The sequence below is a fragment of the Catenovulum adriaticum genome (assembly GCF_026725475.1).
Taxonomy (GTDB): Bacteria; Pseudomonadota; Gammaproteobacteria; order Enterobacterales; family Alteromonadaceae; genus Catenovulum; species Catenovulum adriaticum.
In genome coordinates this window covers 2,767,406-2,825,076 of the sequence record NZ_CP109965.1, presented here as the reverse complement: position 1 = coordinate 2,825,076, position 57,671 = coordinate 2,767,406, and the positions used below count along the sequence as shown (strand labels likewise).

Sequence of the window (57,671 nt, the reverse complement as noted above, 5' to 3'; positions counted from 1 at the left end):
TATCATGCATACCTCAATGGAAGTGATGTGTTATTAACTCTAGGTCGTTTTCAGTTAAATGTAAAAATTTGGCCGTTTTTACTTTTTTTATCTAGTTTGTGTTTGTTATTAGCATTAGGGCAATGGCAATTGCAGCGTGCTGAATATAAAAATACTCGCCAAGTTCAGTTAGATCAAGCAGCTCAAGTACAAGCTAGTCAATTGACTGCTGAGTATTTAAAGGAGCAGGCTGAAGAATCATATTTAGACAAACCTATTCTTATAAGCGGCTCTGTTAATTTAGATAATATTTGGTTTGTTGAAAATAAAATAATGAATCACCAACTGGGGGTCGAGTGTATTGTGGCGATAAAATTAGATCACAATTCAACGCTATCCTCAGAGAAAGCAGAGTATGTATTGGTTAATTTAGGTTGGTTACCCGTTGATAAAAATCGAATACCAGCTTTTTCTACACAAGACTTACCTTTAAACGTTACTGAACTCAATGCCCGCATTACAAAACCAAACCATAACTTATTTATGTCTGAAGAAATTCATCAGCGTTTAGGCTATAAATTTATTCAACAGGTTAACCTAGAACAGATTTCAAAACATGCAAAAATCGATTTATTGCCTATACTTGCAGTAGTCGATAAAAAATCATTGATGGCATTCCAACCTAACTGGCAACCTATTGTTATGCCAGCACAAAAACATTATGGTTATGCTGTGCAATGGTTTGGTTTGGCGCTGGCATTATGTATTATAATTATTATAAAGGCAGTAAAATGGAAGAAACCAATCAACTAAAAAAGCGATCTGCTAGGTTTAATTTAAGTATTATTTTTTTCGTCTTTTTCATCCCTGTTATTGCAGCTTATATTGCGTTAAAAGGGGAATGGTTTAATTTATCAGCGACTAATCAAGGAGAGCTGATCACACCTGCTATGCAAATGGACATTACGCAATTAAATGCCGGCGCGAGTGGAAAATGGTTAATGATAGTGCCATCTGAACTTGATTGCCAAAAACTTTGTCAAGAATCAACTTACTTAGTCAAACAAGCCGATATTGCATTAGGTCGTGAAACCCAAAGAGTATTACCCAGTCGTTACATTGCCACAAACCAGCAACTTATTTTACTAGATCAGGCCGATCCCAATCATAAATTTGCCGGTATTATCAATCCGCCAGCAAAGCTTTCCAAAAACTATGTTTATATAGCTGATCCTCTAGGACAAATTATTTTACGTTATCCAATTAGTTTAAAGCGTGAAGAGAATTTAATTGCCGCCAAACACTTATTAGCTGATTTACGAAAATTACTTAAGTTATCTAGGGTAGGGTAATGAAAATATTAGTGCGAATTGCGATTATTTTGGCATTTGTTGTGGTTGTATTGGGTGCTTTTACCCGTTTAACCGATGCAGGCCTAGGGTGTCCTGATTGGCCAGGGTGTTATGGGCATTTAACCGTGCCAAAAGCTGAGCAGGTAAATAGTGCGCAAGCTAAATTTCCACAACAAATTATCGAGCCGCAAAAAGCTTGGAATGAAATGATTCATCGGTATTTTGCCGGAACGTTAGGGCTCATTATATTAGCCATTGCCGTGCTTTCAATTTATAAGCCTCACGCTCAAAAAGTGAGAGTTTTTAGCATTAGCTTGTTTTTTTTGGTTTGCTTTCAAGCCGCTTTAGGCATGTGGACTGTGACGCTGGTTTTATTACCCGCTGTGGTTTTGGCACATTTAATTGGTGGTTTTTCTATTTTTGTTTTGTTAGTTCTTTTAGAGCGGGCATTAGCTTACACAGCCGTCACGAAAACCAAGTTACCTAAACTAGCCTGGCTTTGTTTTATAGTTTTATTAATTCAAATTATACTAGGTGGGTGGACATCTACTAACTACGCGGCTTTGGCCTGCACAGAGTTACCTATTTGTGAAGATGGCTGGCAGCAACGTTTAGACTTAAATGCATTTCATTTAATAAGTCCCGAAGCTGACACATATCAATATGGGGTGTTAGATTATTCTGCTCGGATGACGATTCACATCGCACACAGAATATGGGCCGTTATTACGCTATTTACTTTATTGGGTTGGGCGGTTTTTTGTTTTTTCCAAAGCCAAAAAAGAGTTTCTGGTTTCGCTAGGTTGAATATAGCAAGCGCCTCATTAATAGTGCTGTTAGCTACTCAAGTTGGGTTAGGCATTGCTAACGTTGTTTTATCTTTACCGTTAATGGTTGCAGTGTTACATAATGCAGTGGCATTGTTGTTATTAACCGCGTTTGTTTTAACACTTTATTATTATTCAGTCGCTCCAGTGCAGAGTCGTGCACGATAATCGCAATTTAATACCAAGAGGATGATTGATATGAATCGAGTACTAACAATATCAGCAAAAAAAATAAATATAGCGCTGTGGCGAGATTACTTTGAATTAACGAAACCTAAAGTTGTAGCGTTAATCTTGTTAACTGCACTGGTTGGAATGTATGTGCCAAATAATCAACTTCCGAATATTGAACTATTATTAACCACCATTATTGGAATAGGCCTGTTAGCAGGCGCTGCCGCGGCGATTAATCATGTTGTTGATTTTCAAATTGATGCAAAAATGGCTAGAACGTATCATCGCCCAGTGGTTAAAGGACGTTTGTCTCAACGCCAAGCTTTAATTTTTGCCGGAGGAATTGGCATTTTAGGGTTTGCGTTACTTTGGTTTGCTGTAAATCAATTAACTGCTTGGCTAACCTTTGCTTCTTTACTTGGTTATGCCGTGGTTTATACCTTATACCTAAAGCGAGCAACGCCTCAAAATATTGTCATTGGTGGGCTTGCTGGCGCTATGCCGCCATTACTGGGCTGGACAGCGGTTACTAACTCAATTGATCCCAATGCACTTTTATTAGTCCTTATTATTTTTAGCTGGACTCCACCACATTTTTGGGCGCTGGCTATTCATCGGAAACATGATTACGCTAAAGCTAAAGTCCCTATGTTGCCAATTACTCATGGGGTAGAGTTCACTAAAACTATGATTTTACTGTATTGTGTGATCTTAACGGTCGTCTCAATTTTACCTTATTTATCGGGTTTATTTGGTGGGTTTTACGCAACTATTAGCTTGTTATTAAATTTGCAGTTTATTAACTATGCTATTCGGCTAAAATGGTTCGATAAATCAGGGCTTGCGTTTAAAACGTTCAAGTTTTCAATTTGGCATTTAATGCTAATGTTTATTGTAATGTTAGTGGATCATAATTTTTCATGAAATTTATTTTAATCAATTTTATCCAATGGGTTTTTATATTAGCTGCAATTACAGCTTGTAGTGACCAAAAATCAACTAATGAGTTAAGGCAATTTGACAATGTGCAAATTTTTCAGCCAAGCCGAAAAATCAGCGAATTTGAACTAAGCACTTCTAACCGTGATGGTTTGAATTTAAGTGGATTAAAAAATCATTGGAGTATTGTTTTTTTAGGTTATACCTATTGTCCGGATATTTGCCCAACCACGTTAACTGATTTAGCACACATTTATCCGCAGCTCACAAAACAAGTCAATAATGCTCAAGTGGTCTTTATTTCAGCGGATCCTAAACGAGATACAAAGCAGCAACTCTCACAATATATTCGTTTTTTTAATGCTGACTTTATAGCGGCAACTGGACCTCATCAGCACTTGCTACCTTTTACCAGAGAGTTAGGTTTAATTTATTCGTTAACAGGTGAAGGTGAAGATTACTTAGTTAACCACTCTGCGGCGCTAGTTGTTGTTAATCCAAAAGGGGAGTTAGTTGCGCGGATTAAACCTGACTTTAGTACGACGCCAGCAAAAGTTAACTACCAAACTTTAATCGATGTTATTGCTTACTTATCTGAGCGTTAATGCAAAAGATATTAATTAAATTATTTTTATATAAGACTGATTATAAAGTGGATTTTTTTTAACTAAGCTCTATTATAAATACAGCTTACAACATTTAATTGACTCGTAAATTTGAATGTCTGGAATAATAAAAGGTTAAAACGGATATGATAGAAACCTCTTGTTACCAATTGATGCCAGTTGCAAATATTACGCAAGCCGAGCAAATATTAAGTGATTTTCGTGAGCTTATGGTTTTAGGACAAGCGATTGAAATTGATGCAAGCTTAGTCGAACGCATCGACACTTCTGTACTACAACTCTTAGTTTCGTTAAAGAAATCGTTATCCGAGAATCAGCTCCAGCTTACTTGGACAGCTACTAGCGATGATTTTAATCGCGCAGTTATTGCCTCCGGCGTTAATCAATATTTAGAGATTAATTCATAAACACCAAATCAAGATAGGAAGTAAATATGAAAAGAATTTTAGCCGTGGACGATTCAGCCTCTATGCGACAGATGGTTAGCTTTACATTAAAAAAAGCAGGTTTTGATGTGACTGAAGCTAAAGATGGGGTTGAAGCTTTAGAAATTGCCAAACAAGCTGAGTTTGATCTAGTAATATCGGATGTCAACATGCCAAACATGGACGGAATTACGCTAATATCTCATTTGCGAAGCTTACCCAATTATAAATTTGTACCCATGTTAATGTTAACTACAGAATCTGGATTAGATAAAAAATCCGCGGGCAAAGCTGCTGGCGCTACAGGTTGGATTGTAAAACCTTTTAATCCAGATCAATTATTGGCAACTATTGGTAAAGTTTTGAGATAGCCGAATGAGTATAGATCTCAGTCAGTTTTTTGAAGTTTTCTTTGAAGAAAGCTTCGAAGGGTTAGATATTATGGAGTCGGAGCTGCTAGAACTGCAGCCGGGTGAGCCTGATAACGAAACCATCAACACAATTTTTAGAGCGGCGCATTCTATCAAGGGTGGAAGCGGCACTTTTGGCTTTAACTCTGTGGCTGATTTTACTCATGTGGTTGAAACCTTATTAGATCAAATTCGAGATGGTCAACGACAACTCACACAACAATATATTGATTTACTACTACAATCGGTAGACTGCTTGCGTGACATCTTAAGTGCATTAAGAGCAGAAGAAGAGCCTGATACCGAACAAGCACAATTATTAAAAGCAGAATTTAATTTGATTCTGGCTGCAGACGCTTCTCAAATTATAGATGCAACACCGAGTGAACCTAACTTAGGCGGTAATTTATCTATAGGGTGGGTTATTTCCTTTAAACCTGGATTAGATATTTTAAAAACTGGCAACGAGCCTTTGTATTTATTGCAAGAGTTAGCTGAACTTGGTGAATTAACGGTCAATATCGATATTTCAGATGTGCCTGCGTTAACCGACATTGAGCCAGAAGACTGTTATTTTAAATGGACGTTAACTTTAGTCAGTGATTGCTCAAAAGCACAAATATCTGAAATTTTTGAGTGGATTGAAGACGAATGTGAAATCAACATTCATGGGTTAAGCCAATCAACGAATGTGGAAAACGATAACAGCTTTTCTGGTCAAGAAATCCCCGTTTCTAAAAGCGCGATTGAAAGTTCAATGCGGGCTAGTAACGCATCAGCACAACAACTCAATAATTTTGAACCCGTAGCCAGCGATGCCGAAATAAATATTCAGCATGAGATTAAAGCACCTACCTCAAACCAGAAAAAATCAGCAAAACAAACAGAATCAGGCTCTATTAGAGTAGGTATCGAGAAAGTCGATTCCTTAATTAATATGGTTGGTGAATTAGTCATAACTCAAGCAATGTTAACTCAACTTTCTGAAGGTGAGTTGGATAATAATAAGTTATTGAGTTTGCAGGCTGGTTTAGCTCAGTTAGCGCATAATACAAGAGATTTACAAGAAAGTGTTATGCGAATACGAATGTTACCAATTGGCTCTATATTCAGTCGTTTTCCTCGTTTAGTAAGAGATACCAGTAAAAAGCTGGATAAAAAAATTGAGCTGAAATTAACAGGTGAACAAACTGAACTAGATAAAACATTAATGGAGAAAATTTCTGATCCTTTAGTGCATTTAGTTCGAAATGCGATGGACCATGGGTTGGAATCACCGGCTGAACGTTTAGCTGCAGGCAAAAATGAAACGGGTCAAATTACACTAAATGCATATCACCAAGGTGGCAATATCGTTATTGAAATTGTCGATGATGGTCGAGGTTTAAATACAAAACGAATTAGAGAAAAAGCAATTTCAAATGGTTTAATTGCCGAAACGGATGATCTAACAGATGATCAAATTAATTTGCTTATTTTTGAACCTGGCTTTTCAACGGCAGAGCAAGTATCTGACTTATCAGGGCGAGGCGTCGGTATGGATGTGGTAAGGCGAAACATTCAAGCGCTAAATGGCTCTGTCGAACTAGCATCAAAACCTGCCGAAGGTTCAACGGTTATTATTCGCCTACCTCTAACATTAGCTATACTCGACGGCCAATTGCTCAGCGTTGGCTCGCATATTTATATTATTCCGCTCATCAATATTATTGAATCTTTGCAGGTAAAAACAAATGCTATTAGCCGTGTAGGCGGCGAGTTAGACGTTTTAAAACTCAGAGATGAATATATTCCAATTATACGGTTAAGTGATGTATTTTCACATCAAGGCAGCAGTGATAACTTAGAAGATGGCTTGCTTGTCGTAGTAGAGAACGACAATGAAAAAGTAGGCTTGTTTGTAGATGAACTTTTGTCTCAACAACAAGTGGTGATTAAAAGTTTAGAAGCAAATTATTTTAAGGTAGATGGCATTTCAGGGGCAACTATTTTAGGCGATGGTACTGTTTCTTTAATTTTAGACATCGCTGGTATTGTAAAGCTTGCAGGACTAAATAAAAGTAATACTGTCTTTGCTAACCAGACAGGATCTTTGGAGTCTGCGACCGTATGAATTTAGAGTCATTAAATGCGCAATTAACAGATAGCCAAGATCTCATTGATAATGCCGATGTTGCGCAATACCTAACCTTTTTAATGGATGGTGAAGAGTACGGTATTGATATTTTAAAAGTGCAAGAAATCCGAGGATGGCAATCAACAACGCCGATCCCAAATTCGCCTAGTTATGTTAAAGGTGTTATCAATCTTAGAGGAACTATTGTTCCATTACTGGATTTACGACAGAAATTTAACCTTCCTAAAGTAGACTACAGTGCGGTAACCGTGGTTATTGTTTTGGCGATAGAACAAGACGGCGTGGATAAAATTATAGGGATTGTGGTGGATGCTGTATCAGACGTATACGGGGTTGAACGATCGCACATTAAATATTCGCCTAGCTTAGATGAAAATTTAAACCGACAATATATTGTTGGTTTGGCAGAAGTGAATGCCAAAACATTAATTATTTTAAATTTAAACCAGCTGCTTTAACGTGTTTGGCAGCGGCACTAATAGGTTTGTCTGAAGGGGACGCTAATGGGGATTTTAGACGGTATTTTAGGTCAGAAAAAAGATAACCAATCTAAAGCAATGATAGAGGCTATTACTCGCTCTCAAGCTGTTATTGAGTTTGATTTGGATGCTAGGGTGCTAGCGGCAAACCGAAATTTTTTAGACTTAATGGGATATGATAGCGATGAAATTATAGGCGCGCATCATAAAAAATTTGTTACCCACGAATATGCCAGCTCAGCTGAATATAAATCATTTTGGCAAACTTTACGTTCAGGCGAGAGTGTTAACGGTGAGTGTGAGCGCGTTGATAATTTAGGTAATACCGTTTGGCTGCAGGCCTCATATACACCTGTTTTAGATGACGCCGGCAAACCCTATAAAATTATTAGTTTAGCGAGTGATATAACAAACAGAAAAGAATTAGATGCCAATTTCTCTGGGCAAATTAGCGCAATTAATAAATCACAAGCAGTTATCGAATTTAATTTATACGGTGAGATATTAACCGCTAATGATAATTTTTTAGATACGTTAGGTTATCGATTAAATGAGATCAAAGGCCAGCATCATTCTATATTTGTTGAGCCTGATTTCGCTAAAAGTCGTGAATATAAAAACTTTTGGCAGCGTTTAAACCAAGGTGAATATATTTCAGGCGAATTTAAGCGAATCAAAAAAAATGGCGATGATGTATGGATACAAGCGACTTACAATCCTATTTTTGATGCTGACGGCAACCCCTATAAAGTTGTTAAATTTGCTACCGATGTGACTGAACGTAAAGCACAATGGGCTAACTACTCAGGGCAAATGGATGCGATCCATAAATCACAGGCAGTGATTGAATTTAATTTAGATGGCACCATCATTAAAGCCAATGAAAACTTTTTAACGACACTAGGTTATCAACTAGCTGAAGTTGAAGGTAAACACCATTCAATATTTGTTGATGCTGAGGTAGTTAATAGCGCTGAATATAAACAATTCTGGTTAGATCTTAACCAAGGTGAATACAAATCGGGTGAGTTTCAGCGTACTACAAAAAACGGTGAGAAAGTTTGGATCCAAGCATCTTATAATCCCATTTATGATCTTAATGGCAAGCCGTACAAAGTAGTTAAGTACGCAACAGATATTACTCAACAAAAGTTGAATGAAATTGAAAGTCAGAAAGTCGCTAATTTTTCAAATGCATTAAAAATATGCCAAGCCAGTGTCATGATTGCCGACAATGATTTGAATATTGTTTATGTAAACGATGAAAACATGAAAATGTTAAAACATCGCGAAAGTGAAATCCAAAAAGAACTACCTAGGTTTAATACTCAAAATTTAGTGGGTAGTTGTATTGATATTTTTCATAAAGAGCCTTCTCATCAACGACGATTATTAGCCGCGCTCGACCAGCCTTATTTTGCACAAATCAAAATTGGTAAGTTAAATTTTGATTTAACGGCTTCGCCTTGGTTAGATACAAACGGAGAAAAAATAGGCACCATTGTAGAATGGAAAGACAGAACCGAAGAAGCCTCAATTGAGTGTGAAATTGATAACTTAATTCAGCAAGCAGCAGAAGGGGACTTATCAACTCGTTTAGACGAGCACAATAAATCAGGTTTTGCGCTTAATTTATCTAAAGGTTTAAATCGTTTAGTGTCTATTGCCGATGGTGTAATTCAAGACACAGTCGGCATGTTAGATGCCATGGCTCATGGTAATTTAACCCGGCGGATTGAAGGCGATTATCAGGGAACTTTTGCTAAATTAAAAGATGATTCAAACTCAACTGTGGCTAAGCTGACAGAGATTATTGCGCGGGTTAATCAATCTGCAACAACAGTGGCCTCTGGTGCCGATGAAATTGCACAGGGCAATGCTGATTTAAGCCAACGTACAGAAGAGCAAGCTTCATCGCTTGAAGAAACAGCTTCCAGCATGGAGGAAATGACAAGCACGGTTAAACAAAATGCTGAAAATGCGTCAGTTGCTAATCAACTTGCATCAGATGCGAGAAACAAGGCAACCGCTGGTGGTGCTGTTGTTAAGCGTGCGGTTGAAGGTATGGGTGAAATTAACCAAGCCAGCAAAAAAATAGCTGATATTATTGGAGTAATAGATGAAATTGCATTTCAAACTAATTTACTTGCCTTAAATGCAGCTGTTGAAGCTGCAAGAGCGGGTGAGCAAGGCCGTGGATTTGCAGTGGTGGCTGGTGAAGTCAGGAATTTAGCCCAGCGAAGCGCAGAAGCCGCGAAAGAAATTAAAAACTTGATTCGAGACAGCGTTGCTAAAGTTGAAGACGGTGCGGCGTTAGTTAATGAATCAGGTGATACTTTATCTGAAATCGTTGACGCAGTTGAAAAAGTAAGCCAAATGATTGCGGATATTTCAGTAGCCTCAAATGAACAAAGTTCTGGAATAGAACAAGTTAATAAAGCTATCACCCAAATGGATGAAATGACCCAACAAAACGCTGCATTAGTTGAGCAAGCCTCGGCAGCGGGTGAATCAATGTCAGAGCAAGCCAGAGCGATGAAGCAATTGTTGTCGTTTTTCACCGTGGAGTCAGGAAAGGATAGCCGACATATCGAAAGTGTGAGCTCAGCGATGGATATGCAATCTCAATTCGACTCTAAACCCGTTATGACTCAAACAGGTCGCAAAGTACAAGCCAGGCCATCCCCGGCCGCATTATCATTTACCGACGATGATGATTGGGAAGAGTTTTAATTTGCAGCGCTTGTCTTAAGTGGTTTTATTTGTATGTCTTTATCAGGTAAAGCCATTTAAGAAAAAATAAATAAAAAATTCATCAATAATCTTTTGACAGAATGGTTTTTTAGCGCTAAAAATCAAATCGCATTCAATTGTGTGAATGCCTGAATACTTTTCTGAGTTTGAGAGGTCCTAAATGGCAAAAACTAAGCAGCAATTGCTATCTCGTATTTATGATGATCCAAAAAACTACCCTTATGGATTTCGTCGTTCTGGCGATTTTTCGATAACTGAATCAGACGCATTATCTCGCTATGGGTGTCTATTAAATGCTTTGTACAAAGGCGAAATAGATCCTAGCGATGAACAAGACCATAGGTTCTTGTCAATCATGCGGGGTGATACTCAAGCGACAAAAACGGAGGAACTGGCTTGGCTTAAATATCAATCCAGATTAAACCGTCCTAAGCTTGGCAGTTTGTATGGAAACAAAAAACAATTGATAGATATTGATGATAGTGATGACGATGAAGACAGCGTCGCCTTATCTGATGATATTGACGATAAACTAACCGTTGATAGTGAGGAGTAGAAAAGCTTACAGCGTGATAAAAGCACTTTCGTGGTAAGTTGAGTATGAGCTTAGTAATTGGCTGGGCTTGTACTTTATTTTTTTGTTTTAACCCCTTCTTTTTTAGCTAAAAATAGTCAGTTGCTCAATAATGATACAAAGAGTAACATGCCTTAACCTCTAACTTGTTTTAAATTGGTTAGGTTGAGCTATACTCAAATATATTTCAGTATTTTAAGGATTTAATGGTGGATTAAAGTGAGCCTAACTATTTCTGTTTTTGAACAAAGTGACGTAAAACAGCAAATTTTAAGCATAGTATCTAATGCTTTAAGTTATGCTTTTACTAACGATGGCAACCGACTGCCTGAGCATTTAATTCCGCGTCATGCTTTACTGTCAGATCAGCTTGCCTGTTTTGTATCATTAAAAGCCGCAGGTTTGTTACGCGGTTGTGTTGGCACAACCTTCACTAGTGATAGGCTAGATAATAATATTGCTTGGTATGCGCATGAAGCTGCATTTCATGATCCTCGATTTGATCCCTTATCCGCTTCAGAACTAAATCGGCTGACAACGGCTGTTTCAATCATGACCAACCCACTTATTTTGCAAGTCACCAGCGAGCAAAACTTGTTAGAACAGTTAATTCCGCATAAAGACGGCCTCATTATTCAATATGGTCAATTATCAGGTATTTTTTTACCTTGCATGTGGCAGCAATATCCTCAACCTGAAACCTTTCTTAGTGAGCTCAAGAGTAAGGCTGGTTGGCCTGTTCATGGCTGGACTGGGGCAATGAAAGCCTGGGTATTTCAGACTCATAAAATAGAGGGGCGTCTGGACTTGACGGCTCTGGCTGAGTAAGGCTATCGGGTATTTGCTTAGGGTTAATATATAAATAGCTTTTCGTGCGCTTCTTAGCTTGTTTTTTGGCTTCAACCGCCAGTTCGGCAACATGGTGATGGTTTTGACAGTTAGTAATACAAGGTGTCACTAGGCCGATTGATAAACTTAGCAGCGGATAAAATACAGGTTTTCCCGTTCTAGTGTGGCTTGCATAACCTCCAGCACTTAAATGTGATTGGCTAAAATAGGGTTTAACGCGCTGATCAAATTGCGTTAATAAATCCGTGAGTTGCGCTTGACCATTAGGTTGATAAAAAATAATGACAAAGTCATCGCCGCCAATATGCCCAACAAAGCAATTTTGTGTATTTTGAAAAGATCTCAATAAATCAGCGAGCATCACTATGACTTGATCGCCTTTTGCATAACCATATTGGTCATTAAAAGGTTTAAAATGGTTTAAATCGACATAAGCCATTGAGAAACTTTGTTTGTTCGTTAGCAGAGCGTCAATTTCTTTGTCTATTGGTAAATTACCGGGAAGCTGAGTTAATGGGTTTGAGTGTTTTGCGCGTTCAATTTTGGCATCTGTTATTTTTCTAAGTAACGCGCGCACAGAACCCATACCTAAATATTGTCCATTTTCAGTAATAACAAAAGGCGTTCGAGCTTCAAGCCGAGTTTCATCGGTTAACATTCGACTTAACGCTTCTACTGACATTGACGATTCAGCTACAATAAAGTCAGTTTTCATCAGCTGATTTATTGGTTTTTTATCATAAAGTGCATGCCCTAATGGCTGAGAAAAATGTTCCATTAGCTCTTCTCGCATCACAATCCCAATTACTTTAACGCCATCTAAAATGGGGATGGTATATAAGGTTTTATCATTTCTAAACCTGTCCATGACGGTTCGGGTAGGCGTGTGCCAAGATTCAGCTTTAATCGAATTTAATAAAAGAGAAACGGTTTGTTGTTGGATAAATTCATGTGCTGGCTGGCGTTTTTGCACAGACAGTAATACCTCGGGTAGGCGTAATGATGGTTCAGGGGTTGGGCGAGCTAAGTAATAGCCTTGAGCAAATGAAACACCCAGCGCTCGAACGCTATCAAGTTCTGCTTGAGTCTCAACCCCCTCAACAATGGTCATAGCGCCTGTATTATCAGCTAAGCGTAATACGGCATTTAAAAACTCGCGTTTCATCATGTCTTCATTACAGTTTTGAACAAAGTATTTATCAATTTTTATTAAATTGGGTTTTATTTGCGACCATTGAATGAGTCCTGAGTAACCAGCACCTAAATCATCAATTGCAAACTGAATGCCTATATCGCGTAGCTCATTAATCGTATTTTTTAAGTCATCTATGTTGTTTGCTGGGTTGTCTTCGGTGATTTCAATGACCACTCTACTACCAGTTAAACCAAAGCGTCGAAGTAAGCTTTTAAGTTGGCAAGGATTGACTAGCCCATTCACAATAAAGTTAGGTGTCATATTTAAAAAGAGTTTTCCCGGTAAATTTTGCCGAGCAAAACATTCAATTGCTTTTTCAATGCAAATGGCTTCAATTTGCGCATGACAATTAAATTTTTCAGCTTGCGTGAAAAGTGGGTCGGGTGTCGCTAGGATAGTTCCTACAGGGCCTCTACTAAGCGCTTCAAACCCTAAAATACGCTGACTTGATAAATTATATATGGGTTGTAAAACGGTATGAATCTTTTTGTTTTCTATAATGTCAATGAGTAATGACTGTATGTCAGTCGTGTTTTTCATAGCAAACTCCTAAAGGTTTTTACGGCTAAGTCAACGCTGATAGGATTTGTTTCTTGTTGATGGCTAGCGGTATGCGAAAATAAGCAGAAAATGACTTACTTTTTGTATGCTAAATGCATTATGGTTAAAGAAATCACAAAGCTTATTTTTTTGAATTTTCAGGATAATATATTGTGAGGATTAAACTTTAATGACAAGAGGTCTCTTTTGAACGGTGAACCAAGCTCTCCTTGTATTCGTCAATGTTGTTTAAATGAACAAGATATTTGTGTAGGTTGTGGGCGAAATATTAGTGAAATTACTCAATGGGCTAAATTAGAGACAAGTGAAAAACACAAAGTGGTTGAATTAGCGCAAACCCGTCGGGATAAAATACGCTTTATTTTGTAAAAAATGGCTAAAACGTAAATTTAATCGAGATAAATTGCTAAGCAAGTGCATTTTAAGTTTTTAAAATGAGCACATCTTGGTATCCTTGCGGTAATAATTAGCATTAGGGGAATTCTATTGTGGAAATGATGTCTGGTGCCGAAATGGTAGTTCGGACGCTAACTCAACTTGGAGTTAAGCATATTTTTGGGTATCCGGGTGGTGCAGTACTGGATATATACGACGCGCTTTTTGAAGCCAGTGATATTGAACATATATTAGTTCGCCACGAGCAAGCCGCAGCGCATATGGCTGATGGCTATACTCGTGCAACGGGTAAAGTGGGTACCGTATTGGTGACTTCAGGTCCGGGTGCAACTAATACCATTACAGGTATAGCCACTGCTTATATGGATTCAATTCCTATGGTTGTCTTGTCTGGGCAGGTGGCGACTTCTTTGATTGGCGAAGATGCCTTTCAGGAATGCGATATGGTAGGGTGTTCTCGTCCAATCGTAAAACATAGTTTTTTAGTTAAAAAAGCAGAAGATATCCCAGCAACTATTGCTAAAGCTTATCACATTGCAGCAACGGGTCGTCCAGGGCCTGTGGTTGTCGATTTGCCTAAAGATATTGTTAACCCTAAAGAATCTCATCCTTATGTTTTTCCTGAAAGCATAAAAATGCGTTCTTATAACCCAACAGTCAAAGGACACAAAGGACAGATTAAACGCGCGTTGCAAATTCTATTAGGCGCCAAAAAACCTGTGCTTTATTTAGGTGGTGGGTCAATTGCCGCTGAATGCAGCGATTTAATAACCGCGTTTGCTGAGCGTTTAAACTTGCCTGTTACTAATACGCTAATGGGCTTAGGCGCTTTTCCGGGTGAACATAAGCAGTGTTTAGGCATGCTTGGTATGCATGGCACAGTTGAAGCCAACAAAACAATGCATAACTCAGATGTTATTTTAGCCTTAGGTGCTCGGTTTGATGATCGGGTGACTAATAACGTTAAAAAATTCTGTCCGCACGCAACCATCTTACATGTCGATATTGACCCAACGTCAATTTCTAAAACCATCAGCGCAGATGTGCCAATTGTGGGTTCAGTTAAGCAAGTTTTATCTGACATGATTGATATGTTAGATAGTTCAGGCGAAACCTTAGACGGTGAAGCACTTGCAACTTGGTGGAGTGAAATTGAAACTTGGCGTGCCAAAAAATGTTTAAATTACGCAAAATCCGATACCGTTATTAAGCCTCAACAAGTTGTTGAAGCGATGCACAGAATCACTAAAGGTGAGGCTTATGTTTCATCTGATGTGGGCCAGCATCAAATGTTTGCAGCTTTGTATTATCCATTTAATAAACCTCGTCGCTGGATAAACTCTGGTGGCTTGGGCACCATGGGCTTTGGTTTCCCAGCGGCTATGGGCGTTAAAGTCGCCGTGCCTGATGCAATTTCTATTTGTATTACAGGTGATGGCAGTATTCAAATGAATATTCAAGAACTGTCTACCTGTATGCAATATGGTATTCCGGTTAAAATTATTTCGCTTAATAATCAAGCCTTGGGCATGGTTCGCCAATGGCAAGATTTGATTTATGGTGGCCGACACAGTCATTCGTATATGGAGTCTTTACCTGATTTTGTTAAATTGGCGGAAGCTTACGGCCATGTTGGTATGCGGGTGAGCGATCCAAAAGACCTAGATGCGGCATTGGAAAAATGTTTTTCAATGGACGATAAGCTGGTATTTATGGATATTTTAGTTGACCAGAATGAACATGTTTATCCAATGCAAATTAAATTTGGTGCAATGGATGATATGTTATTAGGTAGACCAAAGGCGGAGTAAGCAATGCGAAGAATATTATCTGTTTTATTAGAAAATGAACCAGGCGCTTTGTCTCGCATTGTGGGTTTGTTTTCTCAGCGTGGTTACAATATTGAGACGTTAACAGTCGCCCCAACAGACGATGAAACTTTGTCTCGTTTGACTGTAACCACTGTGGGTGATGATAGAGTTATTGAACAAATCACCAAGCATGTAAACAAATTAGTTGATGTATTAAAAGTGTCAGATATCACTGATGGTGAGCATATCGAACGAGAACTTATGATGGTAAAAGTGAAAGCCGATACCACAAGTTTGCGTGACGAAATTAAGCGCTTATCTGATATTTTTAGAGGTTTAATTGTTGACGTAACGCCTTCAACCTATGTTGTTCAGTTAGTAGGAACGACAGCTAAATTGGACGCTTTTATTGAAGCGGCGCGTAGTGAAGCCGAATTAATTGAAGTGGCACGTTCAGGGGTAACTGGTTTATCTCGAGGCGAAAAATCACTTAGATTTTAAAGTTGGTTTACCTTATTTAAATTTTAAAAGACAGGTTCGCCTGTCTTTTTTGTTTTGGCGTGATAATCGCTTTGACCTTTTCAAAATAAAGGAATAATAATGATCCGACACACAGTCGTTTTTACTTTAAAACATCAACCTGATTCTACAGAAGAGACCGAATTTTTAGAAAAAGCCGCTAAGCTTGAGCGAATTAATGTGGTGAATAAATTTGAAATATTGCGTCAAGTGAGTGCTAAAAATTCATTTCAGTTTGGCCTTTCCATGGAGTTTTCGTCTCAAACTGAATACGATTACTACAACGAGCACCCGGATCATCTGGCTTTCGTTGAACAGGTTTGGCTAAAAGAAGTTGAAGACTTTATGGAGATTGACTACAAAGTGCTAGATTTAACTGACCGAGAAAACTAAATTTTAAGCATCTCTCGGTAGTCCTTTCTCGACAACTCGAACTAAGCGTTTTGTTTGCTTAGTTTGAGTAGATAATTGATTGGCTTGTTTATTTTGTTGTTGTTCTATCGCCCATAAAATATGGTTTTGAACCAATTCTGTTGAATCCTCTAATTTATCAGTTAAAGCCTTTATTATTTTTTCGTTATAATCCGCATTGCCTAATCCCACTGCTAAATTTCGCTGCCAGCGCTGATAACCAATTCGTCTAATTGGAGAACCTTGAGTATTATCTAAAAATGTTTGCTCATCCCACTGCCACAGGCTTAATAAATCTTGGCTTAATAAACCGTGACGCTCTGAAAAGTCAGTTTCCTGACTCAGTTCAGCATACCGATTCCATGGGCAAGCTAATTGGCAGTCATCGCAGCCATAAATTCGATTGCCGATTAAAGATCTAAACTCGACAGGTATCTCGCCTTGTAGTTCAATCGTTAAATAAGAAATACATCGGTTAGCATCTACTTGATAGGGGGCAACGATTGCTTGCGTTGGGCACAGTGTCATGCAGGCAACGCAGCTACCGCATTGTGCTTTAACGGGCTGATCAACGGGTAAAGGTAGGTTAATTAATAACTCACCTAGAAAAAACCAACTGCCAGCCTCTTCATCTAAAATTAAACTGTGCTTACCCACCCAGCCCAAGCCAGCTTTAGCTGCTATTGGTCGCTCTAAAATAGGCGCTGAATCAACAAAAGGTCTAAAGCCTACATTTAACTCAGTTTGTTGTTCAATTTTTTTACCAAGTTGCTTTAGTTTATTGCGCATGACTTTGTGATAATCTCGGCCAATGGCGTATCGGCTAACATATGCTTTATGGGGTTGTTTTAAGGTATGGGCAAATTGAGCATGTTCAGGCAAATAATTCATTCTCACCGAAATTGCTCTAACGCTGCCAGGGTGAAGCTCTTGTGGGCGAGCTCTCATCATGCCATGGCTTTCCATGTAAGCCATTTCGCCATGATACCGCTTGGCTAGCCAGTCTTTTAAATTTTGTTCATGTTCGGATAAATCTAAATCACTAATACCAACTGCCTCAAAGCCTAAAGCTTTACCCCATTCTTTTATTTGGATTGCGAGCTGGGCAAGTTGTTCGTTATTCAGTGACATGACGGACCTTATTTAAAACATTAAATTAGATAATTCAGCGTATTCTTTTAATGGCGTAATAACATATTTTATCAGATTTTGTTGATTAACTGTTTTCGGCGGAGAAAATCCGTATTATATACATAAAGTTTTTATAAAAAATAAAAGTGTCTAATGAAATTGAGTGAAAGTCGACAGCTACCAACCCCTGTTTTTATGCCTGAACAGCTTCGTCAAAATGAAGCGCAGGCAGCTAAAAGTGCTGGTATCAATTTATTTGAGCTAATGCAAAAAGCAGGTCAAGCTGTTTTTGAATTAATTCAGTCGTGTTTTATTTCTCCTCAATCTATCTGCGTAGTGGTAGGTAAAGGCAATAATGCCGGCGATGGTTTTGTTGTTGCTGCTTTGGCTGCTAAAGCAGGCTGGCAAGTTACCATTGCGAATATGCCTGATTGCGTTAATTGGCAAGGTGATGCAGAGCAAGCAAGGCAATTAATCCAATCACAATCGATTAATCAAATTAATGCAGATGACGCTAATTTTGCTGAATATGATTTAGTCGTCGATGCCATTTTAGGCACAGGCCTTAAGCAAACTTTAACGCCAAGCTGGCAGCAAGTTGTTGAGGCAATTAACCTACAAGCCAAATTAACTGTAAGCATAGATGTACCCTCGGGTTTAAATGCTAAAACTGGATGCATCATGGGTAGCGCTATTAAAGCGCAACATACAGTTACGTTTATTGGTTTAAAGTGTGGGTTGTTAACAGCTGATGCAGCTGATTGCACAGGCCGAATACATTTTGCAGGACTAGGCGTTGAAGATTATTTTAATCAGCAAAATCATGCTTATTTTCAATTAAGTCAATTTAATGAGCTCAGAGCGCATTTTAAAAAACGAAAGCGCAATAGCCATAAAGGTCATTTTGGCCATGTACTTTGTATCGGTGGCGACAAAGGTATGTCGGGTGCTATTAGAATGTCAGCTGAAGCGGCACTTAGAACCGGATCTGGGATGGTTTCGGTGATCACCCATCCAGACAACGTGTTAGCCGTTTCTATGACACGGCCAGAATTAATGGTGGTGGGAATAAACGGAATTAATCAAATACTTAAAGATAAAATTGCTGCTGCGGACGTGATTGTTATTGGTCCTGGGTTAGGGAAAACAGGTTGGGCAAATGGCTTGATGCAATATGTATTAGAGCAAGACATACCAAAAGTGATAGATGCCGATGGGTTAAATTGGTTGGCAAAAAATCCAACAAAACAGAAAAACTGGGTATTAACGCCACACCCGCTTGAAGCCGGGCGTTTAATTGAACAAAGTCAGTATCATATTCAACACGATCGATTTTCAGCAATAACTGAGTTACAAGCCACCTATAGTGGTACGGTTGTGTTAAAAGGTTGTGGTAGTTTGATTGCCAGTCGAGATAAAATCAAAATTTGTCAGCATGGTAACCCGGGCATGGCTACCGCTGGTAGTGGCGATATGCTAACTGGCATTATTGCTAGTTTTATTGGTCAAGGTATCTTGCCCGAATTAGCAGCAGAAATAGGTGTTAATGTACATGCACAAGCTGGTGATTTAGCTGCAAAAGAAGGTGAGAGAGGGATGATAGCAACCGATATGTTGAGCTATATTCGTCAAGTCGTTAATCAAGCTGTTATATAAATTAACGTTGTAATTAAGAGTTAAAACATGAACAAACATATTCATTTAGCGAATGCCGACGAAACCGTTAATTTAGGGCGGCAATTAGCCCAACTGTTAACGCCACCTTGTGTTATTTATTTAAAAGGTGATTTAGGCGCAGGCAAAACTACTTTATCGCGTGGCATAGTACAGGGCTTTGGATTTACAGGGGCTGTGAAAAGTCCAACTTATACTTTAGTCGAACCTTATGAGCTAGCTGAAGTCAATATATATCACTTTGATTTATACCGGTTAGCTGATCCTGAAGAGCTTGAATACATTGGTATTCGCGAATATTTTGATAATCGCAGTATTAGTATTATTGAATGGCCGGAAAAAGGTGCACAATGGTTGGCACAAGCGGATCTACTGGTTAATATGTACCATGAATCCGAACAACGCACGGTTGAAATTACAGCGCAAAGCTCAATCGGAGAGAAACTTTTACAACAGCTATAATGAACAGGTTTAATTTGACGATAAAAATAAAATATTTGTGGGTTGTTGTGGGCTGGTTATTAATTAATTTTACCAGCTTAGCGGCTAATCAAATTAATGGGGTTCGTGTTTGGCCTTCGCCTGATAGTACGCGGGTGGTATTTGACGTACAACAAACACCTAAGTTTAGTTATTTTTTCTTAGAAAACCCACATCGTTTAGTGATTGATTTACGAGACTTTAAGCAAAAGTTCAACCTATCATCGCTGGGTGATGTAGGCGATTTAATTAAGCGGGTTCGTTATAGCCGGCCAGAATATAAAAATTCACTTAGAGTCGTGTTAGATTTAAATAAACCTTTGCAAGCAGGATTATTCGCTTTAAGTCCGGTTGGTAATTACGGCAATCGTTTAGTCGTTGACTTAACAGATTCAAACGCTAAAACCAGTCAAGCCCCTAAAAAACAAGTGGTAAGTAACAGCAATCGAAATATTGTGATTGCTATTGATGCAGGTCATGGCGGTGAAGATCCGGGCTCTATTGGGCCAAGCGGTTTATATGAAAAGAAAGTCACTTACCAAATATCACGAAAGCTTGCTGATCTTATTAATAAAGAGAAAGGCTTATCAGCGGTATTGATCCGTACCGGTGATTATTATGTTGATGTTAATAAACGCTCAGAGATTGCCCGCCAAAAGAAAGCTGACTTATTAATTTCTATCCATGCAGATGCGTTTACTAACCCTCAACCCAGAGGGGGATCAGTTTGGATTTTATCATTAAGGCGCGCGAATACAGAGATTGGTCGTTGGTTAGAGCAAAAAGAACAACATTCAGAGCTGTTAGGCGGTGCAGGTGACATTATTAAGGATACCCAAAACGAAAAATATTTAGCGCAAGCCTTGCTAGATATGTCGATGGACCATTCTATGTCTAGCAGTTATTTATTAAGCCAAGAAGTGGTTCAGCATATGTCTGCTGTCACTCGTATGCATAAATCACATCCACAATCTGCAAGTTTTGGGGTGTTAAAATCACCTGATATACCATCTATTTTGGTTGAAACAGGGTTTATTTCAAACCCCACTGAAGAGCGTCAATTAAGCCAGAGAGAGCACCAATACAAATTAGCCCGTGCACTATTAAAAGCGGTTAAAAGCTTTTACCGTCAACACCCGCCAGAGGGCACTTTGTATGCCAATTTATACCGCAATAAAGATCACATTGTTGCCCGAGGTGAGTCTTTGTCTGTGATTGCGGCTCGATACGCCGTTAGCATTGTTCAACTTAAAAAAGCGAACAGTTTAAAGTCTGACACCTTACACATTGGTCAAACCTTAAAGATTCCTCAGTCATAATGGGCATTCAAATATTATCGCCTCAATTGGCGAATCAAATTGCTGCAGGCGAAGTGGTAGAACGCCCAGCATCAGTTGTTAAAGAACTCATAGAAAACAGTTTAGATGCTGGTGCAACGCAGATTGATGTTGAGATTGAGCGTGGCGGTAGTCAGCTCATCCGAATTCGAGATAATGGTTCTGGCATTAGTAAAGCAGAGTTAGGGTTGGCACTAAGTCGCCATGCGACATCAAAAGTCGCTACCTTGCTGGACCTTGAACAAATAATGAGTTTAGGATTCAGAGGTGAAGCCCTAGCCAGTATTAGCTCTGTTTCAAGGCTGACTTTAACATCAAAAACTCAAACCCAAAATGAAGCTTGGAGCGCCTTGGCTGAAGGCAGAGACATGGCGGTTAATATTCAACCTGCAGCGCACCCAACCGGTACCTGTGTTGAAGTTGCTGATTTGTTTTTTAATACGCCCGCTCGAAGGCGTTTTTTAAGAACGGATAAAACTGAGTACGCACATATAGACGAAGTTATTCGGCGAGTGGCGCTTAGCCGATTTGATGTACAAATTAAGTTATCTCATAATGGTACACTTCAGCGTCATTATCGAATTGCTAGAAACGAATCAGGACAGCACCGCAGAATTGCGGCCATTTGCAGTAAAAACTTTATTGATAACGCAATTAACATTAATGCCGATTATGATGGTATTCAATTAACCGGCTGGCTAGGTTTGCCTACCACAGCGCGTAATCAAGCCGATATGCAGTATTGTTATATTAATGGCCGCATGATGCGAGATAAACTGATTAATCATGCCATCCGGCAAGCTTATACGGATAAAATTCCGACAGATTTATATCCGGCATATGTTTTGTATATTCAAATAGATCCTAAACAGGTTGATGTAAACGTGCATCCTTCGAAACACGAAGTTCGCTTTCATCAAGCGCGTTTAGTACATGATTTTATTTTTCAAAGCTTAGAACGTAGTCTGCAACAAGGCATAGAGCAGCAAACGTTAGACTCAATCACAGATTCTGAACTAGCCTCTTCGCCAACTGAACCCGCAGGCTCTGAACGCTTTGATACAGCTCATTCTGGGGCAGATCATTCTGAAGCAGATAGCTTTAATACAACGGCCGCTGAAATGGTGACTAACCCTTTGTCTCAAGCGGCAGTCTCAGAAGTGCCAGTTCAGCAATATCAGACGAAGCCTGCTCAGCCATTAAGTAATTCCACAGACTATGACAATACATCATTATTTAACAACTTAAGTGAAGGCGCTAAAAAATTATTTCCGGGGCAAACTCAGCCCACACGCGCTCAAACTCAGTTTTTAGCATCAAACCGAACCGCAAAAACTGAAACGGATAAAAATTTATCAGCTCAAATGATGCAATATAAGAACTTATTGCAATCAGACCCCTCTAAGCAAAGCATTAGGGCTAAACACCCCTCTAAAAATAAAGAACAAACGGCAGAAGGTATCAACAACGATTGGCAATTAGTGATGCCCATAGCACAAGCATTTATCTTAGCTAGCTGGCATGATAATTTATATTTACTCAAAGCTGATGAACTGTATGGCGCAGCATTAGCGGCTAAATTGAAAAATAATTACGTGCAAGCTCAACTGATTAGTCAGCCACTATTATTGCCAGTTGCGATTAAATTAAATGAGCAACAAAGTGAATTATTAACAGATAAACGAACCTGCTTAAATAAACTGGGTATTGTGACTGAAGAAAATCGCAACCATGCACTTATTGTTAAAAAAGTACCAGCTATGTTTCGTGAGTTGGATTTAGCCCGACTGATTGCCAATTGGTTAACAGAATACAAGCTGGATGATCATGCATTGGATGATTTTCCAAAACAAGCTGCTTTTTTACTTACTTTTAAAGCTTCGCAATGCCAAACGCTTGAATTAGAGAAAATCAGACCTATATTTAACGAATGGAAACAATTTGACCCAGTTACCATGCAGCAATGGCTACTAAAACATAGTAAAATAATTGATATATCTAAGGTGATTGGAAATTGGTAATGGGCGATACACAAGCCATTTTTTTAATGGGGCCAACAGCCTCAGGTAAAACAGCTTTGGCGATAGACTTATGCCAGCAATTTTCGTGTGAAATTATTAGTGTTGATTCGGCGTTGGTTTATCAAGGGATGGACATAGGCACTGCAAAACCAGACGCCGCTGAACTTGCAGTTGCACCGCATCATTTAATTGATTTTTTAGATCCAAGTCAGGCTTATTCAGCGGCTGACTTTAGAGCAGATGCATTAGCTTTAATTGAAAAAATTCATGCCAAAGGCAAGATACCGCTTTTTGTAGGCGGTACTATGTTATATTTCAAAGCTTTATTAGACGGTTTATCGAATTTGCCAGCAGCCGATGATACTATACGCCAGCAAATCGCTAAACAAGCGGAGCAAATCGGTTGGCATGGGCTACATCAGGAGTTAAGTCAATACGATCCTGAATCTGCAAAACGAATTCATCCGAACGATCCTCAAAGGATCAACCGAGCGGTAGAAGTTTATCGGTTAACTGGAAAAAGTTTAACTGAGCTAACTCAAGACAAAGGTGAAGCTTTTCCTTATAGCGTTAAGCAGTTCGCAATTGCACCAGATAATCGAGAAATTTTACACAAAAGAATTGAACAGCGCTTTTTGCAAATGCTAAAAGCTGGGTTTGAAGAAGAAGTTAGAACATTGTATCAAAGAGGTGATCTTCATCCTGATTTACCGTCTATACGTTGTGTAGGATACCGGCAAATGTGGGACTACCTAGATAATAAAATTGACTATGATGAAATGGTCTTTCGCGGAATAGTGGCAACGCGACAATTAGCTAAGCGTCAATTAACCTGGCTTAGAGGTTGGTCAGATGTTATTTGGTTAAACAGCACGCATGATGACTTGTTGCAAAAAACTATTTCTGGTTTAAATTTAAATAGCGCTAGTTAATTAAAGCATTAACTACTAAAATGCTGAAATAAAAACAATAAGGAGCCGATTATGGCCAAAGGACAATCGTTACAAGACCCTTTTTTAAATGCTTTACGTAGAGAAAGGATCCCGGTTTCTATCTATTTGGTAAATGGGATCAAACTGCAGGGACAAGTTGAATCATTTGATCAATTTGTTATCCTGTTAAAAAATACGGTAAGCCAGATGGTATATAAGCACGCGATTTCAACGGTTGTACCATCACGACCTTTCCAAACGAACCCTAATACTCAAACGAGTTATAACAACGAATCAGAAGGCGAATAAATTAATGGTAGAACGGAGATTATTGCTTGTTTGATAGATATAAAGCAGGTGAGCAAGCTGTACTCGTTCATGTTGATTTAGATGACGAAGTAGCCAGAGAAGATTTAGAAGAACTTAAATTGTTAGTATCATCAGCAGGCGTGCAAACGCTTGCTGTAGTTACGGCATCTCGAGCAAAGCCTGATCCCAAATTTTTTATTGGCACAGGTAAAGCCGAAGAAGTTCAGCAGACCGTCAAGGCTCTAGAGGCAAACGTGGTTATATTTAACCATGCACTAAGCCCGTCGCAAGAAAAAAGCCTTGAAGCAATTTTTAAATGTCGAGTATTAGACCGAACCAGTTTAATATTGGATATTTTTGCCCAACGTGCCCGAACGCACGAAGGCAATTTGCAGGTTGAATTGGCTCAGCTTAAACATATCTCAACCCGATTAATTCGAGGTTGGACTCACCTTGAAAGACAAAAAGGCGGTATCGGTTTACGTGGCCCGGGTGAAACCCAGCTTGAAACGGATAGACGGTTAATTCGAGGACGAATCAAAAACATACAAAGGCGACTTGAAAAAGTTGAAAAACAACGTAATCAAGGTCGACGCTCGCGTAAACGTTCAGATATTCCAACCGTTTCATTAGTGGGTTATACCAACGCAGGTAAATCAACGTTATTCAACCGAATAACCGAAGCAGAAGTGTATGCGGCAGACCAATTATTTGCCACGCTTGACCCCACTTTGCGTAAAATTGAAATTGAAGATGTGGGGAAAACAATATTAGCCGACACAGTTGGCTTTATTAGACATTTACCGCATGATTTAGTCGCAGCATTTAAAGCTACTTTGCAAGAAACCCGAGACGCTGATGTACAATTGCATGTCATTGACGTTGCTGATGAGCGCCGGGGTGAAAACATTGAAGCCGTTAATAAAGTATTAGAAGAAATTGAAGCAGATGATGTGCCTCAAATTCTAGTATACAATAAAATAGATCAGCTAGAAGATATCAAACCCCACATCGATCGAGATGATGAAGGGAACATTATTCGCATATGGCTATCAGCGCAAACAGGCGAAGGGTGCGAGCTATTATTACAAGCGCTTACTGAAAGCTTAGCTCGTAAAATGGTAGAGTTTACACTTTCTATTCCACCTTCAGAGCAACAATGGCGCGGTATTTTATTTGGCTTAAATTGCATTGAAAATGAATCTTATACTGAAGAAGGGAACTGGTTAGTTGATATACGCTTACCCACAGATGAGTGGAATCGTTTATTAAAAAATAACCAAGACCAATTAAACAAGTTTATTATTAATTAAATAGTTGGAGTGTCTCATGGCCTGGAACGAACCGGGTAATAGTAACAATAAAGATCCCTGGGGTAATAAAGGGGGGAAAGACCAAGGTCCACCTGATTTAGATGAAATATATAACGACACCATGAACAAAATCCGTAAGGCTTTTGGCGGTAAAGGTGGCAATAATAATTCGTCTGGAAATAAAAGTGGCGGCGGCTTTAGTAGCGCTGGTCTGATTTTAGTTGCGGTTATCCTTTTATTAGTATGGGCTTATTTAGGCCTATCGACCATTAAAGAAGCAGAGCGTGGTGTAGTACTACGATTTGGTCAATTCCACAGCATTATAGATCCCGGTTTACAATGGCAGCCTGCATTTATTGATGAAGTCACTGCAGTGAATGTTGAAAGCATCTCATCTTTAACCTCTAGCGGTAAAATGCTAACTAAAGATGAAAATGTGGTTTTAGTTGAGATGGAAGTTCAATATCGCATTGAAAATCCGCGTAACTTCTTATTTAGTGTGACCGAGCCGATTTATAGCTTACGTCAGGCAACGGATAGTGCGCTGCGTTATGTAGTGGGTCATTCTACTATGGATAACGTTTTAACCACAGGTCGTGAAGAAGTTCGTCAAGCAACTTGGCGTCAACTTGAAGAAACCATTGAAAAGTATCACCTTGGTTTACAAGTTGTCGATATGAACTTTTTAGCGGTTCGCCCACCAGAGCAGGTTAAACCAGCGTTTGATGATGCAATTGCTGCTCAGGAAGATGAAAACCGTTATATCCAAGAAGCTCAAGCTTACGCCAAAGCGCGTGAACCAGAAGCTCGTGGTATAGTTCGTCGAATGGAAGAAGAAGCAAAAGCTTATAGTTCTCGCGTTGTGCTAGAAGCTCGAGGTGAAGTCGCTCGTTTTGAAAAGCTACTACCAGAATATGAAGCAGCTCCACAAGTAACTCGTGAGCGTTTATACATAGACACGATGGAAGAAGTGTACAGTAACACGACTAAAGTATTACTGGATTCTGAAGGCAGCGGTAACATGATTTATCTACCGTTAGATAAAATTATGGATAAGCAACGACAAGCAGGCGTTAAAACAGACAAAAATGCGCCGCCTGAATCGGGCCAATATTCACCGCCTGTTAATCAATCTTCTGGTTCTTCTCGGGGCTCAGGTATTCGAGATTCAAACCGCTTTTCGGGAGGTCGATAAGTAATGAAAAATTTAGCTATCGCAGTGGCCGTTATCTTGAGCATAGTGCTTTATTCATCGGTATTTGTTATTCATGAAAGCCAGCGTGGCATCGTTATTCAATTTGGTAAAGTGAAGCGCGACAGTCAAAATACAACGGTTATTTATGAACCAGGTTTGCATTTGAAAATACCTTTAATTGAAAAGGTTCGAATTTTAGATGCACGAATTCAAACGTTAGATGGTGAAGCAGATCGTTTTGTAACATCAGAGAAAAAAGATTTAATTGTTGATTCGTATGTTAAATGGCGAATTAGAGACTTTGAAACTTATTACCTGAAAACCAGCGGTATTAAAACAAACGCCGAATCATTACTTGACCGTAAATTTAGCAATGGGTTACGGAGTGAAATAGGTGCACGTACTATTGCTGAAATCGTTTCAGGTGAACGTAACGAACTCATGGAAAAAGCCTTGTCATTACTAGCAGAAAGCGCTGATGAGTTGGGTATTGAAGTGGTTGACGTTCGAGTTAAAAAGATTAACTTACCAGAAGAGGTAAGCAGCTACATTTACGATAGAATGAGAGCTGAACGAAATGCGGTTGCCGCAGAGCATAGATCTCAAGGTAAAGAACAAGCTGAGTTCATTAAAGCTGATATCGACTCTCGTATTACCATAATGATTGCTGATGCTGAGCGTGAAGCCAGAGCCTTACGAGGTCAAGGTGATGCGCAAGCTGCTAAAATTTATGCTGATACTTACAATAAAAATGCAGAGTTTTATTCGTTTTTACGTAGTCTAGATGCATATAAAGCCAGCTTTAAAGATAAAGGTGATGTATTGTTAGTTAAACCTGACAGCTCATTCTTTAAATACATGAAGCAAACAAACGCTGATTAAAGTTTACGATTATTTAATTTAAGCGCCATTATGGCTATTAAAACCCCGACTTAGCTCGGGGTTTTTTGTATCAACAAACAGGTACCGCGCATGGACTTTTTTAAATTGTTAGCTTTAGTATTAATTATTGAAGGAATAGGGCCATTTTTAGTGCCTAAAGCCTGGCAAGATTATTTACGCCAGTTATCAAACATGCCAGAAAATCAATTAAGATGGGTTGGTGGTGTGTTGCTTATCATAGGCGCTATTTTGCTTTTTTTAAATTAAGTTACGACTGACCACTCGTTAACATCAGGTATTAATCATTTTAACAAAATGTTTTGACATGTTGAATTCACTCTAAATCAGCCAATTAAAACTAAAAACCCATAAAAGCTGAAAAATTATTCACATTATTTAATGATCTTAGCAGCACAAATTGGTAGAATCCGCGGCCTGCTTTTATGAAAAGACACAAGAATCATGGGTAAAAACGTCGTAGTACTAGGCACCCAATGGGGTGATGAAGGAAAAGGTAAAGTAGTAGATTTACTTACCGACAAAGCTGCATATGTAGTTCGCTATCAAGGTGGCCACAATGCGGGTCATACTTTAATTATTGACGGTGAAAAAACTGTCTTACATCTAATTCCATCAGGTATTTTACGTGACAACGTAACTTGTATCATTGGTAATGGGGTTGTTTTATCTCCCGAAGCTTTGCTTGAAGAAATGAACAAACTTAAGCAACGTGGCGTGAAGGTAGAAGAACGCTTAAAAATCAGTGAAGCATGTCCATTGATTCTGCCTTACCATGTTGCGCTTGATCAAGCACGCGAAATTGCGCGTGGCAACAATAAAATTGGTACAACAGGTCGTGGCATTGGTCCCGCATACGAAGATAAAGCGGCCCGTCGTGGTTTACGTGTTGGCGATTTATTCTGTGAAACTCAATTTTCTGAAAAATTAAAAGAAGTACTTGAGTACCACAACTTTACCTTAGTTAATTATTATAAAGTTGAGCCTGTTTCGTACGAAGAAGTACTTGAAGCGGCTAAAACTTATCGTGACATTTTAACTAATATGGTTGTTGATGTAACTGAAGTTTTAGACCAAGCTCGTAAAAATGGTGAATCTATCTTATTTGAAGGCGCCCAAGGCACTTTATTAGATATTGACCATGGTACATACCCATTTGTTACATCATCAAATACGACAGTAGGCGGCGTTGCAACAGGTTGTGGTTTTGGCCCTTGTTACTTAGATTACGTATTAGGCATTATTAAAGCTTATACCACACGTGTTGGTTCAGGCCCTTTCCCTACAGAGCTTTATGATGGGCTTGATAAGCAAGATCCAGTTGGTAAACATTTAGGCGATAAAGGCCATGAATTTGGTGCGACTACAGGTCGTTTACGTCGTACTGGTTGGTTAGATGCGGTTGCGATGCGCCGCGCTGTGCAAATTAACTCAATTACTGGCTTTTGCTTAACTAAACTTGATGTTTTAGATGGCTTAAAAGAAGTTAAAATTTGTATTGGCTACAAAGACGAAAATGGCAAAGTAAGCACAGTACCGCCAATGGCAGCAGAAGGTTATGAAAAAGTAACACCTGTTTATGAATCAATGCCAGGCTGGAACGATAACACTTTTGGTGTGACTGAATACGATAAATTACCTCAAGCAGCGAAAGATTATATCAAGCGCATAGAAGAGATTTTAGAAGTGCCAATTGATATTATCTCGACAGGCCCAGATCGTAATGAAACAATGATTGTGCGAAACCCATTCGCAGAATAAACTCAATTAAATATTGAATAAATTAAAAGCCAGTTTAATAACTGGCTTTTTTGTTTTTAATCCTACTTAGCTAAGAGTGATCCACCATGGTTTTATACGCCGGCGCAAAAAAGAGCACTAAACCTCAATATGCAACAGTTCAGCACATTTTAAGCCGTAACCCAGACAGGATAGCCGAAGCGCAAAAGCAGCTTGAAAAGGGTGCTAAATTTGAAATGCTGGCCCGAAAATATTCAAATTGCCCTAGTGCTAAAAAAGGCGGAGATTTAGGCGAATTTAAGCGCGGTGTTATGGTAAAACCATTTGAAAACGCCGTATTTAACGGAAAAATAGGCGAAATAGTCGGCCCAATTAAAACCAAATTCGGCTACCACCTCATCAAAATCAACTTTCTAAGGTAGGTCGGATAAGCGCGTAGCGCGCATCCGACGATGTCGGCATAAGTTTAAAAAGTAGGTGAGGCCGAGCGCAGCGAACCCCAAAAATCGATTTTAATAATGCACGAGCCTATATTGATTCTATAATGATATAGCAGGTTAATTAAAAAAGAATTTAAAGGTGCATTATCGAAGATGTTTTGTAGAAGCGAAGGCGGTATTTGGCAAAGACGTTATTGGGAACATTTAATTCGAGCATTCATAAACACATTAAATTGGCGTAATTCGTGTAGGTCGGTTTAGCGCCGTGGGCGCGTAAGCCGACATAAACAAACATCATGAATAAGCGAGAATCAGATCCTTATCAAGGTATGATTGAAGATCTGTTAATTAATAAGACAAAGCAGACAAACCAGGAAAGTAAAACTAAAGCCCGTTGAGTTGGGTTAGACCTTGCTGAGCCTATAAAAATAAAGTTGCAATAACTATGCTCATTGGCTTAAATTACCGTTAATACAACGCGAAAATTCAAGTTAAATGGATTGATAAGACTTAAACAACAAGGAAATAACCTGCCATGCTAGTTGAGCTTAAAAAAGCAAATTACTCTAGCCTATGTAGCATAAATCAAACCAGATAACAGCGTAGTTTACCCGTTCAACAAATGATTCATTCACACAAACTACGTGTGCATGAATACTAAAGTGTTAGCAGTCAAGGATAAGTATGAAGTTTTCCCATAGATTTGGATTCGACCCTGAATATAAAAATGAACCTATCAGTAACGATGCCCCAAAGTGGTTAAAAAACCTATTTTTCCTAAACATCCTAGAGCCACTTTTATATATTGATGGCGATAGTCGTCAGAAAAACACTGAATCAAAACCTATTGGAATAAAAGACTTAATTGGAAGGTTGTGCGCTGAAAACGGACAAGAAACTGATTCTGAAGATTATGATTCATGGACTTGTTGGGATTCACTAAAGTGCAGAATTACAGGGTTAGAGTGGTATCAATTCTATGATTTTGTGGAAATTGTAGCTATAAAAGTTAAAGAAAAAGAAATCGATTATAACACTACTTTCGATAGCTCACGCTTTGAATCATTTCTATTTCCCTCATATAGACAAAAAGTAAATGAGCTGTTCTCTCAACATAAAATACAATGGAAATTAAATGAAGCAGGTAAGTTACAAACATCACTTCCTAAAGATCTTGAAACTAGAGTATCAGCTATAGATTCTGCTTTACAGGACAAGTTTGAACCTGCACGAGTACATTACTCTAAAGCTCGTTCTTTCATTTTGAGCCCAAGTAAGGATCCTGAAAACTCAATTAAGGAATCTGTCAGTGCTGTTGAAAGTGTTTGTAAAGCTATTTACCCTAACTGCGCAACACTAGGTAATTCATTAAAAGCGATGAAAAAAGAAAAGCTTATTTCTCCTATGCTAATCACTGTTTTTGAGAAATTTTATGCTTATACGAATGCAGAACCAGCAGTAAGGCATGGTAGTGATAAAATGTCAGGTGTTGATGAAATGGATGCTGAATTAGCGTTACATATGTCAGCGGCTTTTATCAGAACTATAATTGCTAGGAAGCAGTAATTGGCTGCTAATCGGGTAGCCAAGAGTACTAGCCTTTAACCCCCACTACACACTGCATGCGGGACCTCGGAGGGCGTTTCATCTAACAATTATTTAGGATAATGGACTTTTATCCATCCGTCTCTGAGTGAATATAGTCCCTCGTTTTTCAGATAATTTGAGTTTAATGCCTGTTGAATACCGGATGTTTTAGAGCTGCGCCAAGGCTCTTTACTTGAGCTGTTTTTTTAGGTAAATAGGTTAACACGGAGAATTATGAATACATCAAAAGATAAAATTGATAAAAAGTTTTTAATTCGAGACAACTCAATATTGCTCATTGTTGCTTTAGTGTTTTCCGTATTGACATACTTCAATATCGTTGATGGTTATGCTTTAGGGCGTAATGGCAGATATTACTTATCAGAAGAGCCATTAATGTTTTATATTGTTGTAGCTCCTAAAATTATTGTTTCTTTTATATGTTTTTACTACTCAGTAAGAAATTACTTAAAGTTCAGGGTGTAATTTACCTAATAAATCAGAATAGGTTACGCGAAGTCGCAACTTAATCCTATTGTTGGGCCGTTTCTCTGCATCCTGCAGTCACAGCATTAGTGCACCCTTGCACGTCACAAGCCAGCAATTTAAAAGCCAGCTATCTATAAAAAATAATAAAAAACAGTCAGTTATTTATTTTTTCTTTGAGCTCTCTGTTTTTTATTAATAAAGTTTTTCATCATGGCAGTCATTTAGTTGATATGTTTAGTGTCGTGTATGGATTAGTTGCTGACTGGTGAGATTTGGCCGTATTGGAATAGATTTTAGCATAGTGTTGTAATTGAACCGTCTGACCAATGGAATGGCTAAAATTTGTTTCAATGGCATTGGCAAATTCAAGCCAAGATTCATCCGTTAAGCCCAATCGTTGGATAATGGAAGGGATATTAGATTGAATAAACCCACGTTTATTCTGCTGGATTTGACGACCGGTCCAATCGACTAATTCTACATAATCAATTAACGAAAATGGAATATGACTGGTATCCCGTTTAAAGTTAGGTGCCAATTCTTGATTTGATTTAACAAAGGGTAATAACTCAGCTTTACGAACCGGATTTAATAGGTGTGCCTGTCTTATGGGTTCCCCATGGTTTGACTTTGAGCGTATGTCGTGGTTATAACAAACAACTTATCAGTCCCATAGTAGGGCGTAAACGCTCCTTTTTAAATTCACAACTTGTGAACTTTCCTCGTAGGTGCTATATTCACATATAGTGAACTTAGGGGTGTTTATGCACGTAATATCAAGAAAACCATTTAGTGATGCTGCGAAAAAATATCCGAATGATGCTGCAGCAATTGATGCATTATATAAATCATTAAAAAATAATAATTTTTCAAATCCACTGGAGATGAAAAATTTTTATCCAAGCTTAGACAACTTTAAATATAAAGATAAGTGGTATGTTCTTGATATCGGTGGGAATAATTTACGATTAATGACTTTTATCGAGTTTCGAGATAATAGAATGTTTGTTAAGTATATTGTTCCTCATGCAGAATATGACAAGCTATGCACCAAATACGCAAAGGAGTCGAAATGAAAAATTTTAATCAAATTAAATCAACAGCATTACAATTATTTTCAATGGCTAGTTTTGTTAGTCATATTTCAACAGAAGAAGAATATACTGAAGCTTTGGCGTTAATGGAAGATCTTATTAAAGAGTACGATATTTACAAACCATTAATTGAGGTTTTAGAGGTATCTATCGAGCGTTGGGAAGACAGTGCAGATGAATTTGCAGAGTTTAATGCTCGTATTGAGAATTTAGATGATGGGGTGGCAACACTGCGTGTATTAATTGATCAGTATCAACTTAAAGCTGATGACCTAAAAGATGTCATTGGTGGTAAAAGTTTGGTTTCAATGATCCTTAACGGTTCTCGTAAGCTGACAAAAGAGCATATTCAAGCCATTTCATCTAAATATAATATCAGCCCTGCATTGTTTTTTGGCTGCGTTTAACAAATGCATCAACACGATTTGCTGCATTCAGCGTTCTAGATTTTTTTGGTTTACCGTATTAAGTGGTAAATTTGGCTTAATTTGCATAGTAGCAAGCCTATCAGGCGGGCGTTATAACTACTTTAAGAGGATAATAATAAATAAGAATAGGTTGCGTGAAGCCGCAACTTAATCATATTGTTGGGCTGAACAAAGTGAATCCCAACAATACGATTTAACACCACCAAATGTTGGGATTCGCCTAGGCTCGTTCCAACCTACAGCGCGTGAAGATTTGAGTTGCGGAAGAATGAGTTATCGAAGTTGGATTATTTCAACAAATTGGCCGGTGAATATTGGTCGGTTAATAATTCGCTGTCTTCATCCCAGTTGATCTTATCTGTGATCTCGCTTGATACGTCTGAATAATCAACTGAAAACTGCGCTAGGGTTTGCTCTAATGCCGGGGTGATCGTTCGTGGAAAATCAAAGGCTTCGCAATTACAGGCGTATATAATGCGGTTGCCTTTAGTTGGGGTCTGGTAGGTATATAATTTGCTAAATACAGCTTGGTAGGTGACTGATTCGTAATCATACAAATCACTGGTACTAAAAGTGTTAGCGGTGACTAAGCCATTTTTGGGTAAGAGCTTTTTAACTTCAGTCAAAAATTCTTTGGTCATTAAATGCTCGGGAATATAATCACCATTAAAGGCATCTAAAATAATCCAATCAAATTTTTGCTTGTTTAGTAGCGCTCGCTTTACATAAACACGGGCATCTTTAATTTCGGTTTTAACTTGGTTGTTTTCCTGATAATCAAAGTATTCAACTGCAAGGTCTTTTACCACAGGGTCGATATCAACTGCGATAATTTCACTATTTGGCGAAATTTGGTGTAGCACGTTAGATAAAGTGCCACCACCTAACCCTAAAATAAGGATACGCTCTGGTGCTGGGTTGTGTGATAAGCCGGCCAAAGTACCGTGCGCATATTCAAACACCAAGTTGTTTTTGTCGTCTAAATCAATACAGGTTTGATTGCTTACTTGGCGTCTGCGGGTTTCAAAGCGCATACAGCGAATATTGTCATCTTGAGTGATAACCACGTTGCGATAAATTGAACGTGATTTATGTATTTGTTCAGCGTTTAATAAAAAATACGGCTGTATGGTGATGACCAAAATAATAAAGCGTAAAAGCATAAAAAATCCTTTTAAATTATTGGTTAGAAACGGCTGCGTTTAAATTTGGTTTGTTGGTACTTTTATTGAGTAATACCGAGTGGCAAAAAGCAATTAAACCGGCACTTAATAAAATGCTAAAGATGAGCCATAAAATTTGATTTACTTCCATCCAAAGCACTAAATAAAAAGAGGTCATAATGGTGCCTATTGCGCTGCCCAGGGTAGAAACAAAATATAAAAAGCCCGCGGTTTGGCCTGATGAGTCGGCCGATACGGTTAATAGCCTAACTGAGTAAGGCGCTATCATGCCTAAAATAATGCTGGGGATTAAAAATACTAAACTGGCGGCTACCAGAGACCCGTATCTTGGGTCTTCAATATATTGAAACACAAATTCAAATAAAGGCTCTGCAAAATAAATTGCGGGCAATAAACTGATCGCCGCGCTAATAAATATTATCGCAAATTTATTTAAATTAGGTGAATTGAGCGACAGCTTACCACCTATTAAATAACCCAAGGATAATGCCAACATAAATACGGTAATAATACTACCCCATACATAAACACTGCTGCCAAAAAATGGCGCTAACATTCGACCACCTAATAATTCAAAAGACATGATTGAAAAGCCAGCACAAAAGGCTAATAAAATAATGACAAGTTTACGCATTGTTGGTTTCGACTCACTAGAATTTATTGTAGAGATATTGAGCTTAAACAATTGAATAATCAAACACAAATTTAACATTAAGTTACTGAGGTTTATTAATTTGTAACTGGGCGTTTTATTGCTTGTCTTCCTTGGTTACTTACTGTACTATTCGCGGCCTCAAATCAGTCACTATTCACAGTTCCTTGCCTCCATAGGCAGTTTGACTGAGCTGTTCTCGGGGCTAACTAACCGTAAGGAGCAACAATGCGTCATTACGAAATCGTATTTATGGTTCACCCAGACCAAAGTGAACAAGTTGCTGGCATGATTGAGCGCTATTCAGGCATCATCACTAATGCTGGTGGACAAATTCACAGATTGGAAGACTGGGGTCGTCGTCAATTAGCTTATCCAATCGAAAAATTGCATAAAGCTCACTATGTTTTAATTAATGCTGATGCCACTACTGCTGCAATGGAAGAGCTTGAAACCGCTTTCCGTTTCAACGATGCAGTATTACGTAACATCATTATGCGTACTAAAACTGCCGTTACTGAAGCTTCACCTATGGCGAAGAAAGAAGAAACAGGTCGTGGTCGTCCAGAGCGTAGTGAAAAAGCTGAAGAAAGCAAGGCTCAAGCTGCTGAATAAGCGTGTTTGAGAATAGCTTGGTTATAGCTGGCCAAATTGCCAGTCAACCGGTTAGAAAAACCAGCCCAGCCGGCATTGAACATTGTTATCTGGTGTTAGAGCATAGCTCTGAGCAATTAGAAGCAGGTTTAGTCAGACGAGTTTGGTGTAAAATCCGAGTGATAGCAAGCGGACAACCTATAACAACGCAAACCAACAATTTACAGTTAGGCATGGCAATTAGAGTAACAGGTTTTATCCAGCGCCAAGAAATGGCAAGTGGTGTTGCTCAGCTAGTTATACATGCCAAACAAATTGAAAGATTAGATTAGGAGAAAGCCAATGGCTCGTTATTTCAGACGTCGTAAATTCTGCCGCTTCACGGCTGAAGGCGTTAGCGAAATCGATTATAAAGATATCGCTACTTTAAAAAACTATGTGACTGAAAGTGGCAAAATTGTCCCTAGCCGCATTACAGGTACCAGTGCTAAGTATCAACGTCAATTAGCTCGCGCAATCAAACGTGCTCGCTACTTGTCTTTATTACCGTACACTGATTTACACGCTTAATCGCTAAGTTTAATAGTTATTTTAAGGTAGCAAGATGAACATCATTCTTCTCGATAAAATTGCAAACTTAGGTACGCTTGGCGACCAAGTTTCAGTTAAAGCTGGTTATGCTCGTAACTTCCTTTTCCCTCAAGGAAAAGCAGTACCTGCAACCAAAGCAAATGTTGAACACTTCGAGCAGCAACGCGCTGAACTTGAAGCTAAATTAGGCGAAGTATTAGCCGCAGCAGAAGCTCGCGCTGAGAAAGTCGCTGAATTATCTAGCGTTACTATTGCTTCTAAAGCGGGTGACGAAGGTAAATTATTCGGTTCTATCGGTACTCGCGATATTGCTGATGCAATTACTGCAGCTGGTGTTGAAGTTGCTAAATCTGAAGTTCGTTTACCAACTGGTACTATCCGTACTACTGGTGAGTTCGATATCGATTTACAATTACACGCAGACGTTTTTACAACTATCAAGCTAGAAGTTATTGCTGAAGCTTAATAGCTAGATACCCTGTACCCAAGATTCAAGAAACCCTGAAAACACCGTTTTGCTGAACGGTGTTTTTGTTTTTATACCTACTTTTTCTGATTAGCTTACCCTTGCTTTTTATAATGCATTTTTAGTTTACCTATTAAGTCTATGCCAAAATGTTATAGCATCACATTTGCCCCTGTGTTATATTATAACCTATCAAAAGCGGGAGTTTAAAAATGCAATCTGATTTAAATCAAAATAATAGATTAGACAAAATGGGCATCACAGTTGCGACTGTATGCGCTATTCATTGTGTATTTTTGCCTCTATTAATTCCTGTATTGCCCTTGATTGGTTTGTCATTTATTGGCGAACATGTATTTGAAGATATTGTTTTAGCTATCTCTATGGTCGCAGGGTTTATTGCGCTTTATACTGGTTATCAACGTTATCATAAAAGGCTTTACCCGCTTTATTGTCTTGCGTTAGGCGGTTTTATTTATTCATTCAAAGACTCTTTTGGTGAGGGACTTCACCCTTATTTAATTGGTGTCGGTGCGGGTTTAATTGTCTTTGCACATATTATGAATGTGAAATTATGCCGTAGCTGTAAAAGTTGTTAAGTGCGGCGTGAGTTTATTATCTCCTGAAATTAAATCATATTTTTAGTCGTTTCTTCCGGTCTGTTACCCAATTTAAATTCAATTAAGTTTTTATTTTTGTTTATTCACGTAAAACACCTCGAAATTTTCTTATAATTTACCTACACTCAGTGCAGGATGAATAATAATTAAAGCGAGGGAGATTTTTGGCTGTGGTGAAGAATAAACCGGTATTTTCACGAATTAAACGGCAATATAAATTAGTAATAGTTTTGCTAATTTTATCAATCAGTGCCTCTACTGTTGCCTCTTTATATGTACTTTACCAACAAACCAAATTTGCCTCTTATATTAATTTAGCAGGTCGACAGCGAATGTTGTCGCAAAAAATTAATCTACAAGCTTATCAAATATTAGATCTGCGCCAACGAAACTTAGATACTGTTAATGTGCCGGATATTAAAAATACCTTAGCAGAATTTAACCTGGGCTATTTAAAACTAACTCAAGCAAGCGCATTAACTATTTTATCTGATGAAAACCAACTGAAAGTAAATCAATTTCAAACGCCTTCCGTGCGCTCTATTCAGTCCTTTGTTGAGCAGCTTTCAGCCGATGTTCAATTATTTTTAAATCAAGGTTCATCTGAACAGCGTGATTATCAAATATTATTTAATAGCAATAAGTTAGAGCAGCTTTTGATCGCTTTGGAACAAGTGGTAACTGTTTATCAGCAGCAAGCTGAAAATATGCAATTTGTACTTAAAGTAACTTTATTGGCGATATGGCTGATCACTTTGATATTGATCGTTTTAATTGTGGTTTATATTGTAAAACCGACTCAAGCGCAAATTGTTCGCTTATTTAAACGCCAAGAGCGTAGCGCTAATCAGCTTATTATCGCTAAAGAGCAGGCCGAGCATGCCAATAGTGTAAAATCTCAATTATTAACCAACATTAGCCACGAAGTGAGAACTCCGCTAAATGGGGTTTTAGGCATGTTAAATATCATGAAAAACCAACGCCATTTTGATGCTCTGCATGTACAAAAAGCAGAGCAATCTGCCCTAGATTTAATGGCTATTTTGGATTTTATTTTAGAGTTTGCCGATTTAGAGCAAGATAAAGTCGTTATTTATCATAAGTCGTTTTCATTTACTCAATTGCTATCGGATAAACTCGAATTGTGGCGCGCCCAAGCTAACGCTAAAGGTTTAGAGTTAGAAATGAATATTGCAGCTAACGTGCCTTGCCGATTTGAAAGTGACGTGAAAGCACTTGACTCTATTTTAAGTAACTTATGCTCTAACGCTTTAAAGTTTACCGAAATAGGCCATGTTATTATTGATATCCAGTTACTTAATACGCCAACAGAGCAATCTACTGATGGGGTGTTAATATTAAAAATTACGGATACAGGCGTTGGTATGCCAAACGATATGGTCAATGGGGCGTTTGATGCGTTTAATCAACAAAGCAAAGGCTTAGCGCGTAATTATGCTGGCTGCGGTATTGGTTTATCTATTGTTAAAAAGCTCGTTCAATTATTATCTGGTGAAATAGCAATTGAAAGTCAGTTAGGTAAAGGCACTTGTGTTGTGGTTTCAATACCAATTGGCTTGGCGGCTAATAACTCGGTGACAATTAATAAAGATTTACTTGAACAGCATAAACCTATTCAGTTAATTTCAAATAACCAAGTGCTGCAGCATCACTATAGTTGTTTAGCTCAACAGTTGGGTGTCTCTCTGAGCATAATTGAAAATTACGCTGAAATAGAAAGCGCATTATCTAAAAATTTTCAGGCCTATGTTTTATTCGATTTGGCTTTATTAAAAATGAATCCTCAGCTAAACCCTCCTTCAAGCTGGGCGTTGCTCAATACGCATAAGCATCAATCTAATGGTCTTTTTAATTCTGTGCCTGCTTTTTTAAGCGCACAACAATTAGCGGCGTATTTATTAGGTAAAAAACAACAACCTAATACGGCTCATTGGCCAGGTAAACGTATTTTGGTGGTGGAAGACAACGAAATTAATCAAGAAGTCATTCAAAATTTATTAGAAGTGGTTGAGTTAGAAGTGGATATTGCAGCTGATGGCTATCAAGCGATAGAAAAAGTACAGCAGCATCATTACTCACTGATTTTAATGGACTTACAAATGCCTAAGTTAGATGGCTTGTCTGCTACCAAACAGATCCGTGAATTAACACTCAGTCATCAACCTCCGATAGTTGCATTAACCGCTCACGCACTCAGAGCTGATGAACAAGCTTGCTACGATGTAGGAATGGATAGCTTTTTAACAAAACCGATAAATGCAGATAATTTGTACAATGTATTACGGCGCTTTTTGACGGTTTAAAATAAATTAAGCTTAATTTAAGCTTTTTTGCTGTTTTTATAAATTAATCAATTCAGTTTGTTTGCTCATGTGACAACTTTGTGAAAGAATCAGAGCATACACAAGATTTAGAATGTGAGTTAAGTCGTGATAGATGCCGATGGTTATCGTGCCAATATCGGCATAGTGATTTGCAATCGATATGGTCAGGTTTTTTGGGCAAGGCGTTATGGACAACATTCGTGGCAATTTCCTCAAGGTGGTATGGACGAAGGGGAAAGCGCGGAACAAACAATGTACCGTGAATTGTACGAAGAAGTAGGCTTGCGTGAAAAAGATGTCGAGGTGATGTACTACACTCGAAACTGGCATAAATATCGGTTACCGAAAAGATTAATCCGAAAAGACTCAAATCCAGTTTGCATCGGGCAAAAACAAAAATGGTTTTTGTTGAGGTTGCGCTGTGCGGAGAGTAAAGTTAATTTGTTAAGTTCAAATCATCCTGAATTTGACGAATGGCGTTGGGTTAGTTACTGGTATCCAGTGCGTCAAGTTGTATCTTTTAAACGAGACGTATACAGAAAGGTAATGAAAGAATTTGCATCAATTGCTATGCCACATAAACGTTACAACAAAGACAATAAAAAGCGGAGACATTACCGAAAATGTTGACAATACTCAAACGCATTGTTGATGAAGTTAACCGCCAGCCAGTGCTGGAAAAAGCGCTTGCAAAAGTGGCTCAAATGGTTAAAGAATCAATGCAAACTGAGTGTTGCTCTATTTATTTATCTGATGATGAAAATCGCCATCATTTGCTAATGGCAAGTGATGGCCTTGCCTTAAATGCGATAGGTTCTGTCGCTATTCGGTTTGATGAAGGTTTGGTTGGTTTAGTTGGCGAAAAAGAAGAGCCAGTTAATATTGCCAATGCACGTTCTCATCCCCGGTTTTTAGTTACCCCCCAAGTTCACGAAGATGCCTATAATGCCTTTTTAGGGGCACCAATTATACACCAACGTAAAGTATTGGGTGTTATTAGTGTGCAGCAGTTTAAAGCAGGTTTATTCGACGAAAGTGAAGTTGCTTTTTTAGTGACATTAGCTGCTCAATTAGGGGCGGCAATTGCCCAGGCAGAAGCACGAGAAGCAATAGATAGAGCTGAAAACCCGGCGTTAAAAACACGGTCTAAATCTCTTAAAGGGGTTGGTGGTGCTAATGGTGTGGCGATAGGTTCTGCTTTTATTATTCAGCCACAGGTGAGTTTTACCTCGATTGTGCCAAAGCGCACACATAATATTGCGCGTGAAATTATTCGCTTTAAACAAGCAGTCAAAAAAACCCAACAAGAGCTAAAAGTATTATCGGGTAAAATGACGCAAATATTGCCAAGCGATACTTCAGCAATATTTGATGTATACCACCACATGCTTAATGACGATTCTTTGGGTGAAAAAGTCCAAGAGCAAATTCATAGTGGGTGGAACGCCGCCACTGCGCTTAAAATTGTAATTGAATCTATTTGTAGTGAATTTGAGCAAATGGAAGATAGTTACATTCGTGAGCGAGTAACTGATATTCGAGATATTGGCCAGCGAGTACTTGGTAACATAGTAGCAAAAGAGCTGGCTCGGCGTGCACTGCCTGATGAACTTATTTTAGTTGCCGAAGAAGTCACCGCTTCTATGTTAGCTGAGTTACCCAGAGAAAAATTAGTTGGTATTTGCTCAATTAAAGGCTCAAATAATTCTCATGCAGCCATTTTGGCTAGAGCATTAGGTATACCCGCGGTAATGGGGGTAGAAGAACTCCCTCTCAATAATTTAGATGGTCGTAAAACCATTATTGATGGTTACAGCGGGCATGTGTTTTTCAACCCTGACGCTGTAGTTACCCGAGAATATCGAAGTTTACAAGTGCAAGAGCAAGCACTTGATTCTATGGTTCAAACCATAGCGTCTGAAGATGCTTGCACCGCAGATGGTGTGCCTTTATCTTTAAGTATTAATACGGGGTTAGCGGCTGATTTTGAAGTGGTTAGAGGGATTAAAGCTGATGGTATAGGCTTATATCGAACTGAAATTCCATTTATGGTTCGAAGTTGTTTTCCATCAGAGCAAGAGCAGTTTTTATTGTACGAACGTGCGCTTGACGCTTACCCAAATAAACCTATTAGCATGCGTACGTTAGATGTGGGCGGCGATAAACCTTTGCCTTATTTTCCAATTACTGAAGATAATCCATTTTTGGGGTGGCGTGGTATTCGGATGACTTTAGATCATCCAGAGATCTTACTGGTTCAGGTAAGAGCGATGCTCAGAGCTAATATTGGACGGGGGAATTTACAAATTCTGCTGCCTATGATTACCTCTGTAGCCGAAGTTGAAGAGTCTTTGCGTTTAATTGAGCAAGCTCATTATGAGCTTTGTGAAGAAATGGAAATGCAAATTGAGCGACCAAAAATAGGGGTCATGCTAGAAGTTCCCGCAACCATTTATCAGATTGGATTATTATCTAAAATGGTAGACTTTTTCTCTGTGGGTAGTAATGATTTAACTCAGTATTTATTGGCCGTTGATCGTAACAACCCTAGGGTTGCTAACCTTTATGATTATTATCATCCTGGGGTTCTTGAAGCTTTACACTATATTATTCACCGTTGTCACAAACATTCGATACCCGTTAGTATTTGCGGTGAAATGGCAGGCGAGCCAATTGGTTTATTACTGTTGCTTGCGATGGGATATCGTCACTTTAGTATGAATGCTCAAAACTTGCTTAAAGCAAAATGGATTTTAAAGCACTTAAGTATCACTCAAGCAGAGTCTTTGTTGGCTCAAATTAGTGATATGTCTTCACCGCAGCAAGTTCGAAACTCAGCAATAAAAATGCTAGATGAACTTGGGTTAAGCGGTTTTATTCGTGCTGGTAAATAAAATTGCTGTTGCTTTTATTATCATTGTCATTTTAACGCGCTAATTTACTTTCTAACCTGACTTATAACATCATCAAAATACAAACATTATGGATATTATTTTAATTGGTATTTTTCTGCTTACGGGTATTGTTGCAGGGATTTTAGCAGGGTTTTTAGGCATAGGTGGTGGTTTAGTTGTTGTGCCTTTATTATCAGTTGCTTTGCCTTATGCTGGTATAGTACAAGAAAAAGTGATGGTTATTGCAATAGGAACGTCACTCGCCACTATTGTATTTACCGCGATATCTTCTACTTACAGTCACCAAAAGCGGCACAATATTGTTTGGCCTGCGGTATTTAGTTTGTTTCCAGGGCTAATGTTTGGCGCTATGTTGGGGGCTACGCTTGGCTCGCAATTTAGTAATGACTTTTTAGCTATAATTTTTGGCAGTTTTTGTGCGGTTTTAGGGCTCTATTCTGTCTTTAAAAACCGTTATCTTCAGCCTGTTTCTGACTATGCACAATGCCGAGGTTGGCTGTCGCTGATCGGCTTTATTACTGGGGTTATTTCAAGCCTGATTGGGATTGGCGGCGGTACCTTGTTAAGTCCGGCATTAATTTGGTTGGGGTTAGAGGCAAGGCGAGCTGTGGGAACTTCTGCTACTTGTGGGCTTCTAATTGCTGTATTTGGCAGTTTAAGTTATTTAATTACCGGTGCTAATGAAACGGAATTGCCCAAATATACAATTGGTTATATTTATTTACCCGCCTTTTTAGGGATAATTGCAACCTCTGTGTTATTTGCGCCTTTAGGTGCTAAAATGGCAAGTTATTTTTCTGACAAGGTTATTCGTATTTGTTTGGGGATAGCACTGTTAGCGTCTGCAACCCAAATGTTTATTGGCTTGTGATTTTTAATCGTATTATTTTTTAGGTTTTAGTGGAGTATAACGAAGGTGACAGAATTTTGGGAGTTTCCTGCAATTGACCCTATCATTGTAAGTTTAGGTCCAATTGCATTACGTTGGTACGGATTAATGTATCTAATTGGTTTTGCTGCCGCCATGTATTTAGCAAACCGCCGTACCGCGGAGAGTCGCTGTGTATGGAGCAAAGAGCAAGTCAGCGATTTGTTATTTTATGGCTTCCTTGGGGTTGTTTTAGGCGGTCGTATTGGTTACGTATTGTTTTATCAATTCCCATCATTTATCGACAATCCTTTATATTTATTCAGAATTTGGGAAGGCGGGATGTCATTCCACGGCGGTTTTTTAGGGGTCGTGGCGGCTATGTTTTGGTTTGCTCATAAAACAGGCACACGCTTTTTGCAGGTTGCTGATTTTATTGCGCCTTTGATCCCGATTGGTTTGGGGGCAGGACGAATTGGTAATTTTATTAATGCTGAGCTTTGGGGCCGACAAACAGACGTACCTTGGGCCATTATTTTTCCTAATGCAGGTGGTGTTCCCAGACATCCCTCGCAACTATACGAGTTCTTTTTAGAAGGGGTCGTGCTCTTTATTTTACTAAACTGGTTTAGACGAGCAGACAGACCTATTGGCGCAGTGGCCGGTTTGTTTTCTTTAGGTTACGGTAGCTTTAGATTTATTATTGAGTACTTCCGAGAGCCTGATGCTCATTTACAAGACTTTATGGGCGGCTTTATTACAATGGGGCAATTATTGTCGCTTCCTATGGTAATCGTTGGGCTAGGTATTTTATTTTATAGCTACAAATTAAATTCAGATAAAAAGCAGGTTAAACAAGCATGAAACAATATTTAACGCTAATGCAGCATGTGCTTGATAATGGCACAACCAAAACTGATAGAACGGGTACAGGCACAATAAGTGTCTTTGGTTACCAAATGCGTTTTAATTTAGCTGAGGGTTTTCCGTTAGTCACCACTAAAAAGTGCCACTTACGTTCAATTATCCACGAGCTTTTATGGTTTATAGCGGGTAATACGAACATTAAATACTTAACAGAAAATGGCGTTAAAATTTGGGACGATTGGGCAACAGATGAAGGCGAGCTAGGGCCTATATATGGTGCTCAGTGGCGAAACTGGCCAGCGGCCAATGGTGAAACCATTGATCAGTTAGCTGACTTGATTGAGCAAATCAAAAAAACGCCTGATTCACGTCGTTTAATTATTAGTGCATGGAACCCAACAGTTTTGCCTGATACTCAGTTTTCACCAAAAGAAAACGCCGAACAGGGCAAGCAAGCTTTGCCGCCTTGTCACACTTTATTCCAATTTTATGTTGCAGACGGTAAATTGAGCTGTCAGTTATATCAGCGCAGCGCGGATATCTTTTTAGGTGTGCCATTTAATATCGCGAGTTACGCTTTATTTACCATGATGATAGCGCAAGTTTGCGATTTAGAAGTAGGTGATTTTGTTCACACATTAGGGGATGCTCATTTATATTCAAACCATATAGAGCAAACTAAATTGCAGTTGAGCCGCTCGCCTCGTGCATTACCCACAATGAAAATTAATCCAAATGTTAAATCTATTTTTGATTTTAAATACGAAGATTTTGAACTACAAGGATACGATCCGCATCCGGGAATTAAAGCGCCAATTTCTGTATAAATTAGCGATTAAGACCGGATAACATGGAGTTGTATCTTTGCCATTAAAAATATTTGTAAAAGCCAAAGTTAACTTAGTTTGCTTTTGGCTTTTGTTGTTTGTTCAAAACCCAGTGTTGATCTTTTGGCCATTGCAAGTTGAGGCAGCTGATACACAAATGCCTCAACGTTTAGCACCACCTTTGGCTGAGCAGGCGTTGCGAATGACTCAATCAGAGCACGCCGAAGTTTTGTATTCAGTTCATAAAACCCAGCTGTTTGCTGATGGGAAAACTGAGCAAATTCATTATTATTCTATTCGAGTTTTGGATGAAGCAGCAGTTCAAGATTATCAAACGGTTTTTTTACCTTATAACTCAGATACCCAGTTAATCTCGCTTGATTTTGCTCATATTTATCAGCCTGAAACTCAACAATCTGCAGCAGTAAGCGTTGATATTAGCGAGCAAATATTAAAAGGTGATAAACCATTACCAGCACAAAGGAACGAATTAAGCTTAAACCAAATTGAAACAGATAAAGCTTTGAGCTTATTTGCTCGCAGCTTAAAAGTGGATGATATAATTGAGTTTCAATATAGAATTAAAAGCCAAGCACAACATAGTTTGGGGATGGTGAGTCAAACGGTTTCACCATATTGGTTGCAAATTAAAGCGGAGCCTAGGCAACCCAATAACTTGCTTACATCGCCATTAATGGCAATACGAGCTGATTTGGTTCAACAATATCGGTTTGAATTAATTTCACCCAAATCAGTAAAAGTAAAAGTGCAGGCGTTGGGTGAACATAAAAATATAACGCCATCGGTTAATATTCACAAAAACCAAAAAAGCACACAGTGGCAACTAGAAAATTTAGCTCAACTTACTTTGCATAATTTTGTGCCTAACACAGCCCAATTGTTTAGCCCGGTTAAGATATGTGCTTTTTGTCGTTATTCAAACGTGCAAACATTTTATAATCAATGGCAATTAGTTAAACCTAACGCTGACTCATTACAAAGTTTTATTGAAAAGTTAAAGCAAAGCCCATTGTATCAATCAGCTCACAATAAAAATGAAAAACTTAAAGCAGTGTATGCTTATGTTCGTCAGCAAATTGTATTTCAGCCAAGTGTCTTATCTAGTCATTCATTTTTGCCAGTGTCAGCGGAGCAAGTCATTTTAGCTCGCCATGGAAATGACAAAGATATTACTCAGCTCATTGTTGAAATTTTAACTGAACTTGAAATCCAAGCTGAATTTGCTTGGTTAGATTTACAAGCCATACCTTTACAGCAAACAGCAGATATAACTGAGCATTTAGTTAATTTTGATCAAGCAATTGTTTATATCCCCGAGCAATCAGGATTAACTGAACGCTGGCTTGATCCTAGTTCTGAGTTAATTTATCCAGGCATGGCGGCTAATTTAGTGGGGCATAGCGCCGCTGTTTTTTCAAAAGAGGCGCTAGGCATTCAATTTAAATCTATTCAAGTGAACGCTCTGCCTGCTAACGTTGCGAAAATGATGCTTGATTATTACCCAGGTTCGACAGCTCAGCGGAAAATCCAACTGGAGCTTAATGTGCAAGGTTGGTTTGAGCAGTATTTTCGAACACTGGCAAATCAAGATAATATGCAAATTAATAAAAACAGCCAAATCGAACAAAAGCTATTAGCTTTATTTAATGCTGAAGCTGATATTGAATTAGATTATAAAGTAGAACATTTAGCGTCTGACATTGAGCCACTCACAATAAAAGCGACCTATTTATTTAATCAGCCTAAAAGTATTTATACCGCTGGGGTAAATAGTGCTCAAATGTTTAATTTTTTATCTAACTTTAATGCTTTGCCGCTACCGCAACAAGCTACCTCTGGCTATCAAAATAAATTGAGCTACCAAGCACAATTACAAGCTAAATTTATGGCTTACCCAGAGCGTATTGCAAGTTTGTATCAAAGCTCAATTAGTCAAAAAAGCCCTTATTTTAAATTTACCCAACAAGGCGAATATGTTCAAAATGACTATCTTGTTCATTTTAAATATCAGCAGCCAGCGCTTAAATTAGCGAATTTAGACTATCAGGCTTATTTACGTGAAATTCAGGGGTTATCTCAGTTAGATGCATGGCTTATTTCGTTTCGGTTAAACCCAGAGGAACAAGCGCAAAAAGAATTGAAAAATGCATTAGCGCAATTGACGCAGCAAAGTGATGAACGTTTATTAGCTAAAGCTGAATACGCTATTAGTCAAAGTCAGTTTGAACAGGCAATTGCATTAGCGCAGCAAGTGTTAAACGAAAATGATAGACACGCTAAAGCTTGGTATATATTAGCAACGGCTTTAGGGTTTAACGGCGAGCTTAAAGCAGCTAAAGCAGCATTTAATCAAGCTGAAAAGTTTGATTTTAAATGGGAGCCGAAAAACTAATGTATTTGATTCGACTCATTTGCTTAACGTTAAGTTTGCTCATTATGTTAGCTGGGTGTGCAACTCGTAGTGAGCATAAATGGCCGATTCAACCGAATGTCGATTATTTTAGTTTGGCGGATCATGGTTACCAGCAATGGTTAAAGCAGCGCTCTAATTTGGTATTGCTTGCTCAGGCAAAACGAGACTTTGAGAGCGCATTACAATTACAGCCTGAACAAATTAATGCTCAGTATTACCACTATCGAGCCTCAGCCAGCTTATCGATGGCATTAGATAAAATAAATGAAGATGAGCTTCTGAGTTATTTTAATGAGATGAATTTAAGTTTATATCCTGAAACTGTCTCTCCAGCTTATGTTACTTACGCGATAAAATATAATCAGGCTAAGCAAGCTAATCAGCTACAGCAAAGATTTTCAGAGCTGAAAACCATTATTCAGCGAGCAATCAAACAAAATCCTTATAATACCCAAAATTGGATTATTTTATCTGAACTGTACCAGCAGCAAGATCAAGTTGATTTAAGTATTGCCGCGGCAACTCAAGCTTACAAAATGCAACCCGATGAAATTGAAAGTGTTAAAGCCATGGCATTGGGTATTAATATAAAAGCAGAAAGTACGAGCTGTGTTTATGAGCAAACTGACTTATTACAAACTTCATTGGTTTATTTTAATAAAGCGCTTCAATTGTCACAGCAAGCGTCTGATTATTTAGAATATAGCGCATTTCAATTATTGAGATTAGGCGATATTAAGCAAGCTCAATTAAATGCTTTAAAAGCTTTTAAAAGATCAGCCAGTTATACAAATAGCTTATTAACGTTTGAAACCAGTTTATTGTTAGGTGATTACGAAACAGCAGCGCAAGCCTTAATTCCTATGTCAAAAGAATTTGCCCCTGAACAGGCAAGAAAATATCAATTATTATTGTCAATCGCTCAACAAGATGTGGAATTAACAGGGCATTATTTAGGCCAGTTTTTAAATCAAGAATCACATGAACAATTAGATATTTATACGGCGTTACTGGTTGATCATGTGCAAAAGCAACGTCCTAAAAATGAATTTTTGAGCCGTCCCTTTATTGAATCTTCCAATACGCTTAGCGAATTTTATCAAGCCAGTTCAAGTGATCTGCAAGCGAATGCAAAATTACTTGAATCAGCAAGCGATACTTGTAGCTTAGCCAATGCTCATTATTTTATTGGGTTTAAAGCTTTTAGTGAATCAAACTATAAACAAGCCTATAAACACTTTAATCAGGTTGTTGGTTATAAAAATTATCGCCAGCCAAGTTATTTATGGGCGCATGCTATGTTACAAACCGCAGAAATGGGACACTATGCTAATTATTTATCAACAATGCAAGAGCAGATAAAGCAAGCAGATGCAAATGCTCAATTTGAATTGGGGGTTGAGTATTTTTTGGCTAAATTAGTGCCGTATGATTTACCTAAAGCGTTATCATTATTAGAGTCATCAGCAGCTCAAAAAAATGAAAAAGCTTTAAACCTTTTAGCTTATTTATATTCTGATAGTGAAAAAATTGAACGGAACATAGTAAAAGCAATTGATTATTATCAGCAATCAGCCGAACAAGGTAATGCCTATGCTTTATATCAACTAGGCTTAATTTACCAAGATGGTATAGCTGTAAATAAAGACGAACAGTTAGCTGTTGAATATTATTTAGCGTCCATTAAGCAGGGCGGCACGGCCGCTTTATTAAATTTAGCTAATTTATATTTGCAAGGGCAGGGTGTTGCACAAAGTAATGAAAAAGCTTGGCATTATTTAAAACAAAGCGCATTATCGGGCGATTACGAAGGTCAAATTCAGCTGGCTTTATTTTATCAAAAACAAAATGAAGAGTTAGTTAAATCAGCGGCTTGGTTTAGTATCGCTAAAGAGCAGTTAGAGCCAGGTAGTAAAGTGGCAAATAAGCTTGCTCAGTTTATTCAAACATTAGCCGTTCCTGATGAATTAGTGCAGCAAGAGATTGAGCAAATACAGCCACAAATAAAACACAATTAAGTGGTAGTTTAACTATAAGCTTGCCCAAGATAACTTGTTTGATAAACTAATTGCTCGCCGTGTTATTTGAGTGCGTCTAAACCAACCTAATTCAACGTGAGTTTCTGGATTAATTAATAAATAGTAGCTTTGCGAAAAGTTATCATTTAATACAGTATCAACGATAGCTAAATGGGTGTGACTTAGTGCATCTTTGGCGATGACCAAATAGCCTTTTTTAAGTTTAAACGGCCAATATAATGGCAAATAATTCAGTTGCATAAGGCTTCCAATTAGTTGAGGGGTAAAACTAGATTAGCGTTAATTATCACTAATTGCAAATGATAATTGTTATCGTTTGGTGGTTTTTATCTTCTCGCAACTTAATTGGAAATCTTCTAAGCTATAACTGATTTGTGAAATATCTATAACGGGGGTTACATGAGCTTTATGTTAGATGCTCGGTTAAGTGCAGATTGCTGGGATGTGACAGATTTAGAGTTGTCTAAATTATTATTAATGGATAATCGCAATTTACCTTGGCTTATTTTAGTGCCCAGAAAGGACGGAGCGGTAGAAATAACCGACCTAACGGTCACTGAGCAACAGATATTATTACAAGAGATAAATTTAGTTACTGAAATTCAGCAAAAAATGTTTAATCCGGATAAAATTAATACCGCAGCAATTGGTAATATTGTGCCTCAATTGCATGTGCATATTATTGGTCGGTTTAAAAATGATGCGGCATGGCCGGCACCCGTGTGGGGTAATTTACCTGCAGAAAAATACCATAAAGGTGAGTTGCAACAGCGAATTCAATTGCTTAAGCATGCGATTCATATTTAATTATAGGCAGAAAACATAATCACAAGTTATGTTGATTATTTGTTTAGTATAGGGCGTACGCTCTGTTAATTTGACATCTATCACTTATACTTGCGGACATATTGTATGAGTAGAATGGGCGCTTTGCCTTTCTTAAACATGACAAAAATGAATTTTATAATATTTAGTGGGATTGCCCGGAGGTGTTAAATGAGCCTATATCAAGAATATATGGCTGAGATCGAGAGCCGTAAAACGGAACTCGGTTTAAATCCGAAACCGATTGACAGCGCGGAGTTGCTGTATGAAATCATTGCTCAAATTAAAGATACTGACAATGAATATCGTGAAGACTCTTTAAAGTTCTTTATTTACAATATTTTGCCAGGCACAACGCCTGCTGCAGGTGTTAAGGCTCAATTCCTAAAAGAAATCATCTTAGGCCAAGAGTCAGTTGCCGAAATTAATCCTGAGTTTGCGTTTGAATTGCTTTCGCACATGAAAGGCGGTCCTTCAATTGAAGTATTGCTTGATCTTGCTTTAAGTGATGACGAATCTGTTGCAAAAACGGCTGCTGAGGTATTAAAAACACAAGTATTCTTATACGAAGCTGATACAGCCCGCTTAGAAGCAGCATTGAAAGCGGGTAATGCCATTGCCAAAGACATTTTAGAAAGCTACGCACAAGCCGAATTCTTTACAAAACTGCCTGATATTGACGAAAAAATTGAAGTGGTGACTTTTATCGCGGGTGAAGGTGATATTTCAACTGACTTGTTATCGCCAGGTAACCAAGCGCATTCACGTGCAGACCGCGAGTTACACGGTCAATGTATGATCACCCCTGAAGCGCAGCAAGAAATTGTTGCGTTACAAAAGAAACACCCTAACGCAAAAGTAATGTTAATTGCTGAAAAAGGGACTATGGGTGTGGGTTCTTCGCGTATGTCAGGTGTTAATAATGTTGCGTTATGGGCGGGCAAACAAGCTTCTCCATATGTGCCGTTTATTAATATTGCCCCTGTTGTTGCCGGTACTAATGGTATCGCACCTATCTTCCTTACCACAGTTGATGTAACGGGTGGTATTGGTCTTGACCTTAAAAACTGGGTTAAGAAAACCGATGAGTCTGGCAACGTGGTAACGGATGAAAATGGCGATCCAGTATTAGAAGAAGCTTATTCTGTTGCAACAGGTACTGTTTTAACCATAGATACGAAAACTAAGAAGTTATACAAAGGTGATAAAGAGTTAGTTGACGTGTCTTCTGCTTTCACGCCACAAAAAGTCGAATTTATGAAAGCAGGTGGTTCTTACGCAGTTACATTTGGTAAGCAACTACAAACATTTGCAGCTGAAACTTTAGGGATTGAAGCCCCTGATGTGTACGCCCAGTCGAAAGAAATTTCACACCAAGGTCAAGGTTTAACCGCGGTTGAGAAAATCTTTAATCGTAACGCTGTAGGTGTTGCATCTGATGCACCTTTGCATGCAGGTTCTAATGTTCGCGTTAAAGTCAATATTGTTGGCTCGCAAGACACCACGGGCCCAATGACATGCCAAGAGTTGGAAGCTATGGCTGCTTCAACTATTTCTCCAGGTGTTGATGGTGCATACCAGTCTGGTTGTCACACAGCATCAGTTTGGGATGCAAAAGCGCAAGCAAATATTCCTAAATTAATGGCATTCATGAATAAGTTCGGTTTAATCACAGCACGTGACCCGAAAGGTGTTTACCATTCAATGACTGACGTCATCCACAAAGTATTAAACGATATTACTGTAGATGAGCGTGCAATTATCATTGGTGGTGACTCACATACGCGTATGTCTAAAGGTGTCGCATTTGGTGCAGACTCGGGTACAGTTGCTGTTGCACTTGCAACGGGTGAAGCAGCAATGCCAATTCCTGAGTCTGTTAAAGTGACCTTTAAAGGCCAAATGGCAGACCATATGGATTTCCGTGACGTTGTTCATGCTACTCAAGCACAAATGCTTAAGCAATTTGGCGGCGAGAATGTGTTCCAAGGTCGTATTATTGAAGTTCATATCGGTACTTTGTTAGCTGACCAAGCTTTCACATTCACTGACTGGACCGCAGAAATGAAAGCAAAAGCTTCTATCTGTATTTCTAACGATGAAACCTTGATTCAGTCTATTGAGCTTGCTAAGAGCCGTATCCAAATCATGATTGAAAAGGGTATGGATAACGAAGCGGGTATGTTAGCAGGTTTAATTAAACTGGCTGATGAGCGCATTGAAGGGATTAAATCGGGTAAAGCGCCTGCATTAACACCGGATGATTCTGCTAAATACTATGCTGAAGTGGTTGTTGATTTAGATGTAATTGATGAGCCTATGATTGCAGACCCTGATGTAAACAATGAAGATGTTTCTAAGCGTTATACTCACGACGTTATTCGTCCGGTTTCTTATTATAAAGATAAGCCGGTTGATCTCGGTTTTGTTGGTTCTTGTATGGTGCACAAAGGCGACATGCAAATTATCGCGCAAATGTTACGTAATCTGGAAAAACAAAATGGCACTATTGAATTTAAAGCGCCATTAGTGGTTGCGCCACCCACCTACAACATTGTTGACGAGCTAAAAGCGGAAGGTTACTGGGCAGTATTAGAGAAATATTCTGGTTTTGTATTTGACGATGCTCACCCGAAAGATGCTGCACGTACTAAGTACGAAAACATTTTATACTTAGAACGTCCTGGTTGTAATTTATGTATGGGTAACCAGGAAAAAGCGGAACCAGGTGACACAGTTATCGCAACTTCAACACGTTTATTCCAAGGCCGTGTTGTAGCTGACTCTGCCGAGAAAAAAGGTGAATCTTTATTAGGTTCTACACCTTTAGTTGTACTTTCTAGTGTATTAGGTCGATTCCCAACGACTGATGAATATAAAGCAGCAGTAACGGGTATTGACTTAACTAAGTTTACACCGCCAGAGCATGCAATGACGACTCACTTTGATGCTGCTATTCCTGTACAGCGCGTAGACTAAATATCCACACTTATTTAGTTAAAATAAAATCCCCGTTAATCCTGGATTAACGGGGATTTTTTGTTTGCCCAGCGAAGCTGACAAATCCACCACCAGTTAAGTCATAAACCTGCTTAATTGAAATGTATTAGCTTTTAATCCTAATTTTTGTTTGTAATCCTGAACGGCTTGAGTTCAGGTTATTTATCATCAGGGATTAACAGGTATTTTTTATACTGCTATAGTTAAAACAAATACAAAATGAGAGCTTAACGGCTTTTGAAGTGAGAGGATGATGAAATTATATGCCAGTTTAATCGCAGCCTGTTTGCTATTGCCTGCCAGTTTGATGGCACAAAGCGAAATTAAAGTGATTGATCAAAATGGAAACCCGGTGAGCGAAGCCGTCATTTCATTGCCGGGGACTGAGGTTTCAGTTTCGGAGCAAACTTTAGTGATGGATCAGGTTAATAAGCAGTTTTTACCCCAGGTGTTGCTGATCCAGCAAGGTCAGTCAGTTCATTTTCCAAACAGCGATAATATACGCCACCACGTTTATAGCTTTTCATCAGCTAAACCATTTGAAATTAAATTATATAGCGGTAGTTCAACTGATCCTGTCCGGTTTGATAAATCGGGTTTAGTGGTACTAGGCTGTAATATACACGACAACATGATTGGCTATATTTATGTGGCCGATAATGAATTAGCGCAAATTTCAAATAATAAAGGCTTGGTCACATTTAATCAGGATTTGTTACCTAAGAATGTACAGGTTTGGCATGCCAAATTGTCAAATTCGTCTAGTAAGCGAAAGTTGTTTGTTTTAGAAAAGAAAAATACAGAGGGCGACTGGCTGCTACAAATCAATTTAATTGCTAAGCCAAAATCAGCTGAAAAAAAAGTAAAATCATTTAGAAATAGGTTTAATTAATTGGCTTTAAAAACTTTGCATTACAGCATTTTTAAATTGGTAGGGGGCTTATTATTTTTAAGCTCAGTATCAATATTATTGGCAGTCTGGATTGCAACAACTAACCATGCGCGAACTCAAGTCACTAAAGGTTTGCAAATTGCTGAAAGTGTGCTTAAACAAGTATTGGCTAGTCGGGAGTTGCAGCTTTATAGCTCAGCCGATGTATTAACCTCAGATTTTGGTTTTAAACAAGCTGTAGCTACACAAGATAAAGCCACTATTCAAAGCGTATTGGATAATCATGGACAGCGAATATCAGCAGATGTAATGGCGTTAATTTCATTGTCCGGTGAGGTGATTTCTTCAGATTTTGAGCAATTGAACCATCAAGTTACCCAAAGGCTTGCTCAGTTATTACAAAATGCGATAACCCAAGGCGGTGCAACTGGCATAGTGCAAATAGCAGATAAACTCTATCAGGTCATTTTATTAACTGTGGATGCACCTAACCCTATTGCAGTTTCTGTTGTTGGTTTTGAGTTAGAGCAATCCTTTGTACAAGAGTTAAAAGAAATTACTAAGCTGGAAATTACGATTCAAGCGCAAATCGCAGACCAAGCCCCTTTATTGTTGAGTTCGCTCAGTGCATCTGAGCAAGTTCATGCTTTAAAGCGAGTCGGGCAAGAGTTTGATGTGCTGCGCTTGCCATTTACTTACAAAAATATGTACACCTCAAAGCGTTTTTTATTATCTGAAAGTGCAGATAATAAAATTTGGGTCACTATTTCTGAAGATTTAAATCCATTGTTTTCAGAGTTTAATTTTTTACAGTTTAAAATTTTTGTTATTGCACTTTTATCGTTAACTTTAGCGCTATTCTTAGGGATGATATTTGCTCGAAATTTAACCTCCCCGCTAACAGCCTTAGCTAAAATCGCCCAGAAAATTTCACAAGGTGATTATTATAGTAAGGTTAAAGCAAAAGCTAATTCCCAAGAAATTAATAATTTATCGTTGGCTTTTAGTGTGATGCAGCAAAATATTAAAGAGCGCGAAGCAGAAATTAAGTATCAAGCGGATCATGACATTTTAACGAATTTGTTTAATCGTTATCAGATTGCTCGGATCGTTAATCAAAAAATTGAAGCCGATGAGTATTTTCAAGTTGTCTTGTTTAATATTTTAGACTTTAGAAGTGTTAACGATACATTTGGCTATCAAAACGGCGATGCTTGTTTGCAAACCTTGGCTCAGCGAATTATGGGATTAGGCGGTTATGCTGCAAGATTAAACGGGGGAGAGTTATTATGGATCCCTGAAACGACGATTACAGAAGAAGAGATATTAAATACCCGGCAATCGTTAGAAACCCCTATTTGTATTGCTGATATTTCTATTAACTTAAAATTGGCGATGGCGTTAGTTTCTTGCCCTGATGATGCTGATACTGAAGAAAAGTTATTTCGGCGTTTAAACATTGCAATTGAAAAAGCTCAACACCAAGCGCTTTTGTATCAAGCGTATCATAATGAATTAGAAGCGCTGTATTTAAAAAAATTAGCGGTTTTAAGTGAATTAAAAAAAGTATTGTCCACGGAGCAAAGTGAGCTTTGCATGTTTTATCAACCTAAACTCAACATTAAATCAGGCAAAGCTGAAAAAGCAGAAGCCTTGATTCGTTGGAATAGTGAAAAGCTGGGGTTTGTTTCTCCCGAGTTATTTATTCCTATTGCAGAGCAAGCGGGCATCATTGGAAAACTAACAGATTGGATTATTCGACGTGTTATTCGTGACATTGCAGACTGGCAACAACAAGGTATTGATCTACAAGTAGCCATTAATTTATCTGTGCATGATGTGTCAGATGATACTTTATTGGCTAAAGTGATTCATTACTTGCAAGAATCTAATGTGAGTCGCGCTAAGTTATCATTTGAGTTAACCGAAAGTGATTTGATGCAAGATCCTACAAAAGCGATAGCGCATTTAAATGCCATTCGTAATGTCGGGTTCGGTTTAGCGATTGATGACTTTGGTACTGGATATTCATCGTTATCTTACCTAAAAGATATGCCAGTTACCGAGCTTAAAATAGATAAAAGCTTTGTTTTGAACTTAGCAACTGAAGTAAATGATCAAAATATAGTTAAAACGGTGATTGCTCTTGCACAAAGGTTTGGGTTAGAAACCGTAGCAGAAGGCGTGGAAGATCAAGCATCGTTGGACTTGTTAACTCTGCTGGGCTGTGATTGGATTCAAGGTTATTACATTAGTCGGCCTGTCGCCCCTGCTGCGTTAATTGAGTGGTTTAATGAGCAGTCATTACCAAGCCAAACCTTAATAAATAAGGAAACATGATGAATAAAGCTAATCAGTACTTGTGGCTACTGACACCATTATTGTTCACCGCACAGCCAGTTTACGCTGGCACAGGCAAACTACTGGCAACAGCGGGATTAACTCAAGTTGAAGGGAGTGGCGGTGGCGGTATTGTTCCTTGGGCTACTATTAGTGGTTATGATGCTAAAGGAGAAACGTCGGTGTCGGCTTTTAATACCCAAGTCTCTGTTGATGATTATAAACTTCACGCATTAGGTCTTAGTGTTGGTATTTACGATCGACTTGAATTTAGCGTGGCTCGGCAAACGTTTGATTTGCCAAGTTCGGTTATTGGTTTAGGGCTCGGCAATGAAATTAATCAGACTGTTTATGGTGTAAAAGCTAAATTATACGGTGATGTGGTTTATTCAAACTGGCCACAAATTAGCGTTGGTCTTCAGCACAAAAATTTATCTGATGGTGCGATAGCAGGCGCCATTGGTGCATCAGATAATAAACAAGGTACTGATTATTATCTTTCAGCAACTAAAGTGCATTTAGGGGCAGCCGCTGGCTATAACCTAGTTTGGAACCTTACTGCACGTGCCACTAAAGCAAACCAAATGGGTTTACTTGGATTTGGTGGTGCTGGAGAAGATAGCCATAAAGTGATGCTTGAAGGCTCGTTGGGGATATTACTGTCGCGTAAAATAGCTGTAGGAATTGAGTATCGCCAAAAACCAAACAATTTAGCAGCATTTAA

57 protein-coding genes (2 of these 57 running past the window's edge) are annotated in these 57,671 nt (G+C 38.5%); 50 read left to right on the top strand and 7 right to left on the bottom strand.

Annotated features, from left to right (window positions below; translation table 11 throughout):
• Nucleotides 1–6, bottom strand: the 5' portion of a protein-coding gene (locus OLW01_RS12470; protein WP_268074247.1) for a DUF2909 domain-containing protein. Its footprint begins 198 nt before the window's first position; the window shows 6 of its 204 coding nt (coding positions 1–6); it begins with the start codon at nucleotides 4–6; its stop codon lies off the left edge, out of view.
• Between the two features lie 21 nt (nucleotides 7–27).
• Here OLW01_RS12470 and OLW01_RS12465 point away from each other — a divergent pair, with 21 nt between their 5' ends.
• The 12 genes from OLW01_RS12465 (at nucleotide 28) to amrA (ending at nucleotide 11,504) form a co-directional block, all read left to right on the top strand.
• Nucleotides 28–792 carry an SURF1 family protein gene (locus tag OLW01_RS12465; RefSeq protein ID WP_268074246.1) on the top strand — a complete coding sequence of 255 codons (765 nt, stop codon included), beginning with the start codon at nucleotides 28–30 and terminating at the stop codon, nucleotides 790–792.
• Nucleotides 771–1,331 carry a hypothetical protein gene (locus tag OLW01_RS12460; RefSeq protein WP_268074245.1) on the top strand — a complete coding sequence of 187 codons (561 nt, stop codon included), beginning with the start codon at nucleotides 771–773 and terminating at the stop codon, nucleotides 1,329–1,331. Before OLW01_RS12465 ends, OLW01_RS12460 begins: the two co-directional genes overlap by 22 nt.
• Nucleotides 1,331–2,326, top strand: a complete 996-nt coding sequence (locus tag OLW01_RS12455; protein WP_268074244.1) for a COX15/CtaA family protein — start codon at nucleotides 1,331–1,333, stop codon at nucleotides 2,324–2,326. Before OLW01_RS12460 ends, OLW01_RS12455 begins: the two co-directional genes overlap by 1 nt.
• A gap of 30 nt (nucleotides 2,327–2,356) precedes the next feature.
• On the top strand, nucleotides 2,357–3,256 hold the full coding sequence (gene cyoE, locus OLW01_RS12450; protein WP_268074243.1) for a heme o synthase: 900 nt from the start codon (nucleotides 2,357–2,359) through the stop codon (nucleotides 3,254–3,256).
• Nucleotides 3,253–3,876 (top strand): SCO family protein, encoded by a 624-nt coding sequence (locus OLW01_RS12445; protein ID WP_268074242.1) that lies wholly within the window; start codon nucleotides 3,253–3,255, stop codon nucleotides 3,874–3,876. Before cyoE ends, OLW01_RS12445 begins: the two co-directional genes overlap by 4 nt.
• Nucleotides 3,877–4,022: 146 nt before the next feature.
• The gene (locus tag OLW01_RS12440; protein WP_268074241.1) at nucleotides 4,023–4,304 is read left to right on the top strand and encodes an STAS domain-containing protein; all 282 of its coding nucleotides are present in this window, start codon (nucleotides 4,023–4,025) and stop codon (nucleotides 4,302–4,304) included.
• Between the two features lie 26 nt (nucleotides 4,305–4,330).
• On the top strand, nucleotides 4,331–4,693 hold the full coding sequence (locus OLW01_RS12435; protein WP_268074240.1) for a response regulator: 363 nt from the start codon (nucleotides 4,331–4,333) through the stop codon (nucleotides 4,691–4,693).
• 4 nt (nucleotides 4,694–4,697) lie between these two features.
• Nucleotides 4,698–6,845, top strand: coding sequence for a chemotaxis protein CheA (locus tag OLW01_RS12430; protein ID WP_268074239.1), 2,148 nt, complete (start codon nucleotides 4,698–4,700; stop codon nucleotides 6,843–6,845).
• Nucleotides 6,842–7,327 carry a chemotaxis protein CheW gene (locus OLW01_RS12425; RefSeq protein ID WP_268074238.1) on the top strand — a complete coding sequence of 162 codons (486 nt, stop codon included), beginning with the start codon at nucleotides 6,842–6,844 and terminating at the stop codon, nucleotides 7,325–7,327. The genes OLW01_RS12430 and OLW01_RS12425 overlap by 4 nt, the downstream gene beginning before the upstream one ends.
• A gap of 45 nt (nucleotides 7,328–7,372) precedes the next feature.
• Complete coding sequence (locus OLW01_RS12415) at nucleotides 7,373–10,081, top strand: methyl-accepting chemotaxis protein (RefSeq protein ID WP_326498584.1); 2,709 nt, start codon at nucleotides 7,373–7,375, stop codon at nucleotides 10,079–10,081.
• Nucleotides 10,082–10,262: 181 nt separating this feature from the next.
• Entirely contained in the window at nucleotides 10,263–10,658 is a 396-nt protein-coding gene (locus OLW01_RS12410) for a MaoP family protein (protein ID WP_268074237.1), read from the top strand.
• A gap of 237 nt (nucleotides 10,659–10,895) precedes the next feature.
• Entirely contained in the window at nucleotides 10,896–11,504 is a 609-nt protein-coding gene (amrA, locus tag OLW01_RS12405; protein WP_268074236.1) for an AmmeMemoRadiSam system protein A, read from the top strand.
• On the opposite strand, the gene OLW01_RS12400 is transcribed toward amrA, so the two are convergent.
• Nucleotides 11,392–13,260: a GGDEF domain-containing protein gene (locus OLW01_RS12400; protein WP_268074235.1), complete on the bottom strand. Its 1,869-nt coding sequence runs from the start codon at nucleotides 13,258–13,260 to the stop codon at nucleotides 11,392–11,394. The genes amrA and OLW01_RS12400 overlap by 113 nt on opposite strands.
• 207 nt (nucleotides 13,261–13,467) lie before the next feature.
• On the opposite strand from OLW01_RS12400, the gene OLW01_RS12395 reads away from it, so the two are divergent.
• The 4 genes from OLW01_RS12395 to OLW01_RS12380 all read left to right on the top strand — a co-directional run bounded on the left by OLW01_RS12395 (nucleotide 13,468) and on the right by OLW01_RS12380 (nucleotide 16,400).
• Nucleotides 13,468–13,650, top strand: a complete 183-nt coding sequence (locus tag OLW01_RS12395) for a DUF1289 domain-containing protein (protein WP_268074234.1) — start codon at nucleotides 13,468–13,470, stop codon at nucleotides 13,648–13,650.
• Nucleotides 13,651–13,769: 119 nt separating this feature from the next.
• Nucleotides 13,770–15,488 (top strand): acetolactate synthase 3 large subunit, encoded by a 1,719-nt coding sequence (locus OLW01_RS12390; RefSeq protein WP_268074233.1) that lies wholly within the window; start codon nucleotides 13,770–13,772, stop codon nucleotides 15,486–15,488.
• Nucleotides 15,489–15,491: 3 nt separating this feature from the next.
• On the top strand, nucleotides 15,492–15,989 hold the full coding sequence (ilvN, locus tag OLW01_RS12385) for an acetolactate synthase small subunit (protein WP_268074232.1): 498 nt from the start codon (nucleotides 15,492–15,494) through the stop codon (nucleotides 15,987–15,989).
• A gap of 99 nt (nucleotides 15,990–16,088) precedes the next feature.
• On the top strand, nucleotides 16,089–16,400 hold the full coding sequence (locus OLW01_RS12380) for a Dabb family protein (RefSeq protein WP_268074231.1): 312 nt from the start codon (nucleotides 16,089–16,091) through the stop codon (nucleotides 16,398–16,400).
• Between the two features lie 3 nt (nucleotides 16,401–16,403).
• On the opposite strand, the gene queG is transcribed toward OLW01_RS12380, so the two are convergent.
• The gene (gene queG, locus OLW01_RS12375) at nucleotides 16,404–17,549 is read right to left on the bottom strand and encodes a tRNA epoxyqueuosine(34) reductase QueG (RefSeq protein WP_268074229.1); all 1,146 of its coding nucleotides are present in this window, start codon (nucleotides 17,547–17,549) and stop codon (nucleotides 16,404–16,406) included.
• Between the two features lie 153 nt (nucleotides 17,550–17,702).
• On the opposite strand from queG, the gene OLW01_RS12370 reads away from it, so the two are divergent.
• From OLW01_RS12370 to OLW01_RS12305, 14 genes are all read left to right on the top strand, one after another.
• Entirely contained in the window at nucleotides 17,703–19,205 is a 1,503-nt protein-coding gene (locus tag OLW01_RS12370) for an NAD(P)H-hydrate dehydratase (protein ID WP_268074227.1), read from the top strand.
• Nucleotides 19,206–19,232: 27 nt separating this feature from the next.
• Nucleotides 19,233–19,685 (top strand): tRNA (adenosine(37)-N6)-threonylcarbamoyltransferase complex ATPase subunit type 1 TsaE, encoded by a 453-nt coding sequence (tsaE, locus tag OLW01_RS12365; protein ID WP_268074226.1) that lies wholly within the window; start codon nucleotides 19,233–19,235, stop codon nucleotides 19,683–19,685.
• Nucleotides 19,685–21,022, top strand: coding sequence for an N-acetylmuramoyl-L-alanine amidase (locus OLW01_RS12360; RefSeq protein WP_268074224.1), 1,338 nt, complete (start codon nucleotides 19,685–19,687; stop codon nucleotides 21,020–21,022). Before tsaE ends, OLW01_RS12360 begins: the two co-directional genes overlap by 1 nt.
• Entirely contained in the window at nucleotides 21,022–23,061 is a 2,040-nt protein-coding gene (gene mutL, locus OLW01_RS12355) for a DNA mismatch repair endonuclease MutL (RefSeq protein ID WP_268074223.1), read from the top strand. The genes OLW01_RS12360 and mutL overlap by 1 nt, the downstream gene beginning before the upstream one ends.
• Nucleotides 23,061–23,993: a tRNA (adenosine(37)-N6)-dimethylallyltransferase MiaA gene (miaA, locus tag OLW01_RS12350; RefSeq protein WP_268074221.1), complete on the top strand. Its 933-nt coding sequence runs from the start codon at nucleotides 23,061–23,063 to the stop codon at nucleotides 23,991–23,993. Before mutL ends, miaA begins: the two co-directional genes overlap by 1 nt.
• A 51-nt stretch (nucleotides 23,994–24,044) precedes the next feature.
• On the top strand, nucleotides 24,045–24,302 hold the full coding sequence (gene hfq / locus OLW01_RS12345; RefSeq protein WP_268074219.1) for an RNA chaperone Hfq: 258 nt from the start codon (nucleotides 24,045–24,047) through the stop codon (nucleotides 24,300–24,302).
• Between the two features lie 26 nt (nucleotides 24,303–24,328).
• Nucleotides 24,329–25,615, top strand: a complete 1,287-nt coding sequence (hflX, locus tag OLW01_RS12340; protein WP_268074218.1) for a ribosome rescue GTPase HflX — start codon at nucleotides 24,329–24,331, stop codon at nucleotides 25,613–25,615.
• Nucleotides 25,616–25,631: 16 nt separating this feature from the next.
• Complete coding sequence (gene hflK, locus OLW01_RS12335) at nucleotides 25,632–26,810, top strand: FtsH protease activity modulator HflK (protein WP_268074216.1); 1,179 nt, start codon at nucleotides 25,632–25,634, stop codon at nucleotides 26,808–26,810.
• 3 nt (nucleotides 26,811–26,813) lie between these two features.
• Entirely contained in the window at nucleotides 26,814–27,692 is an 879-nt protein-coding gene (gene hflC / locus OLW01_RS12330) for a protease modulator HflC (RefSeq protein ID WP_268074215.1), read from the top strand.
• Nucleotides 27,693–27,782: 90 nt separating this feature from the next.
• Nucleotides 27,783–27,959 carry a DUF2065 domain-containing protein gene (locus OLW01_RS12325; protein ID WP_268074214.1) on the top strand — a complete coding sequence of 59 codons (177 nt, stop codon included), beginning with the start codon at nucleotides 27,783–27,785 and terminating at the stop codon, nucleotides 27,957–27,959.
• 195 nt (nucleotides 27,960–28,154) lie between these two features.
• Complete coding sequence (locus tag OLW01_RS12320) at nucleotides 28,155–29,471, top strand: adenylosuccinate synthase (RefSeq protein ID WP_268074213.1); 1,317 nt, start codon at nucleotides 28,155–28,157, stop codon at nucleotides 29,469–29,471.
• Between the two features lie 86 nt (nucleotides 29,472–29,557).
• Complete coding sequence (locus OLW01_RS12315; protein ID WP_268074212.1) at nucleotides 29,558–29,872, top strand: peptidylprolyl isomerase; 315 nt, start codon at nucleotides 29,558–29,560, stop codon at nucleotides 29,870–29,872.
• A gap of 702 nt (nucleotides 29,873–30,574) precedes the next feature.
• Nucleotides 30,575–31,456, top strand: coding sequence for an AbiJ-NTD4 domain-containing protein (locus tag OLW01_RS12310; RefSeq protein WP_268074211.1), 882 nt, complete (start codon nucleotides 30,575–30,577; stop codon nucleotides 31,454–31,456).
• 255 nt (nucleotides 31,457–31,711) lie between these two features.
• Nucleotides 31,712–31,963, top strand: coding sequence for a hypothetical protein (locus tag OLW01_RS12305; RefSeq protein WP_268074210.1), 252 nt, complete (start codon nucleotides 31,712–31,714; stop codon nucleotides 31,961–31,963).
• A gap of 220 nt (nucleotides 31,964–32,183) precedes the next feature.
• Here OLW01_RS12305 and OLW01_RS12300 read toward each other — a convergent pair whose 3' ends face one another.
• Entirely contained in the window at nucleotides 32,184–32,504 is a 321-nt protein-coding gene (locus OLW01_RS12300; RefSeq protein WP_268074209.1) for a hypothetical protein, read from the bottom strand.
• 226 nt (nucleotides 32,505–32,730) lie between these two features.
• Between OLW01_RS12300 and OLW01_RS12295 the strand changes: the two genes are divergently transcribed.
• Together OLW01_RS12295 and OLW01_RS12290 are read left to right on the top strand one after the other, a co-directional pair.
• On the top strand, nucleotides 32,731–33,042 hold the full coding sequence (locus OLW01_RS12295; protein ID WP_268074208.1) for a type II toxin-antitoxin system HigB family toxin: 312 nt from the start codon (nucleotides 32,731–32,733) through the stop codon (nucleotides 33,040–33,042).
• Nucleotides 33,039–33,467, top strand: a complete 429-nt coding sequence (locus OLW01_RS12290) for a helix-turn-helix domain-containing protein (RefSeq protein ID WP_268074207.1) — start codon at nucleotides 33,039–33,041, stop codon at nucleotides 33,465–33,467. The genes OLW01_RS12295 and OLW01_RS12290 overlap by 4 nt, the downstream gene beginning before the upstream one ends.
• 308 nt (nucleotides 33,468–33,775) lie before the next feature.
• Here OLW01_RS12290 and OLW01_RS12285 read toward each other — a convergent pair whose 3' ends face one another.
• Together OLW01_RS12285 and OLW01_RS12280 are read right to left on the bottom strand one after the other, a co-directional pair.
• Nucleotides 33,776–34,651: a spermidine synthase gene (locus OLW01_RS12285; protein ID WP_268074206.1), complete on the bottom strand. Its 876-nt coding sequence runs from the start codon at nucleotides 34,649–34,651 to the stop codon at nucleotides 33,776–33,778.
• A 16-nt stretch (nucleotides 34,652–34,667) separates the two neighbouring features.
• A complete protein-coding gene (locus tag OLW01_RS12280) occupies nucleotides 34,668–35,306 on the bottom strand; it encodes a fused MFS/spermidine synthase (RefSeq protein WP_268074205.1) in 639 nt (212 codons plus the stop codon).
• 246 nt (nucleotides 35,307–35,552) lie between these two features.
• Here OLW01_RS12280 and rpsF point away from each other — a divergent pair, with 246 nt between their 5' ends.
• The 13 genes from rpsF (at nucleotide 35,553) to OLW01_RS12215 (ending at nucleotide 49,869) form a co-directional block, all read left to right on the top strand.
• On the top strand, nucleotides 35,553–35,939 hold the full coding sequence (rpsF, locus tag OLW01_RS12275) for a 30S ribosomal protein S6 (RefSeq protein WP_268074204.1): 387 nt from the start codon (nucleotides 35,553–35,555) through the stop codon (nucleotides 35,937–35,939).
• Nucleotides 35,940–35,941: 2 nt separating this feature from the next.
• On the top strand, nucleotides 35,942–36,250 hold the full coding sequence (gene priB, locus OLW01_RS12270) for a primosomal replication protein N (RefSeq protein WP_268074203.1): 309 nt from the start codon (nucleotides 35,942–35,944) through the stop codon (nucleotides 36,248–36,250).
• A gap of 10 nt (nucleotides 36,251–36,260) precedes the next feature.
• The gene (gene rpsR, locus OLW01_RS12265; protein WP_017443714.1) at nucleotides 36,261–36,488 is read left to right on the top strand and encodes a 30S ribosomal protein S18; all 228 of its coding nucleotides are present in this window, start codon (nucleotides 36,261–36,263) and stop codon (nucleotides 36,486–36,488) included.
• A 34-nt stretch (nucleotides 36,489–36,522) separates the two neighbouring features.
• Nucleotides 36,523–36,975 carry a 50S ribosomal protein L9 gene (gene rplI / locus OLW01_RS12260; RefSeq protein ID WP_268074202.1) on the top strand — a complete coding sequence of 151 codons (453 nt, stop codon included), beginning with the start codon at nucleotides 36,523–36,525 and terminating at the stop codon, nucleotides 36,973–36,975.
• Between the two features lie 212 nt (nucleotides 36,976–37,187).
• On the top strand, nucleotides 37,188–37,574 hold the full coding sequence (locus OLW01_RS12255; protein ID WP_268074201.1) for a MerC domain-containing protein: 387 nt from the start codon (nucleotides 37,188–37,190) through the stop codon (nucleotides 37,572–37,574).
• A 191-nt stretch (nucleotides 37,575–37,765) separates the two neighbouring features.
• Entirely contained in the window at nucleotides 37,766–39,919 is a 2,154-nt protein-coding gene (locus tag OLW01_RS12250; protein ID WP_268074200.1) for a response regulator, read from the top strand.
• A gap of 126 nt (nucleotides 39,920–40,045) precedes the next feature.
• Nucleotides 40,046–40,570: an RNA pyrophosphohydrolase gene (gene rppH / locus OLW01_RS12245; RefSeq protein WP_268074199.1), complete on the top strand. Its 525-nt coding sequence runs from the start codon at nucleotides 40,046–40,048 to the stop codon at nucleotides 40,568–40,570.
• Nucleotides 40,564–42,834, top strand: coding sequence for a phosphoenolpyruvate--protein phosphotransferase (gene ptsP / locus OLW01_RS12240; RefSeq protein ID WP_268074198.1), 2,271 nt, complete (start codon nucleotides 40,564–40,566; stop codon nucleotides 42,832–42,834). The genes rppH and ptsP overlap by 7 nt, the downstream gene beginning before the upstream one ends.
• 88 nt (nucleotides 42,835–42,922) lie before the next feature.
• Entirely contained in the window at nucleotides 42,923–43,726 is an 804-nt protein-coding gene (locus tag OLW01_RS12235; protein ID WP_268074197.1) for a sulfite exporter TauE/SafE family protein, read from the top strand.
• A gap of 45 nt (nucleotides 43,727–43,771) precedes the next feature.
• Complete coding sequence (gene lgt, locus OLW01_RS12230; RefSeq protein WP_268074196.1) at nucleotides 43,772–44,587, top strand: prolipoprotein diacylglyceryl transferase; 816 nt, start codon at nucleotides 43,772–43,774, stop codon at nucleotides 44,585–44,587.
• A complete protein-coding gene (locus OLW01_RS12225) occupies nucleotides 44,584–45,417 on the top strand; it encodes a thymidylate synthase (protein ID WP_268074195.1) in 834 nt (277 codons plus the stop codon). The genes lgt and OLW01_RS12225 overlap by 4 nt, the downstream gene beginning before the upstream one ends.
• Before the next feature lie 37 nt (nucleotides 45,418–45,454).
• Complete coding sequence (locus OLW01_RS12220; protein ID WP_268074194.1) at nucleotides 45,455–47,830, top strand: DUF3857 domain-containing protein; 2,376 nt, start codon at nucleotides 45,455–45,457, stop codon at nucleotides 47,828–47,830.
• Nucleotides 47,830–49,869, top strand: a complete 2,040-nt coding sequence (locus tag OLW01_RS12215) for a tetratricopeptide repeat protein (RefSeq protein ID WP_268074193.1) — start codon at nucleotides 47,830–47,832, stop codon at nucleotides 49,867–49,869. The genes OLW01_RS12220 and OLW01_RS12215 overlap by 1 nt, the downstream gene beginning before the upstream one ends.
• 12 nt (nucleotides 49,870–49,881) lie before the next feature.
• Here the strand turns inward: OLW01_RS12215 and OLW01_RS12210 are convergent, their stop codons facing one another.
• Nucleotides 49,882–50,130, bottom strand: a complete 249-nt coding sequence (locus tag OLW01_RS12210; protein ID WP_268074192.1) for a hypothetical protein — start codon at nucleotides 50,128–50,130, stop codon at nucleotides 49,882–49,884.
• Nucleotides 50,131–50,289: 159 nt separating this feature from the next.
• On the opposite strand from OLW01_RS12210, the gene OLW01_RS12205 reads away from it, so the two are divergent.
• The 5 genes from OLW01_RS12205 to OLW01_RS12185 all read left to right on the top strand — a co-directional run.
• The gene (locus OLW01_RS12205) at nucleotides 50,290–50,697 is read left to right on the top strand and encodes an HIT domain-containing protein (protein WP_268074191.1); all 408 of its coding nucleotides are present in this window, start codon (nucleotides 50,290–50,292) and stop codon (nucleotides 50,695–50,697) included.
• A 189-nt stretch (nucleotides 50,698–50,886) separates the two neighbouring features.
• Nucleotides 50,887–53,694, top strand: coding sequence for a bifunctional aconitate hydratase 2/2-methylisocitrate dehydratase (locus OLW01_RS12200; protein WP_268074190.1), 2,808 nt, complete (start codon nucleotides 50,887–50,889; stop codon nucleotides 53,692–53,694).
• Nucleotides 53,695–53,965: 271 nt separating this feature from the next.
• Nucleotides 53,966–54,607 (top strand): methylamine utilization protein, encoded by a 642-nt coding sequence (locus OLW01_RS12195; protein WP_268074189.1) that lies wholly within the window; start codon nucleotides 53,966–53,968, stop codon nucleotides 54,605–54,607.
• Nucleotides 54,608–56,947, top strand: coding sequence for an EAL domain-containing protein (locus OLW01_RS12190; RefSeq protein WP_268074188.1), 2,340 nt, complete (start codon nucleotides 54,608–54,610; stop codon nucleotides 56,945–56,947).
• Nucleotides 56,947–57,671 carry the 5' portion of a DUF3034 family protein gene (locus tag OLW01_RS12185; RefSeq protein ID WP_268074187.1) on the top strand. It continues 145 nt past the right edge of the window, so only the first 725 of its 870 coding nucleotides appear in the window; its start codon is at nucleotides 56,947–56,949; its stop codon lies beyond the right edge, outside the window. Before OLW01_RS12190 ends, OLW01_RS12185 begins: the two co-directional genes overlap by 1 nt.

Excerpts from the sequence above, each read along its gene's own strand:
- OLW01_RS12460 (WP_268074245.1), top strand. The coding sequence starts at position 771 with ATGGAAGAAACCAATCAACTAAAAAAGCGATCTGCTAGGTTTAATTTA.
- OLW01_RS12455 (WP_268074244.1), top strand. The coding sequence starts at position 1,331 with ATGAAAATATTAGTGCGAATTGCGATTATTTTGGCATTTGTTGTGGTT.
- cyoE (WP_268074243.1), top strand. The coding sequence starts at position 2,357 with ATGAATCGAGTACTAACAATATCAGCAAAAAAAATAAATATAGCGCTG.
- OLW01_RS12445 (WP_268074242.1), top strand. The coding sequence starts at position 3,253 with ATGAAATTTATTTTAATCAATTTTATCCAATGGGTTTTTATATTAGCT.
- OLW01_RS12440 (WP_268074241.1), top strand. The coding sequence starts at position 4,023 with ATGATAGAAACCTCTTGTTACCAATTGATGCCAGTTGCAAATATTACG.
- OLW01_RS12435 (WP_268074240.1), top strand. The coding sequence starts at position 4,331 with ATGAAAAGAATTTTAGCCGTGGACGATTCAGCCTCTATGCGACAGATG.
- OLW01_RS12430 (WP_268074239.1), top strand. The coding sequence starts at position 4,698 with ATGAGTATAGATCTCAGTCAGTTTTTTGAAGTTTTCTTTGAAGAAAGC.
- OLW01_RS12425 (WP_268074238.1), top strand. The coding sequence starts at position 6,842 with ATGAATTTAGAGTCATTAAATGCGCAATTAACAGATAGCCAAGATCTC.
- OLW01_RS12415 (WP_326498584.1), top strand. The coding sequence starts at position 7,373 with ATGGGGATTTTAGACGGTATTTTAGGTCAGAAAAAAGATAACCAATCT.
- OLW01_RS12410 (WP_268074237.1), top strand. The coding sequence starts at position 10,263 with ATGGCAAAAACTAAGCAGCAATTGCTATCTCGTATTTATGATGATCCA.
- OLW01_RS12400 (WP_268074235.1), bottom strand. The coding sequence starts at position 13,260 with ATGAAAAACACGACTGACATACAGTCATTACTCATTGACATTATAGAA.
- ilvN (WP_268074232.1), top strand. The coding sequence starts at position 15,492 with ATGCGAAGAATATTATCTGTTTTATTAGAAAATGAACCAGGCGCTTTG.
- OLW01_RS12380 (WP_268074231.1), top strand. The coding sequence starts at position 16,089 with ATGATCCGACACACAGTCGTTTTTACTTTAAAACATCAACCTGATTCT.
- queG (WP_268074229.1), bottom strand. The coding sequence starts at position 17,549 with ATGTCACTGAATAACGAACAACTTGCCCAGCTCGCAATCCAAATAAAA.
- OLW01_RS12370 (WP_268074227.1), top strand. The coding sequence starts at position 17,703 with ATGAAATTGAGTGAAAGTCGACAGCTACCAACCCCTGTTTTTATGCCT.
- tsaE (WP_268074226.1), top strand. The coding sequence starts at position 19,233 with ATGAACAAACATATTCATTTAGCGAATGCCGACGAAACCGTTAATTTA.
- OLW01_RS12360 (WP_268074224.1), top strand. The coding sequence starts at position 19,685 with ATGAACAGGTTTAATTTGACGATAAAAATAAAATATTTGTGGGTTGTT.
- mutL (WP_268074223.1), top strand. The coding sequence starts at position 21,022 with ATGGGCATTCAAATATTATCGCCTCAATTGGCGAATCAAATTGCTGCA.
- miaA (WP_268074221.1), top strand. The coding sequence starts at position 23,061 with ATGGGCGATACACAAGCCATTTTTTTAATGGGGCCAACAGCCTCAGGT.
- hfq (WP_268074219.1), top strand. The coding sequence starts at position 24,045 with ATGGCCAAAGGACAATCGTTACAAGACCCTTTTTTAAATGCTTTACGT.
- hflK (WP_268074216.1), top strand. The coding sequence starts at position 25,632 with ATGGCCTGGAACGAACCGGGTAATAGTAACAATAAAGATCCCTGGGGT.
- hflC (WP_268074215.1), top strand. The coding sequence starts at position 26,814 with ATGAAAAATTTAGCTATCGCAGTGGCCGTTATCTTGAGCATAGTGCTT.
- OLW01_RS12325 (WP_268074214.1), top strand. The coding sequence starts at position 27,783 with ATGGACTTTTTTAAATTGTTAGCTTTAGTATTAATTATTGAAGGAATA.
- OLW01_RS12320 (WP_268074213.1), top strand. The coding sequence starts at position 28,155 with ATGGGTAAAAACGTCGTAGTACTAGGCACCCAATGGGGTGATGAAGGA.
- OLW01_RS12315 (WP_268074212.1), top strand. The coding sequence starts at position 29,558 with ATGGTTTTATACGCCGGCGCAAAAAAGAGCACTAAACCTCAATATGCA.
- OLW01_RS12310 (WP_268074211.1), top strand. The coding sequence starts at position 30,575 with ATGAAGTTTTCCCATAGATTTGGATTCGACCCTGAATATAAAAATGAA.
- OLW01_RS12305 (WP_268074210.1), top strand. The coding sequence starts at position 31,712 with ATGAATACATCAAAAGATAAAATTGATAAAAAGTTTTTAATTCGAGAC.
- OLW01_RS12295 (WP_268074208.1), top strand. The coding sequence starts at position 32,731 with ATGCACGTAATATCAAGAAAACCATTTAGTGATGCTGCGAAAAAATAT.
- OLW01_RS12290 (WP_268074207.1), top strand. The coding sequence starts at position 33,039 with ATGAAAAATTTTAATCAAATTAAATCAACAGCATTACAATTATTTTCA.
- OLW01_RS12285 (WP_268074206.1), bottom strand. The coding sequence starts at position 34,651 with ATGCTTTTACGCTTTATTATTTTGGTCATCACCATACAGCCGTATTTT.
- OLW01_RS12280 (WP_268074205.1), bottom strand. The coding sequence starts at position 35,306 with ATGCGTAAACTTGTCATTATTTTATTAGCCTTTTGTGCTGGCTTTTCA.
- rpsF (WP_268074204.1), top strand. The coding sequence starts at position 35,553 with ATGCGTCATTACGAAATCGTATTTATGGTTCACCCAGACCAAAGTGAA.
- rpsR (WP_017443714.1), top strand. The coding sequence starts at position 36,261 with ATGGCTCGTTATTTCAGACGTCGTAAATTCTGCCGCTTCACGGCTGAA.
- rplI (WP_268074202.1), top strand. The coding sequence starts at position 36,523 with ATGAACATCATTCTTCTCGATAAAATTGCAAACTTAGGTACGCTTGGC.
- OLW01_RS12255 (WP_268074201.1), top strand. The coding sequence starts at position 37,188 with ATGCAATCTGATTTAAATCAAAATAATAGATTAGACAAAATGGGCATC.
- ptsP (WP_268074198.1), top strand. The coding sequence starts at position 40,564 with ATGTTGACAATACTCAAACGCATTGTTGATGAAGTTAACCGCCAGCCA.
- OLW01_RS12235 (WP_268074197.1), top strand. The coding sequence starts at position 42,923 with ATGGATATTATTTTAATTGGTATTTTTCTGCTTACGGGTATTGTTGCA.
- OLW01_RS12225 (WP_268074195.1), top strand. The coding sequence starts at position 44,584 with ATGAAACAATATTTAACGCTAATGCAGCATGTGCTTGATAATGGCACA.
- OLW01_RS12215 (WP_268074193.1), top strand. The coding sequence starts at position 47,830 with ATGTATTTGATTCGACTCATTTGCTTAACGTTAAGTTTGCTCATTATG.
- OLW01_RS12210 (WP_268074192.1), bottom strand. The coding sequence starts at position 50,130 with ATGCAACTGAATTATTTGCCATTATATTGGCCGTTTAAACTTAAAAAA.
- OLW01_RS12205 (WP_268074191.1), top strand. The coding sequence starts at position 50,290 with ATGAGCTTTATGTTAGATGCTCGGTTAAGTGCAGATTGCTGGGATGTG.
- OLW01_RS12200 (WP_268074190.1), top strand. The coding sequence starts at position 50,887 with ATGAGCCTATATCAAGAATATATGGCTGAGATCGAGAGCCGTAAAACG.
- OLW01_RS12195 (WP_268074189.1), top strand. The coding sequence starts at position 53,966 with ATGATGAAATTATATGCCAGTTTAATCGCAGCCTGTTTGCTATTGCCT.